The sequence below is a fragment of the Vallicoccus soli genome (genome assembly GCF_003594885.1).
Lineage (GTDB): Bacteria > Actinomycetota > Actinomycetes > Motilibacterales > Motilibacteraceae > Vallicoccus > Vallicoccus soli.
Genome location: NZ_QZEZ01000002.1, coordinates 514586 through 571731, shown reverse-complemented (window position 1 = coordinate 571731; position 57146 = coordinate 514586). Strand labels below are relative to the sequence as shown.

General features: G+C 76.8%; 53 protein-coding genes and 2 tRNA genes (2 of these 55 running past the window's edge). 42 read left to right on the top strand and 13 right to left on the bottom strand.

The window, feature by feature from the left end:
- The 6 genes from malQ to D5H78_RS07875 all read left to right on the top strand — a co-directional run.
- Positions 1-233, top strand: partial view of a 4-alpha-glucanotransferase gene (gene malQ / locus D5H78_RS07900; protein WP_119949838.1) — the 3' end only. Its footprint begins 1912 nt before the window's first position; the window shows 233 of its 2145 coding nt (coding positions 1913-2145); its start codon lies beyond the left edge, outside the window; it ends in the stop codon at positions 231-233.
- A gap of 17 nt (positions 234-250) precedes the next feature.
- The gene (ctaJ, locus tag D5H78_RS07895) at positions 251-652 is read left to right on the top strand and encodes an aa3-type cytochrome oxidase subunit CtaJ (protein WP_133412021.1); all 402 of its coding nucleotides are present in this window, start codon (positions 251-253) and stop codon (positions 650-652) included.
- A complete protein-coding gene (locus D5H78_RS07890; RefSeq protein ID WP_218566352.1) occupies positions 630-1016 on the top strand; it encodes a DUF5130 family protein in 387 nt (128 codons plus the stop codon). The genes ctaJ and D5H78_RS07890 overlap by 23 nt, the downstream gene beginning before the upstream one ends.
- 70 nt (positions 1017-1086) lie before the next feature.
- Complete coding sequence (locus D5H78_RS07885; RefSeq protein WP_165865651.1) at positions 1087-2280, top strand: MFS transporter; 1194 nt, start codon at positions 1087-1089, stop codon at positions 2278-2280.
- A gap of 107 nt (positions 2281-2387) precedes the next feature.
- Positions 2388-3233 carry a DUF427 domain-containing protein gene (locus tag D5H78_RS07880; RefSeq protein WP_425472929.1) on the top strand — a complete coding sequence of 282 codons (846 nt, stop codon included), beginning with the start codon at positions 2388-2390 and terminating at the stop codon, positions 3231-3233.
- A gap of 62 nt (positions 3234-3295) precedes the next feature.
- Positions 3296-3985, top strand: a complete 690-nt coding sequence (locus D5H78_RS07875) for an HAD family hydrolase (protein WP_119949834.1) — start codon at positions 3296-3298, stop codon at positions 3983-3985.
- A 62-nt stretch (positions 3986-4047) separates the two neighbouring features.
- On the opposite strand, the gene pepN is transcribed toward D5H78_RS07875, so the two are convergent.
- Entirely contained in the window at positions 4048-6594 is a 2547-nt protein-coding gene (gene pepN, locus D5H78_RS07870) for an aminopeptidase N (protein WP_119949833.1), read from the bottom strand.
- A 183-nt stretch (positions 6595-6777) separates the two neighbouring features.
- On the opposite strand from pepN, the gene D5H78_RS07865 reads away from it, so the two are divergent.
- From D5H78_RS07865 to D5H78_RS07855, 3 genes are read left to right on the top strand one after another with little or no spacing between them, the layout of a single operon-like run.
- Positions 6778-7386: a mycothiol-dependent nitroreductase Rv2466c family protein gene (locus D5H78_RS07865; protein ID WP_119949832.1), complete on the top strand. Its 609-nt coding sequence runs from the start codon at positions 6778-6780 to the stop codon at positions 7384-7386.
- Positions 7361-8083, top strand: a complete 723-nt coding sequence (trmB, locus tag D5H78_RS07860) for a tRNA (guanosine(46)-N7)-methyltransferase TrmB (RefSeq protein ID WP_119949831.1) — start codon at positions 7361-7363, stop codon at positions 8081-8083. The genes D5H78_RS07865 and trmB overlap by 26 nt, the downstream gene beginning before the upstream one ends.
- A gap of 29 nt (positions 8084-8112) precedes the next feature.
- Complete coding sequence (locus D5H78_RS07855; RefSeq protein ID WP_165865650.1) at positions 8113-10332, top strand: SpoIIE family protein phosphatase; 2220 nt, start codon at positions 8113-8115, stop codon at positions 10330-10332.
- A gap of 25 nt (positions 10333-10357) precedes the next feature.
- Here D5H78_RS07855 and D5H78_RS20250 read toward each other — a convergent pair whose 3' ends face one another.
- Positions 10358-11308 carry an AraC family transcriptional regulator gene (locus D5H78_RS20250; RefSeq protein ID WP_119949829.1) on the bottom strand — a complete coding sequence of 317 codons (951 nt, stop codon included), beginning with the start codon at positions 11306-11308 and terminating at the stop codon, positions 10358-10360.
- Between the two features lie 102 nt (positions 11309-11410).
- Between D5H78_RS20250 and D5H78_RS07845 the strand changes: the two genes are divergently transcribed.
- Positions 11411-12253: an NmrA family NAD(P)-binding protein gene (locus D5H78_RS07845; protein ID WP_119949828.1), complete on the top strand. Its 843-nt coding sequence runs from the start codon at positions 11411-11413 to the stop codon at positions 12251-12253.
- Complete coding sequence (locus D5H78_RS07840; protein ID WP_119949961.1) at positions 12253-12678, top strand: anthrone oxygenase family protein; 426 nt, start codon at positions 12253-12255, stop codon at positions 12676-12678. Before D5H78_RS07845 ends, D5H78_RS07840 begins: the two co-directional genes overlap by 1 nt.
- Here D5H78_RS07840 and D5H78_RS07835 read toward each other — a convergent pair.
- The gene (locus D5H78_RS07835; protein ID WP_119949960.1) at positions 12638-13660 is read right to left on the bottom strand and encodes a helix-turn-helix transcriptional regulator; all 1023 of its coding nucleotides are present in this window, start codon (positions 13658-13660) and stop codon (positions 12638-12640) included. The two genes, D5H78_RS07840 and D5H78_RS07835, sit on opposite strands and share 41 nt — an antisense overlap.
- A gap of 114 nt (positions 13661-13774) precedes the next feature.
- On the opposite strand from D5H78_RS07835, the gene D5H78_RS07830 reads away from it, so the two are divergent.
- Positions 13775-14206, top strand: a complete 432-nt coding sequence (locus D5H78_RS07830; RefSeq protein WP_119949827.1) for a VOC family protein — start codon at positions 13775-13777, stop codon at positions 14204-14206.
- 123 nt (positions 14207-14329) lie between these two features.
- On the opposite strand, the gene D5H78_RS07825 is transcribed toward D5H78_RS07830, so the two are convergent.
- Entirely contained in the window at positions 14330-15664 is a 1335-nt protein-coding gene (locus D5H78_RS07825; RefSeq protein WP_119949826.1) for an ABC1 kinase family protein, read from the bottom strand.
- A 93-nt stretch (positions 15665-15757) separates the two neighbouring features.
- Here D5H78_RS07825 and D5H78_RS07820 point away from each other — a divergent pair, with 93 nt between their 5' ends.
- From D5H78_RS07820 to D5H78_RS07805, 4 genes are all read left to right on the top strand, one after another.
- Complete coding sequence (locus D5H78_RS07820) at positions 15758-16795, top strand: phytase (protein WP_165865649.1); 1038 nt, start codon at positions 15758-15760, stop codon at positions 16793-16795.
- Between the two features lie 76 nt (positions 16796-16871).
- Entirely contained in the window at positions 16872-17909 is a 1038-nt protein-coding gene (locus tag D5H78_RS07815; protein ID WP_133412019.1) for a GGDEF domain-containing protein, read from the top strand.
- 31 nt (positions 17910-17940) lie between these two features.
- Positions 17941-18846, top strand: a complete 906-nt coding sequence (locus D5H78_RS07810; RefSeq protein WP_119949824.1) for an alpha/beta hydrolase — start codon at positions 17941-17943, stop codon at positions 18844-18846.
- Between the two features lie 30 nt (positions 18847-18876).
- On the top strand, positions 18877-19644 hold the full coding sequence (locus D5H78_RS07805) for an SDR family NAD(P)-dependent oxidoreductase (RefSeq protein WP_119949823.1): 768 nt from the start codon (positions 18877-18879) through the stop codon (positions 19642-19644).
- On the opposite strand, the gene D5H78_RS07800 is transcribed toward D5H78_RS07805, so the two are convergent.
- Positions 19631-20389 (bottom strand): polyphosphate kinase 2 family protein, encoded by a 759-nt coding sequence (locus D5H78_RS07800; RefSeq protein WP_218566349.1) that lies wholly within the window; start codon positions 20387-20389, stop codon positions 19631-19633. The two genes, D5H78_RS07805 and D5H78_RS07800, sit on opposite strands and share 14 nt — an antisense overlap.
- Positions 20390-20414: 25 nt before the next feature.
- Entirely contained in the window at positions 20415-21086 is a 672-nt protein-coding gene (locus D5H78_RS07795; protein ID WP_119949821.1) for a DUF429 domain-containing protein, read from the bottom strand.
- 27 nt (positions 21087-21113) lie between these two features.
- On the opposite strand from D5H78_RS07795, the gene D5H78_RS07790 reads away from it, so the two are divergent.
- Together D5H78_RS07790 and D5H78_RS07785 are read left to right on the top strand one after the other, a co-directional pair.
- On the top strand, positions 21114-21596 hold the full coding sequence (locus D5H78_RS07790; protein ID WP_119949820.1) for a ribose-5-phosphate isomerase: 483 nt from the start codon (positions 21114-21116) through the stop codon (positions 21594-21596).
- A 78-nt stretch (positions 21597-21674) separates the two neighbouring features.
- Positions 21675-22472, top strand: a complete 798-nt coding sequence (locus D5H78_RS07785; protein WP_119949819.1) for an Fpg/Nei family DNA glycosylase — start codon at positions 21675-21677, stop codon at positions 22470-22472.
- 9 nt (positions 22473-22481) lie between these two features.
- Here the strand turns inward: D5H78_RS07785 and D5H78_RS07780 are convergent, their stop codons facing one another.
- Positions 22482-22877, bottom strand: a complete 396-nt coding sequence (locus tag D5H78_RS07780; RefSeq protein ID WP_119949818.1) for a RidA family protein — start codon at positions 22875-22877, stop codon at positions 22482-22484.
- A gap of 115 nt (positions 22878-22992) precedes the next feature.
- Here D5H78_RS07780 and D5H78_RS07775 point away from each other — a divergent pair, with 115 nt between their 5' ends.
- A complete protein-coding gene (locus D5H78_RS07775; protein ID WP_119949817.1) occupies positions 22993-23970 on the top strand; it encodes a helix-turn-helix transcriptional regulator in 978 nt (325 codons plus the stop codon).
- Positions 23971-23977: 7 nt separating this feature from the next.
- Here D5H78_RS07775 and D5H78_RS07770 read toward each other — a convergent pair whose 3' ends face one another.
- A complete protein-coding gene (locus tag D5H78_RS07770; RefSeq protein ID WP_165865648.1) occupies positions 23978-25222 on the bottom strand; it encodes a GNAT family N-acetyltransferase in 1245 nt (414 codons plus the stop codon).
- Positions 25223-25305: 83 nt separating this feature from the next.
- Between D5H78_RS07770 and D5H78_RS07765 the strand changes: the two genes are divergently transcribed.
- The 5 genes from D5H78_RS07765 to D5H78_RS07745 all read left to right on the top strand — a co-directional run bounded on the left by D5H78_RS07765 (position 25306) and on the right by D5H78_RS07745 (position 30488).
- Positions 25306-26454: a PP2C family protein-serine/threonine phosphatase gene (locus D5H78_RS07765; protein WP_119949815.1), complete on the top strand. Its 1149-nt coding sequence runs from the start codon at positions 25306-25308 to the stop codon at positions 26452-26454.
- A gap of 42 nt (positions 26455-26496) precedes the next feature.
- Positions 26497-27012 carry a 2Fe-2S iron-sulfur cluster-binding protein gene (locus D5H78_RS07760; RefSeq protein WP_119949814.1) on the top strand — a complete coding sequence of 172 codons (516 nt, stop codon included), beginning with the start codon at positions 26497-26499 and terminating at the stop codon, positions 27010-27012.
- Positions 27009-27995, top strand: coding sequence for an FAD binding domain-containing protein (locus D5H78_RS07755; RefSeq protein ID WP_119949813.1), 987 nt, complete (start codon positions 27009-27011; stop codon positions 27993-27995). Before D5H78_RS07760 ends, D5H78_RS07755 begins: the two co-directional genes overlap by 4 nt.
- Positions 27992-30085, top strand: coding sequence for a xanthine dehydrogenase family protein molybdopterin-binding subunit (locus tag D5H78_RS07750; protein ID WP_119949812.1), 2094 nt, complete (start codon positions 27992-27994; stop codon positions 30083-30085). The genes D5H78_RS07755 and D5H78_RS07750 overlap by 4 nt, the downstream gene beginning before the upstream one ends.
- An 85-nt stretch (positions 30086-30170) precedes the next feature.
- Positions 30171-30488: a hypothetical protein gene (locus D5H78_RS07745; protein ID WP_119949811.1), complete on the top strand. Its 318-nt coding sequence runs from the start codon at positions 30171-30173 to the stop codon at positions 30486-30488.
- A gap of 92 nt (positions 30489-30580) precedes the next feature.
- Here the strand turns inward: D5H78_RS07745 and D5H78_RS07740 are convergent, their stop codons facing one another.
- Positions 30581-31681 (bottom strand): spore photoproduct lyase family protein, encoded by a 1101-nt coding sequence (locus D5H78_RS07740; RefSeq protein WP_218566347.1) that lies wholly within the window; start codon positions 31679-31681, stop codon positions 30581-30583.
- 5 nt (positions 31682-31686) lie between these two features.
- Positions 31687-32781, bottom strand: a complete 1095-nt coding sequence (locus D5H78_RS07735) for a spore photoproduct lyase family protein (RefSeq protein WP_165865647.1) — start codon at positions 32779-32781, stop codon at positions 31687-31689.
- 142 nt (positions 32782-32923) lie between these two features.
- On the opposite strand from D5H78_RS07735, the gene D5H78_RS07730 reads away from it, so the two are divergent.
- Entirely contained in the window at positions 32924-33784 is an 861-nt protein-coding gene (locus D5H78_RS07730) for a ferritin-like domain-containing protein (RefSeq protein WP_119949809.1), read from the top strand.
- 72 nt (positions 33785-33856) lie between these two features.
- Positions 33857-35635, top strand: coding sequence for an AMP-dependent synthetase/ligase (locus D5H78_RS07725; RefSeq protein WP_119949808.1), 1779 nt, complete (start codon positions 33857-33859; stop codon positions 35633-35635).
- 9 nt (positions 35636-35644) lie between these two features.
- Here D5H78_RS07725 and D5H78_RS07720 read toward each other — a convergent pair whose 3' ends face one another.
- A complete protein-coding gene (locus D5H78_RS07720; protein ID WP_165865646.1) occupies positions 35645-37333 on the bottom strand; it encodes an ATP-binding SpoIIE family protein phosphatase in 1689 nt (562 codons plus the stop codon).
- A gap of 136 nt (positions 37334-37469) precedes the next feature.
- Positions 37470-37540: transfer RNA gene (locus D5H78_RS07715), tRNA-Gly, on the bottom strand.
- A 73-nt stretch (positions 37541-37613) separates the two neighbouring features.
- On the opposite strand from D5H78_RS07715, the gene D5H78_RS07710 reads away from it, so the two are divergent.
- The 5 genes from D5H78_RS07710 to clpX all read left to right on the top strand — a co-directional run bounded on the left by D5H78_RS07710 (position 37614) and on the right by clpX (position 42228).
- Positions 37614-37686, top strand: a tRNA-Pro gene (locus D5H78_RS07710).
- Between the two features lie 74 nt (positions 37687-37760).
- Positions 37761-39215 carry a trigger factor gene (gene tig, locus D5H78_RS07705; RefSeq protein WP_119949806.1) on the top strand — a complete coding sequence of 485 codons (1455 nt, stop codon included), beginning with the start codon at positions 37761-37763 and terminating at the stop codon, positions 39213-39215.
- 215 nt (positions 39216-39430) lie between these two features.
- Complete coding sequence (locus D5H78_RS07700) at positions 39431-40069, top strand: ATP-dependent Clp protease proteolytic subunit (RefSeq protein ID WP_119949805.1); 639 nt, start codon at positions 39431-39433, stop codon at positions 40067-40069.
- Between the two features lie 32 nt (positions 40070-40101).
- Positions 40102-40734, top strand: a complete 633-nt coding sequence (locus D5H78_RS07695; protein ID WP_119949804.1) for an ATP-dependent Clp protease proteolytic subunit — start codon at positions 40102-40104, stop codon at positions 40732-40734.
- Between the two features lie 210 nt (positions 40735-40944).
- Positions 40945-42228, top strand: coding sequence for an ATP-dependent Clp protease ATP-binding subunit ClpX (gene clpX, locus D5H78_RS07690; RefSeq protein WP_119949803.1), 1284 nt, complete (start codon positions 40945-40947; stop codon positions 42226-42228).
- A gap of 65 nt (positions 42229-42293) precedes the next feature.
- Here clpX and D5H78_RS07685 read toward each other — a convergent pair whose 3' ends face one another.
- Positions 42294-43316: an NADP-dependent oxidoreductase gene (locus D5H78_RS07685; RefSeq protein ID WP_119949802.1), complete on the bottom strand. Its 1023-nt coding sequence runs from the start codon at positions 43314-43316 to the stop codon at positions 42294-42296.
- 77 nt (positions 43317-43393) lie between these two features.
- Here D5H78_RS07685 and D5H78_RS07680 point away from each other — a divergent pair, with 77 nt between their 5' ends.
- The 11 genes from D5H78_RS07680 to rpmA all read left to right on the top strand — a co-directional run.
- On the top strand, positions 43394-46009 hold the full coding sequence (locus D5H78_RS07680) for a valine--tRNA ligase (protein WP_119949801.1): 2616 nt from the start codon (positions 43394-43396) through the stop codon (positions 46007-46009).
- Positions 46006-47367, top strand: a complete 1362-nt coding sequence (gene folC, locus D5H78_RS07675; RefSeq protein ID WP_119949800.1) for a bifunctional tetrahydrofolate synthase/dihydrofolate synthase — start codon at positions 46006-46008, stop codon at positions 47365-47367. Before D5H78_RS07680 ends, folC begins: the two co-directional genes overlap by 4 nt.
- Positions 47367-47723 (top strand): DUF4233 domain-containing protein, encoded by a 357-nt coding sequence (locus tag D5H78_RS07670; RefSeq protein WP_119949799.1) that lies wholly within the window; start codon positions 47367-47369, stop codon positions 47721-47723. The genes folC and D5H78_RS07670 overlap by 1 nt, the downstream gene beginning before the upstream one ends.
- A 44-nt stretch (positions 47724-47767) precedes the next feature.
- On the top strand, positions 47768-48877 hold the full coding sequence (locus D5H78_RS07665) for a UTP--glucose-1-phosphate uridylyltransferase (protein WP_119949798.1): 1110 nt from the start codon (positions 47768-47770) through the stop codon (positions 48875-48877).
- Between the two features lie 57 nt (positions 48878-48934).
- Positions 48935-49354 (top strand): nucleoside-diphosphate kinase, encoded by a 420-nt coding sequence (gene ndk, locus D5H78_RS07660; protein ID WP_119949797.1) that lies wholly within the window; start codon positions 48935-48937, stop codon positions 49352-49354.
- A gap of 72 nt (positions 49355-49426) precedes the next feature.
- Complete coding sequence (locus tag D5H78_RS07655; protein WP_119949796.1) at positions 49427-51397, top strand: TIGR03960 family B12-binding radical SAM protein; 1971 nt, start codon at positions 49427-49429, stop codon at positions 51395-51397.
- Positions 51398-51399: 2 nt separating this feature from the next.
- Complete coding sequence (locus tag D5H78_RS07650) at positions 51400-51711, top strand: hypothetical protein (protein WP_119949795.1); 312 nt, start codon at positions 51400-51402, stop codon at positions 51709-51711.
- A gap of 89 nt (positions 51712-51800) precedes the next feature.
- Positions 51801-52580, top strand: coding sequence for a TIGR03936 family radical SAM-associated protein (locus tag D5H78_RS07645; protein WP_119949794.1), 780 nt, complete (start codon positions 51801-51803; stop codon positions 52578-52580).
- 125 nt (positions 52581-52705) lie between these two features.
- On the top strand, positions 52706-56458 hold the full coding sequence (locus tag D5H78_RS19735) for an Rne/Rng family ribonuclease (RefSeq protein WP_218566344.1): 3753 nt from the start codon (positions 52706-52708) through the stop codon (positions 56456-56458).
- 152 nt (positions 56459-56610) lie between these two features.
- Positions 56611-56922 (top strand): 50S ribosomal protein L21, encoded by a 312-nt coding sequence (rplU, locus tag D5H78_RS07630; RefSeq protein ID WP_119949793.1) that lies wholly within the window; start codon positions 56611-56613, stop codon positions 56920-56922.
- Between the two features lie 36 nt (positions 56923-56958).
- Positions 56959-57146 carry the 5' portion of a 50S ribosomal protein L27 gene (gene rpmA, locus D5H78_RS07625; protein WP_119949792.1) on the top strand. Its footprint extends 73 nt past the window's final position, so 188 of the gene's 261 nt are visible here — the first part of the coding sequence; the start codon lies at positions 56959-56961; its stop codon lies beyond the right edge, outside the window.

The window sequence follows — 57146 nt, the reverse complement described above, 5'->3', positions numbered from 1 at the left end:
CGCAGTCGCCGTCCCGGCTGCTCGGCGTGGCCCTGCCCGACGCCACCGGCGACGTGCGCGCGCTGAACCAGCCGGGCACCTCCGACGAGTACCCGAACTGGCGCCTGCCGCTGTCGGACGGCGACCGGCGGCCCCTGCTGCTCGAGGAGGTCGTGCGCTCGGAGCGGGCGCGCGCCCTCGCCGCGGCGGTCGGCGGCGCGCCGCTGCCCGCCCACGAGGGTGGTGGGCGGTGACCGGTACGGTGTCCCGCGTGACCGCTCGTCCTGCCGCCCCCCGCGCCCGGGGGACCGCGAGGGCCGCGACGTCGGCGGCCGCCGGCCTCGTCGCGCTCGGGGTCCCGCTCCTCTCGGTGCTGTCCGCCTCGCCGGCGGCCGCGGTCTACCGCGACGACGGCGACGACCCGGGCGCCGGCCTGTCGGCCCTGGAGACGGTCGGGGTCTTCGTGGGCCTGCCCGTGCTGCTCTTCGCGGTCATCACCGCGCTGGTGTACGCGACGAACCGCGGCGGCGAGCGCCGCTACCGCCCGGGTGCCGGCTGGTACTCCGCGCCGGTCTGGTTCCACGGCCCGCCGGCGCACGAGCGGCCCAAGGACGTCGACGACCTGCCCACCGAGGGCACGATGGCGGGGGGTGGCGCGAGTGCCCGCTGGTGAGGCGTTCACCGAGCGCGAGGCCGAGGACATCCGCCGGGCGCTGCGCGTCGCCGAGCAGGTCAGCGGCCTCGCCTTCTCCGTCTACGTCGGGAACGTGCCCGGCGAGGACGCCCGCTCCGGGGCCCGCGAGCTGCACGCCCAGCTGCCCGACCCGGCGCGCAGCGTCCTGCTGACGATCGACCCGGGCGCGCGCACCATCGAGGTGGTCACCGGCAGCGAGGCGGTCCGCCGCGTCGACGACCGCTCGTGCAGCCTCGCGACGATGTCGATGTCGTCGGCCTTCGCCGGCGGGGACCTCGCGGGGGGCATCGCCGAGGGCGTGCGCATGCTCGGCGACCACGCGCACTCCTCCCGCCGGCGCTGAGCGCCGGCCCCGCGGGACCGGCCGACCCCGCCGTCGGGGTGGGCCCGCCCTCCTGAGCGGACCCCTCGGCGTGCCGGCCTTCCGCTGGCTCTTCGCCGGCCAGACCGTCAGCGCCGTCGGCGACCAGGTGCTGCCGGTGGCGGTCGCCGCGGTCGTCGTGGGCCGCGGCGGCTCGGCCGGGGAGCTCGGCCTCGTCCTCGCCGCCCGGACCGCCGCGCTGGTGCTCTTCGCGCTGCTCGGCGGGGTCTGGGCCGACCGCCTGCCGCGGGTCCGCGTGCTGGTCGCCGCCGACGTGGTGCGCCTGCTCGCGACCGCCGGGCTGGCTGTGGCCGTCGGCACGGGGAGCCCGCCCACGTGGGCGCTCGCGGCCCTGGTCCTCGTCGTCGGTGCGGGCGAGGCGTTCTCCCGCCCCGCGTACAGCGCCCTGCTCCCGACCGTCCTGCCGGCCGAGCAGCTCCCCGCCGGGAACGCGCTCTCCGGCGGCGGGCGCCACCTGGCGCAGGTGCTAGGGCCGGGGCTGGCCGGTGCGCTGCTGCTCGTCACCGGGCCGGCCGCCGTGTTCGCCGTGGACGCGGCGTCGTTCGGGATCAGCCTGCTGACCCTGCTGCGCGTGGCGGAGCCGGTGCGCCGGCGCGCGCCCCGCCGCCGCCTGCACGCCGAGGTCGCGGAGGGCCTCGTCGCGGTGCGCGAGCGGCCGTGGGTGGGCGCGGTGCTCGCCATGTCGTGCGCCCAGCTGCTGCTCGCCCTGGCCCCGGCGACCGTGCTGCTGCCGATCGTCCTCGACGAGGGCGGGGCGCGGGCCTCGGCGTACGGGCTCGTGCTCGCCGCCGGCGCGCTCGGCGGGCTCGCGGGGGTGCTGGTGGCGGGCTGGTGGCGCCCGGCGCACCCCGGCCTCGCGGGGCTGCTGTGCCTCGCCGCGTGGGCGCTGCCCCCGCTCGGGCTGCTCGTGCAGGCGCCGGTCCCGCTCCTGGCCGCCGCCTGGGCGCTGGGCGGCGCCGGCCTCGGCCCGTTCAACGTCTGGTGGGAGACCGCGCTGCAGCGCGCGGTGCCGCCGCACCTGCTGGCGCGGGTGGTGTCCCTGGACTGGCTGTGCAGCCTCGCGCTGCTGCCGCTCGGCCTGGCGCTGGTCGGGCCGGTCGTGGCGCTCGTCGGCCGCGGGCCCGTGCTCGCCGCGGCGGTCGGCGCGATGGCGGTCACCTCGCTGCTGCCGCTGCTCGTGCCGGGGGTGCGCGACCTGCGCGACCCGGCCGGCCGGGGCGCCTGACGGCCGGTGCCGCGAGGCCGACCCTGGACGACCCCCGGTGCTCAGGAGCACGGTGGAGGAGCGGGGCGGGGCAGCCGTGCCTGCGGGTCGGGAGGGCGGTGGGCGACGTGGCCGTGCGCATGGACGGGCTGGTCCTGGGTGCGCTCGACGCCCTGCGCTGGCAGCCGGTCCCGAGCCGGGTCCGCGGCTCCCTGGGCGGTGCGGTCGTCGTGGACAGCGCGCGCGCCGCCCTGGTCTGGGAACCCCGCCGCGTGGTCCCGACCTACGCCGCGCCGCCCGCCGACGTCACCGCCGGGCTCATCGAGGCCGCGGCGGACCCGCGGTCCTGGGAGGACGTCGGGCTGCCGCTGCCGGGCGCCACGCCCCGACCCGTGCTCGACCCGTCGGTCGCGTTCGCAGTGCACACGGCCGCGGGCACACCACTCACGCTGCGTACCGGCGGGGGCGAGGCTGCGGCGTTCCGCCTCGACGACCCCGACCTCCCCGGGTGGCTGCTGCTCGACTTCGCCGGGTTCGACGCCTGGTGGGAGGAGGACGAGCCGGTGCTCGCTCACCCGCGCGACCCGTTCCACCGGGTCGACGCGCTGCGCAGCTCCCGGCAGGTGGTGGTCGAGCTCGACGGCGTGGTCCTCGCCCGCAGCGACCGTCCGCTGGTGGTCCTGGAGACGATGCTGCCGCCACGGTCGTACCTGCCGCGCGAGGACGTGACCGCCCGGCTGGTGCCGAGCGCGAAGCGCACCAGGTGCCCCTACAAGGGGCTCGCCTCCTCCTGGTCCCTGCTGCTGGGGGACCGCCTCGAGGAGGACGTCGCCTGGTCCTACGAGGACCCGGTGCCCGAGGCGCCCGCCCTGCGCGGGCGCGTCGCCTTCTACGACGAGCGCGTCGACGTCGTCGTGGACGGCGTCCGGCGCGAGCGTCCCCTGACGCCCTGGTCGCCGCGTCCGCGCTCCTGAGCGACTGCCCCGGCGGCTCCCGGTGGTGTCGGCGCGGGGCCGCGCGGGGTAGGGGCGGACCCGTGAGCGACCACGACCTGCGCCCCGGCGTCCTCCTCGACGTGGACGGCACCCTGCTGGACACCAACTACCTGCACGTCGTGGCCTGGTCGCGGGCGTTCCGCCGGACCGGGCACGAGGGGGTGTCGATGTCGACGATCCACCGGGCCATCGGCATCGGCAGCCAGGAGCTGGTCGGGCACGTGCTCGGCGACGGGCTCGACGAGGAGGCGGTGTCGGCGGTCGTGGACGCGCACAGCGCCTGCTACGAGGCGTTCCAGGACGACGTGCTCGCGTTCCCGCGCGCCGGGGAGCTCGTCGAGGCGGTGGCCGGGCTGGGGCTGGCCGCCGTGCTCGCGACCAGCGGGCGGGAGCAGGACCTGGAGTGGATGCGCCCGGCGATCGGCGCGGGGGACGCGCTCTCCGGGGCGACGACCTCGGGCGCGGTGGACCGGGCGAAGCCGGCGCCCGACCTGCTCGTCGTGGCCGCCCGCGAGAACCACCTAGACCCCCGGCGCACGGTGGTCGTGGGGGACACCCTGTGGGACGTGCAGGCGGCGAACGACGCCGACATGGCGTGCATCGCCCTGCTCTGCGGGGGCCTCAGCCGGGGCGAGCTGCTCGACGCCGGAGCCGCCGCGGTCTACGACGACCCGTCGGCGCTGCTCGAGGACCTGCAGGGCTCGCCGATCGGGCGCCTCGTCGAGCGCTGACCCCGGGCCCGGCCGCCGCACGGGCAGCCGGGCCCGGGGTCAGACGCCCAGGGGCCGGGCGCTCAGCGCTTGGCGTCCCGCGCCTGCGCGGCGAGCGCGCGGGCGACGCCGTCGCGGGACTCCTGCACGAGGCGGCGCAGGGCCGGCGGGACGTCCTCGCCCGCCAGCCAGGCGTCGGTGCGCCGGAGCAGGTCCTCGCTCGCCAGGAGCGTCGGGTAGAGCCCGACGACGACGTTCTGCGCCGTCTCGTTGGTGCGGGTCGCCCAGACCTCCTGCAGCACCGCGAAGTACGGCTCGACGTAGGCCTCGAGCAGCGCCCGCTGGCGCCGGGACGAGAAGCCGCCGATGGTGGCGGTCTGCAGCGCGTTGGCCAGGTCGTCGCGGACGACGACGGCGTCCCACGCGGCGCGCTTGGCCTCGGCGGTCGGCACGGCGGCGCGCGCCGACGCGGCGTGGCGGGCCCCGGTCGCGGTGTTGTCGCGCTCGAGCTCCGCGGCGACCTCCGCCTCCCCGGCGCGGCCGGCCTCGACGAGCGCGTGCAGCAGGGCCCAGCGCAGGTCGGTGTCGACCTCGAGCCCGGGCAGCGCCTGCGTCCCGTCGAGCAGGCCGGCGACGAGGTCTAGCTGGGCGTCGCTGCGCGCCTCGCCGGCGAAGGCCCGCACGAGCTGCAGCTGCGAGTCGCTGCCCGGCGCGGCGTCGCGCAGCAGCGCCTCGTAGCCGTCCGCGAGCCGCTGCTCGGCCTCGGCACGGTGCTCCGGGGCCACGTAGAGCGCGACGGCCGCCTCGGCCTGGCGCAGCAGGGTGCGCACGACGGAGGAGTCGGACTCGGTGCCCACCCCGCCGAGCACCAGCTCGAGGTAGTCGCGGGCGGCCATCTCCGCGTCGCGCGTCATGTCCCACGCCGCCGCCCAGCACAGCGTGCGCGGCAGGCTGTCGCGGAAGGTGGCGATGCTGCCGAGCACCGTCTCGAGCGAGCGCTCGTCGAGGCGGATCTTGGCGTACGCGAGGTCGTCGTCGTTGAGCAGCACGAGGTCGGGGCGCCGCTCGCCGACGAGCTCGGGCACCTCGGTGCGCTCGCCCGCCACGTCCAGCTCCAGCCGCCGCCGGCGCACCAGGTGCTCGCCCTCGCGGTCGTAGAGCCCGATGGCCAGCCGGTGCGAGCGCAGCACGGGGTGCTCGGCCGGGGCCTCCTGCAGCACGGCGAAGGCGGAGATGGTGCCGTCGGCGTCGGTCGAGAGGTCCGGGCGCAGCGTGTTGACCCCCGCCGTCTCCAGCCACTCCCGCGACCAGGCCGCGAGGTCGCGGCCCGACGTGCGCTCGAGCTCGACGAGCAGGTCGCGCAGCGTGGTGTTGCCCCAGGCGTGCGCGGCGAAGTAGCGCCGGATGCCCTCGAAGAACGCGTCGCGCCCGACGTACGCCACGAGCTGCTTGAGGACGGACGCGCCCTTGGCGTAGGTGATCCCGTCGAAGTTGACCTCGACGTCCTCGAGGTCGCGGATGTCCGCGGCGATGGGGTGGGTGGAGGACAGCTGGTCCTGGCGGTAGGCCCAGCCCTTCTCCGCGTTGGCGAAGGTCGTCCACGCCTGGGTCCAGCGCGTCGCCTCGGACTGGCACAGGACGCTGGCGAACGTCGCGAACGACTCGTTGAGCCAGAGGTCGTCCCACCAGCGCATGGTCACGAGGTCGCCGAACCACATGTGGGCGAGCTCGTGCAGGATCGTCTCGGCGCGCCGCTCGACCGTGGCCTCGGGGACCTTGCTGCGGAAGACGTAGTCCTCGAGGAAGGTCACCGCGCCGGCGTTCTCCATGGCGCCGGCGTTGAACTCCGGGACGAAGAGCTGGTCGTACTTGCCGAACGGGTAGGCGCGGTCGAACAGCTCCTCGAAGAAGGCGAAGCCCCGTCGCGTGACGTCCATGACCTCGTCGGCGTCGAGGAACGGCGCCAGCGACCGGCGGCAGAAGACCCCGAGCGGCACCGTGCGCCCGTCGCGGGACGTGAGCTCGCCGCGCTCGACGTGGTAGGGCCCGGCCACCAGCGCCGTGATGTACGACGACATGCGCAGGGTCGGCTCGAAGGCCCAGCGCGCGACGCCCTCGCGGACCTGCTCCGGCTCCGGGGTGGGCGAGCCGCTGACGACCTCCCAGTGCGCGGGCGCGGTGACCGTGAAGCGGAACGTCGCCTTGAGGTCGGGCTGCTCGAACACCGCGAACATGCGCCGGGAGTCGGCGACCTCGAACTGGGTGTAGAGGTAGGCCTCGCCGTCGACCGGGTCGACGAAGCGGTGCAGGCCCTCGCCGGTGCGCATGTACGCGCAGTCGGCGACGACGAGCAGCTCGTTCTCCGCCGCCAGCCCCTCGAGCGCGATCCGGTTGTCGGCGACGACCGCCGCCGGGTCGAGGCCCGTGCCGTTGAGGACGACCTCGTGCACGGTCGGCGCGATGAGGTCGACGAACGTCGAGGCGCCCTCGCGGGCGGTGAACCGCACGCGGGTCGTGGACCGGAACGTGGTCTCGCCGGTGGTCAGGTCGAGGTCCACCTCGTAGGCGGACACCGACAGCAGCTCCGCGCGCTCGCGGGCCTCGTCGCGGGTGAGGTTGGTACCGGGCACGGTCGCGTGCCTCCTTCGCCGTACGGTCGCAGGGCGTCCCGGTGGGGACGCCAGATCCTCCCACGGGGGCCGGAGGGGGAAGACCCGCCGTCCGTCCGGGGTTGCCCGCCAGAGGCTGTCGGAGCCGTCCGACAGGATCGGCCCCGCCGGCGCGGGACGACGCACGACACCACGAGGAGAGCGATGAGCGAGCGCAAGACGGCGGGCTTCTGGTTCGACCCGCTGTGCCCCTGGGCCTGGATGACCTCGCGCTGGATGCTCGAGGTCGAGCAGGTGCGCGACGTCGACGTCGAGTGGCACGTCATGTCGCTGGCGTACCTCAACCAGGGCCGCGACCTGCCCGAGCAGTACCGCGAGCTCATGGAGAAGGGGTGGGGCCCGGTCCGGGTCGTCATCGCCGCGCAGGAGCAGCACGGGCAGGAGGTGACCCTGCCGCTCTACACCGCGATGGGCCAGCGCATCCACCTCCAGCAGGAGCAGGACTTCGGCAAGGTCGTGCGCGAGGCGCTGGCCGAGGTCGGCCTGCCCGCGGAGCTCGCCGACGCCGCGACCTCGACCGCGTGGGACGAGGCGCTCAAGCGCTCGCACCACGCCGGCATGGACCAGGTGGGCATGGACGTCGGCACCCCGGTCATCGCCGTGGAGGGCGTCGCCTTCTTCGGCCCGGTCGTGACGCCCGCCCCCAAGGGCGAGGCGGCGGGCCGGCTGTGGGACGGCGTCGTCCTCGTGGCCTCGACCCCCGGCTTCTACGAGCTCAAGCGCACGCGTGACCGCGACCCCGTCTTCGACTGAGCGGGTCCCGGTCGCCGGCCGGGCGCGCGAGCTGGCCACCACCAAGCGCCGCGGCCGGACCACGCCGCGCCAGCAGCGCTCGCTCGAGCGCCTCTGGCCGCGCTACGGCGTGGAGGTCGCGGCCGAGGGGGAGCCGTGGCGGCTGGACCGGCGCGCGCTGTTCGGGCGCGAGGCGCCCGTCGTGCTCGAGGTCGGGTTCGGGATGGGGGAGGCCACCGTCGCCATGGCCGCGGCCGACCCCGGCCGCGACGTGCTGGCGGTGGACCTGCACGTGCCGGGCGCGGGCGCGCTGCTGCACGAGCTCGACGCGCGCGGGCTCGCCAACGTCCGCGTCCTGCAGGCCGACGCCCGGCGCGTGCTCCGCGAGGGCCTGGCGCCGGGCTCGCTCGACGAGGTCCGGGCCTTCTTCCCCGACCCGTGGCCCAAGGCACGGCACCGCAAGCGCCGGCTCGTCGACCCGGCCTTCGCCGCGCTCGTGGCGGACCGGCTGGCCGTGGGCGGACGGCTGCACGTGGCCACCGACTGGGTCCCCTACGCCGAGCAGGTCGTGGAGGTGCTCGCGGCCGAGCCGCGCCTGGAGGTGCTGCCCGGGCGGGACCGCCCGGCGCACCGGCCGCTGACGCGCTTCGAGCGCCAGGGCCTGGCCAAGGGGCACGTCGTCACCGACGTCGTCGCCGTGCAGGTCCGGGCGGAGTAGCCGGGAGCCGCTCGGGCACCATGGGCGCCATGGGCGCCATGAGTGAGGGGGAGGGGCTGCGCCCCGCGGAGCTGCTGCAGCTCGCGGCGCTCTCGGGCGAGCCCAGCGGGGGCGACCTGGCGACGGTCCTGCAGTCGGTGACCGACGTCGGCACGCGCCTGACCGGGGCCCAGTACGGCGCCTTCTTCTACAGCGGCGAGGACGAGCAGGGCCAGCGGCTCGACGTCTACGCGCTGTCGGGGGAGCCGCCCGCGTCGTTCCCCCGCGAGGTCCCCGTCCGGCACACCGCGCTGTTCGCCCCGACCTTCGCCGGGCAGGCGGAGGTCCGCGTCGACGACCTGCTCACCGACCCGCGGTACGGCTCGCGCGGGCCGGGCGGGCTCCCCCCGCACCACGTGCCGGTGCGCAGCTACCTCGCGGTCCCGGTCGTCACGCCGGACGAGCGGGTCCTCGGCGCCCTGCTCTTCGGGCACCGCGAGCCCGGCCGGTTCGGCGAGCGCGCCGGGCTCGCGGCCCGCGCGGTGGCGGCGCACGCCGCGGCCGCGGCGGAGAACGCCCGGCTGTACGGCGCCATGCGCCGGGCCCGGGAGGAGGCCGAGCGCAGCGCCGAGCGCCTGGCGCTGCTGCAGGGCATCACCTCGCTGCTGTCGACCGCGTCCTCGACGGCGGAGATCGCCGCGCGGGTCCCGGCCGCGCTGACGCGTACCCTCGGCTCGGTCGGCTGCAGCCTCTACCTGCTCGACGCGGCGGCGGGCGCGCTCGTGGGCGTGCCGTCGCCGACCCTGCCGGCCGCCTCCCGGGCGGTGCTCGCGCACCTCCCGCTCGACCGACCGACGCCGCCGACGGAGGCGGTGCGCACGCGCCACGGCGTGGTGGTCCCGCGCGGCGGGCTGGCGGCGTACCCGTCCCTCGCGGCCCTGGACTGGTCGGACACGGGCACGCTCGTGGCGCTGCCCGTCCTCGACCGGCTGCGCGCCCCGCTCGGCGCTCTCGTGCTGCGCTGGCGCGAGGACGAGGTGGTGGCGCCCGGCCTCGGCGACGCGGTGGGCCAGCTGCTCCTCGCGGTCGCCGAGCAGCTCGGGCAGGCGCTGGAGCGCAGCCGGCTCTTCGACGCCGAGCACGAGGCCCGCGCCCAGCTCGGGGCGTCGGTCACCGCGCTGACCGACCTCGCCCGCACCCTGCAGAGCGGCCTGCTGCCGCAGCGGCTGCCGACGCTCGAGCGGGTGGCCACCGCGGTGCGCTACCAGCCGGCGGTGGCCGGCGCGGAGGTCGGCGGGGACTGGTACGACGTCATCGCCCACGGCGACACCGCGACCTTCGTCATCGGCGACGTGCAGGGGCACAGCACCACGGCGGCGGGCCTCATGGGCCAGCTGCGCACGGCCGTGCGGGCGTACGTCACCGAGGGGCACGACCCGGCGACCGCCCTGGCCCGCACGAACGCCCTGCTCGTGCAGATGGACGTCGAGCTGTTCGCGACGTGCTGCCTGCTCCAGCTCGACCAGGCGACCGGCGAGGTCGTCGTCGCGACGGCCGGGCACCCGGCGCCGCTGCTGCTCGCCGGGGACGGCCCCGTGGGCGAGCTCGACGTGGTCCCGGGCCTGCCGCTGGGCATCGACGAGGACGGCACGTACGCCCTGACCACCGCACGCCTCGACGGGCGCAGCCGGGTTCTGCTCTACACCGACGGCGTCGTCGAGTCCTCCACCGCCGACATCGAGACCGGCCTCGCCGCGGTGCGCGGGGCGGCGAGCGAGGGTCGCGGGCTGGACGCCGAGGCGCTCGCCGACCGGGTGCTCGCCGGCATCCCGCACCGCCTCGCGGACGACGCGGCGCTGCTCCTGCTCGACTACGCCGGACCGCTGCGGCGGCGGGCCGAGGTGGCCGTGGAGCTGCCGGCGGACCTGCGGGCGGTGTCCGAGGCGCGCCGTGCGACCGCGGGGACGCTGGGCCAGTGGGGGATCGACGGCGACCTGCTCGACTCCGCGCTGCTCGTCGTCAGCGAGCTCGTCACCAACGCGGTGCTGCACACCGGGGAGCCGTGCCGGCTGGTGCTGGCCCGGGAGCAGGACGGCCGCGTGCTGCGCATCGAGGTGCACGACGACAGCACCCGGCACCCCAGCCCCCGCGAGGCGTCCGACGACGCGCTCGGCGGCCGGGGGCTCGCCATCGTCGAGGCGCTGGCGCAGGACTGGGGCGTCAGCCCGCAGGGCGAGGGCAAGGCGGTCTGGGCCGACCTGCGGACCTGAGGGCCCCGACCCCGCTGCTCCCCCCTCAGCCGGCGGCGGCGCGGTGCTCGGCCGGGCTCACCCCGCGCTCGCGCTTGAACGCGGCGCTCAGGGCGAAGGGGCTGCCGTACCCGACCCGCCGGGCCACGGCGGCGACGGTCGTCCCCGGCTCGCGGAGCAGGTCGGCGGCGAGGTCGAGGCGCCAGGCGGTGAGGTACGCCATCGGCGGCTCCCCGACGAGCGCGGTGAACCGGCGTGCCAGCGCCGTACGGCTGGTGCCGACCGCGGCGGCGAGGGAGGTGACGGTCCAGGCGCGCTCCGGCGCGGACTGCAGCAGGCGCAGGGCGGGGCCGACCACGGGGTCGGCCGCGGCGGCGTACCAGCCGGGCGGGCGCGCCCCCGGGCGGTCGAACCAGCCGCGCAGCACGGCGACGAGCAGCAGGTCGAGCAGCCGGTCGAGCACGGCCTCCTGCCCCGGGTCCTCCCGGGCGGCCTCCCGGGCCAGCCAGGCGACGACCGGCGCGACCCCGCCGGGCCCGTCGCGGCCGGGCCCGGCCCGCGCCACGAGCACCGGCGGCAGGGCGGCGAGCAGGCGCCGGCTCACCGCGCCCTCCTCCTGGTAGGTGCCGGTGACCAGCCGGGTCGACCCCTCGCGAGCCCCGCCCCAGGTGCGCGGTCCCTGCCAGCCGAGGGGGACCTCCACCCCGGCCGGGGTCGTGCAGCGCTGGCCGGGGTGGATCACCGCCTGCACCGGGGTCGCGGGATCGTCCGCGACGCCGTACGCCCCCGGGCCGCGGACCACCGCGATGTCGCCCGCGGCGAGCCGCTCGCGCGGTCCGGCGTCGGGCAGCAGCCAGGCGGCACCGCGCACGACGGCGAGGACGGTGAGCGGGGCCCGGTCCTGCACCCGCAGCGCCCACGGCGGGTCGAGCTCCGAGCGGAGCACGAACGCACCGCGCGCCCGGGGCCCGTCGAGCAGGCCGGCGAGGGGGTCCACGCGCCCACGCTAGACCCGGACGCACGTCCGCCGGGAGCCCTGCGCATGCGGACGCGCTCCTCGGCCATGTCCAGGCGCTCGCCGCGGGGCTGGACTGGGGCCATGGCGCTCACCACCACCCGGACCAGCACCCGTCCCGTCCTCGTCCTCGGCGGCACCGGCACGACCGGCCGCCGCGTGGCCCGCCGGCTCGCCGCGGCCGGCTGCCCCGTCCGCGTCGGCTCGCGCCGGGCGGACCCGCCGTTCTCCTGGGAGGACCCGTCCGGCTGGGAGCGGGTCCTCGACGGCGCCCGCGCCGCGTACGTGTGCTTCGCCCCCGACCTCGCCGTGCCCGGCGCTCCCGAGGTGGTGGCCTCGCTGGCGCGGGCCGCGCGGGCGGCCAGCGTCGAGCGCCTCGTGCTGCTCAGCGGCCGCGGTGAGGAGGAGGCCGAGCGCGCCGAGCGCGAGGTGCGCGCGGTGGACCCCGCGACGACCGTGGTCCGCTCGAGCTTCTTCCTGCAGAACCTCGACGAGGGGCTGCTCGCGCCGGAGGTGGCCGCCGGCCTGCTGCGGCTGCCGCCGGGGGGCGTGCGCGAGCCGTTCGTCGACGTCGAGGACGTCGCGGACGTCGCCGCCGCCGCGCTGCTCGACGACCGGCACGCGGGGGAGGCGTACGAGGTGACCGGCCCGGAGCTGCTGTCCTTCGCCGACCTGGCCGCCGGGCTGTCCGCCGCGCTAGGGCGGGAGGTCCGGTACGAGCGCGTCGACCCCGGCGCGTGGGCCGCGGCGCTGGCGGCGCAGGGCCTGCCGCCGGAGGTGGTGGACCTGCTGCGCTACCTGTTCACCGAGGTGCTCGACGGTCGCGGCGAGCGGCTCGGCGACGGGGTGCAGCGCGCGCTCGGCCGCCCGCCGCGGCCGTTCGCCGAGTACGCGCGCCGGGCGGCCGCCGGCGGGGCGTGGGGCTGATGGCCGCCCTGGCCCTGGCGACGGGCACGGGCTGCGCGCTGGTCGGGGGCGTCCTGTTCGCCTTCTCCGGCTTCGTGCTGCCGGCGCTGGCCCGCCTGCCGGGCGGGCGCGGGGCGGAGGCGATGCGGTCGGTCAACCTGCTCGCGGTGCGGCCCCCGCTGATGCTCGCTCTCCTCGGCACGGCCGCCGGGTGCGCGGTCCTCGGCGTCCTCGCCTGGCGCCGCGGGGAGCCGCTCGTCGTCGCGGGCTGCGCGGCCTACCTCGTGGGCGTCGTCGGGGTGACCGTCGTCGCGAACGTGCCGCTCAACGACCGGCTGGCCGACGGCCGGGTGGCGTGGGACGCGTACGTCGCCGCGTGGGGCCGCTGGAACCACGTCCGCACCCTCAGCGGGGTCGTCGCCGCGGTGCTGGTGCTGGCCCGCTGACGGCGGCCGGGGCGGCGGCCGCGGCGGCGCAGCGCGCGGACAGCGCCCGGAAGGCGTCGGCCAGGGCCGGCGGGCCGACGGCGAGCACGTCGGCGTCGAAGCGCGCGACGGCGGCGGCGAGGCCGACCCAGGACCAGGAGCCCAGGGTCAACCGGCAGCGGTCGGGGCCGAGGGCCTCGACGACGCCGTCGTGGGCGAACGGCGCGACGCGCTCGGCCGGCAGGGCGAGGTCGACGGTGCCGGTGCACGGCCAGGCGTCCTCGCCCGGGGCGGCCCCCTTCGCTGCGGCGCCGACGAACGCGGCGACGTCGCCGCCCGGCAGCGGGCGCGGGGCGAAGCGCGGGCCGAGCGGGGTGCGCGGCACGACCCGGTCGCAGCGGAAGGTCCGCCAGTCGTCGCGGTCGAGGTCGAACGCCACGAGGTACCAGCGCCCGGCGCGGCTCACGAGGTGGTGCGGCTCGACCCGGCGCGGGGCGACGTCGGGGGCCGGCCCGCCGGGGAGGCCGGCGGGCCGGTGCTCGAGGCGCAGGACCTGCCGGTCGCGGACCGCCGTGCTCAGCGCGACGAGGACCTCGGGGTCGACGGCGGCGCCCGTGCGGCCGGGCAGGGTCGTCACCCGGACCGCGTCCACCCGGTGCCGCAGCCGCGCGGGCATGACCTGGCGGACCGTGGCCAGGGCCCTGGCCGCGGCCTCGCCGACGTCCGCCCCGCTCGCGGCCGCCAGCTGCAGCGCGACGGCGAGGGCGACCGCCTGGTCGTCGTCGAAGAGCAGCGGGGGCAGCTCGGCCCCGGCGTCGAGGCGGTAGCCGCCGTCGGGCCCCATGGTCGCGCGGACCGGGTACCCGAGCCCGCGGAGCCGGTCGACGTCGCGGCGCACGGTGCGCCGGCTGACCCCGAGCCGGTCCGCCAGCGCTGCGCCCGGCCAGTCGCGCCGGGCCTGCAGCAGCGACAGCAGGGCCAGCAGCCGGGACGACGTCCCCATCTCCTCGTGCACGTGTCCGAGGATGCCCGGAGTCGAGGACACTTCCTGTCCCCTACCCCTGCGAAGGTCTCCTCGTCGCCACCGCTCGGGTGGCAGGACCACGAGGAGCAGTCCGTGAGCGTCACGACCACCACCCACCTCAACTTCCGCGGGCAGGCGCGCGCGGCGCTGGACCACTACGCCGCCGTCTTCGGCGGGGACGTCATGGCGTTCACCTTCGCCCAGGGCGGCGACGAGCGGGACGCCGCCGACGGCGCCGTGCCCGACCAGGTCAAGTGGGGCGGCGTCCAGGCGGCGAGCGGCTTCGCGGTCATGGCCTTCGACGTGCCGCCGGGGCGCGCGTACGACCCGGGCACCGACGCGGTGTACGTCTCGGTGCGCGGCACCGACCCCGAGGAGGTCACCCGGTACTGGGAGGGGCTCGCCGACGGCGGGACCGTGCGGACCGCGCTCGGCCCCGCCGGCTACGCCCTCCTCTACGGCATGGTCACCGACCGCTTCGGCGTGACGTGGGTGCTCGACGTGCTCCCGCCGTACGGCGGCTGACGCTGTGGCCGGCGCGACCGCGTCCCGTGGCCGCGCCGGCCCAGGCGCACGGGTGCCGGCCCAGGCTCGTCGGCCTCGTCCGGCACCCGTACGGGTGCCGCACGTGGTCGACCCGGGCCCTCCTCAGGCGGCGGCGGAGAACCCCGGCAGCCACCGCTCGAGCTCGGCCCGCTCGGGCACGGTGGCGCGGAGCATGCACAGGACCCCCACGACACCGAGCCAGACCCGGTGGGTGAACAGGTGCTCGGCGGGCAGGGCGAGCTGCATCGCCAGGCGGGGGTCGGGGTCGCGGGCGTCGTCGCCGCGGGCGAACTGCCCGCGCAGCCACTCCGGGCCGAAGGTGAAGCGCTCGCTGCGGGCGGGCTCGGTGAAGGGGGAGAGGACGTCGGCGAGGCGGCGCAGGTCGTCCGCGGGCAGGCGGGCGCCGGGGCGCAGCAGGCCGTGGCCGCGCAGCGCCGCCTCCACGTCGGCCGGCTCACCGCCCCGGGCCAGCGTGCCGATGAGCCGGCCGAAGCTCTCGGGCAGGCCGTGCGGCAGCTCCAGCGCCGAGCCGAGGTCGAGCACACCGAGCCGCCCGTCGGGGCAGCGCCGGAAGTTGCCCGGGTGCGGGTCGGTGTGCAGCCAGCCCGCGCGCGCCGGGCCGGAGAGCAGGAACCGCTGGTAGCGCTCCCCCACCGCGTCGCGCACGTCCCGCGGCGCGTCCGCCAGCCCCACCAGCGGCACCCCCTCCAGCCACGTCGTCACGAGCACGCCCGGCCCGACCGCGACGACGTCCGGGAGCGCGACCTCGGGGTCGTCGCGGTACGCCGCCGCGAAGGCGCGCTGCACGCGGGCCTCCCGCGCGTAGTCCAGCTCCTCGCGCAGCCGGGTCCGCAGCTCGGCCACCAGCGGCGCGGCCGCGGCGCCCCGCGCCACGAGGCTCGCCGCCCGGGTGGCCAGCGACACCGCCGCGAGGTCGGCGGCGATCGCGTCGGCGACGCCGGGGTACTGCAGCTTCACCGCCACCGGCACCCCGTCGTACGGAGACCCCGGCTCGCGCCACGTCGCCCGGTGGACCTGCCCGATGGACGCCGCGGCGACGGGCACCGGGTCCAGGTCGGGCAAGCGGTTGCCCCAGTCCGCGCCCAGCCCGCGCAGGGCCGGGGCGACGTCCGGGAACGGCACCCCGCGCGCCTCCTCCGGCAGCTGCCGCAGCGCCGCGGACCAGGTGCCCTCGGGGTCCGGCGGGAAGAGCGCGTCGACCGTCGCCAGCAGCTGCCCGGCCTTGAGCGCGCCGCCCTTCATGCCGCCGAGGACGCGCCGCGTCCGCTCCGCTCCGCGCCGGCGCAGCAGGCGCCGCACCGCGTCGTGGTCCTGGCGCAGCAGGCGGGTGCGGACCAGCCCCTCCGCGGCCGACGCGAGGGAGGCCGCGGGCAGCGCGGCCAGGCGGGACCAGCGGCGGGCGCGGGGCAGGAGCACGTGCCGAGCCTGCCACGGACGGTCCGGCAGCGGTCACCCGTCGTTCACCCGCGCGGTGCGCCGCGGCCGCGTGCGGCGCCCAGGGTCGGCCCCGTGCTCCGAACCGCGCTCGCGGCGACCGCCGCCCTCGCCCTGCTCGTCCCGACCACGGCGGCCGCCGCGCCGGCGGCGCCGTCCCGCGGTGCCGGCGTCATCGAGGTGCCCGCGTCCGGCGAGACCGAGCCCGTGCGCGGCACCGGCGACGCGGCCGACGACCCGGCGGTCTGGGTCCACCCGACGGACCCGGCGCGCAGCCTGGTGCTCGGCAACGACAAGAAGGGGGCCCTCGAGACGTACGACCTCTCGGGGCGCCGCCTGCAGCGCATCACCAGCTCCACCGCCTTCTGGGGCAACGTCGACGTGCGCGGCGACGTCGTGGCGGCGTGGAACGGCGGCGGGGTGCGGGTCTACCGCGTCGACCCGCGCACCCGCCTGCTGCAGCCCGCGACCGAGGGCTCCGGGGTCGTCCCGACGGTCGGGGGCGAGGGGCTGTGCCTCTGGCAGGGCCCCGACGCGCTGCACGTCGTGGCCATCGCCCGCAGCGGCGTGCTGCGCCAGTACCGCCTCACCGACGACGACCGCGACGGCCGCGTCGACGGCGAGCTCGTCCGGCGGGTCGACGTGGGGTCCGAGGCCGAGGGCTGCGCGGCCGACGACGGGACCGGGGCGCTCTACGTGAGCGAGGAGGACGTCGCCCTCTGGCGGTACGGCGCCGACCCCGCCTCCGGCGCGCGCCGCACGGCCGTCGACCGGGTCGCCCCGCGCGGGCGGATCGCCGCCGACGCCGAGGGCGTCACCGTCGCGGGCGACCTCGTCGTCGTCTCGGCCCAGGCGACCGGCGTGCGCGACGCCTCGCTCTTCCACGCGTACGACCGCCGCACCGGCGCGCACGTGCGCACCTTCCGGGTCGTGGGCGGCCCGGGGGCCGACGACTGCGACGCGACCGACGGGGTCGCCGCGCACGAGGGGTACCTCGGCCCGCGCTTCCCCCGCGGCCTGCTCGTCTGCCAGGACGGGCACAACGCCGCGCCCGGCGGCAGCGGCCGCCAGGCGTTCACGCTCGTGCGCTGGGAGCGGGTCACGGGGTCGTGAGGCCCGCCGGTCCGGGCCGCAGGACCTGACCCGTACGGCGGCTGGGAGCACGCACCGCCCTGCCGATGCACAGGGCATGGACGAGAGGTGGGACGTGCCGCCGCTGGGCAGCCCGGCGGTGCGCCGGGCGGACGCCCGGCTCTGCGGCACGGCCACGGTGGCCGGCGCCGGGTTCGCGCTCGCGCTCGCGCCGGCCTCCGTCGCGCCGCTCCCCACGGCGGTGGGCGCGGCCACGAGCGTGCTGGTCGGCGCGGCGTACCTGGCCCTGCCCGGCCTGGCCCGGCCCTGGATGCTGTCGGTGGCCACGGTCGCGGGCGCGGTCGGCGTCGTGAACACGGCGACCGGCATCGAGACCGTGCTCCTGGCGCCGGTCCTCTTCGTGGCGATCGTGCTGCACGTGGCGCTGCTGCGCTCGCGCCGCGAGGCGTGGCTGCAGGTCGGCTGGCTGCTCGCGCTCTACGGGGTCGCGCTCGCCCTGCACGGCCACGCGCCCGGGGACGTCGCGGGGCAGGCGGTGCCGGTCGGCGTCACCGTCCTCGCGCTGACGCACGTCATGACCTGGCTGCGGGCCCGGATCGACGTGCTCCTCGCCGAGCTGCGCCGCCAGGCGCACGTCGACGCGCTCACCGGCGTCCTCAACCGGCAGGGGCTCGCCGCGGCGGGCGAGGAGTGGCGGCGGCTGCACGGCGCCGCCGGGGCCGACGCCGCGCTCCTCCTGCTCGACGTGGACCGCTTCAAGGCCGTCAACGACGTGCTCGGGCACCAGGCCGGCGACGCCGTGCTCGCCCGCCTCGGGCGCGTGCTGCGCGACGAGGTCCGCGACGGCACGGTGGCCCGGCTCGGCGGCGAGGAGTTCCTCGTCGTCCTGCCCGGCGGCGACCTCGCGGCCGGCCGGGCGCTGGGGGAGCGGCTGCGCCGCGCGGCGCAGGCCGCCGGCGGGGCCGACCTGCCGTCGTTCACCGTCAGCGTCGGGGTGGCGGCGGGCCGGGTCGTGGAGTCCGTGGACGACCTCTACCGCGCGGCGGACGAGGCGCTGCTGCGCGCCAAGCGCGCCGGCCGGGACCGCGTGGAGACCGCCGCCGAGCGCGGGGCGGCCGTACCCGCCCCGTCCTGACGCCGGGCGGGCGCCCTGGCAGGATCGCCGCGTGCTGCACCCGCAGAGCGCCGCGCTGGCCGCGGCGGCCGACGGCCCGGGGCCGGGGGACGAGGGGTTCGACCTCGCGGCCGCGCGCCGCGCGATGTCCGGCGACGCGCCCCCGCCCGTCCCCGGCGACGCGGTGGCGCTCGTCGCCGACGTCGACGCCGACGGGGTGCGGTGCCGTCTCTACCGCCCGCGCGAGGGTGCGCCGGTGCTCGTCCACGTGCACGGCGGCGGCTGGGTCGTGGGGGACCTGGAGTCCCACGACGCGGTGTGCCGCTCGTTGGCGGCGCGCTCGGGCTGCGCCGTGCTGGCCGTGGACTACCGCCTGGCGCCGGAGCACCCGTGGCCGGCGGCGCTCGAGGACGTCGAGGCGGCCGTGGCGTGGCTGCGGCGCGAGGGCCGGGCGCACGGCGTCGACCCGGGCCGGCTCGCGCTCACGGGGGACAGCGCCGGCGGCGGCCTCGTCGCCGCCCTCGCCCTGCGCGCCCGCGACGCCGGGGGGCCCACGTACGCGCTGCAGGTCCTCGTCTACCCCGTCCTCGACGCCCGGCGGGGCGGTGCGTCCTACGCCCAGGAGGGGAACGGGGCGCTGCGGCCGGCGGAGATGGCCTGGTACTGGGACGCGTACGCCCCGCCGGGCGTCGACCGCGCCCGCCCCGACGTGTCTCCCTCGGCCGCGGCGGACCTCGCCGGCCTGCCGCCGGCGCTGGTCCTGTCCGCCGAGCACGACGTGCTGCGCGACGAGGCGGAGGACTACGCGGCCCGGCTGGCGCTCGCCGGCGTCCCGGTCGCCGCGACCCGCTGGCTCGGCACCGCCCACGGCTTCTTCCGCCGCCCGGCGACGATGGACGCCGCGTCCGCGGCGGTGGACCAGGTCGCCGCCGCCGTCCGGCGGGCGCTGGGCGCCTGAGCCGGGCGCGCTCCCCGTACGGTGCCCCGCATGAGCAGCGTCCTCGTCACCGGCTCCAGCGACGGCATCGGCGCGGAGACCGCCCGCGCCCTCGTCGCCCTCGGGCACCGCGTCGTCCTGCACGCCCGCAACGGGGAACGGGCCGACGACGCCCGGGCCGCCGTGCCCGGGGCGGACGGCGTGCTCGTCGCCGACCTCGCCTCGCTCGCCGAGGTGCGCGCCATGGGGGGGTCGGCGGGCGCGTTCGACGTCGTCGTGCACAACGCCGGGGTCGGGGGCGGCGCGGCCGAGCGCAGCGAGACGGTCGACGGGATCGAGCGGATCCTCGCGGTCAACGTGCTCGCGCCGTACGTGCTCACCGCCCTCATGCCGGTGCCGCGGCGGCTCGTCTACCTCACCTCGGGGCTGGAGTCGCAGGGCCGCGCCGACCTCGACGACCTGCAGTCGACGCGCGGGCCGTGGGACGGCATGCAGGCCTACAGCGACTCGAAGCTGTGGGACGTCGTCCTCGCGCTCGCCGTCGCGCGCCTGCAGCCGGGGACGGTGAGCAACGCCGTGGACCCGGGCTGGATCAGGACGCGCATGGGCGGGCCCGGCGCCACCGACGACCTCGCCGACGGGGCGGAGACCCAGGTGTGGCTCGCGACGTCGGACGAGCCGGCGGCGACCGCGAGCGGGCGCTACCTCAAGCGGCGCCGGGAGCTGCGGGCCCACCCCGCCGCGTACGACACCGCGGTGCAGGACGGGCTCCTGGCCGCCTGCGCGGAGCTGACCGGGGTGCGGCTCACCCCGCGCTGAGGTCCCACCCGCGCCGGTCGAGCTCGGCCTCGACGGCCTCGCACACCCGCTCGACGACGGCCACCCGGGCCCAGCGCTTGTCGTCGCCCGGGACGACCGTCCAGCGCCCGGCGCGGTGGTCGGTGCGCTCGAGCATCTCCTCGACCGCGTCCTCGTACTCCGCCCGCCGCTCGCGGTTGCGCCAGTCCTCGTCGGTGAGCTTCCACGTCTTGAGCGGGTCGGCGGCGCGCGAGCGGAAGCGGCCCAGCTGCTCCTCCTCGGAGACGTGCATCCAGAACTTGACGATGAGCATCCCCTCGGCGGCGAGGGTGCGCTCGAACTGCACGACCTCCTCGTACGCCCGCTGCCACTGCTCCTCGGTCGCGAACCCCTCGACGCGCTCGACGAGGACGCGGCCGTACCAGGACCGGTCGAGCACCGCCATGCCGCCCCAGCCGGGCAGCACGGGCCAGAACCGCCACAGGAAGTGGTGGCGCTTCTCGTCGTGCGTGGGCGCGGCGAACTGGGCGACGCGCACGTGCCGCGGGTCGAGCGGGGCGACGAGCCGCTTGATGGCACCGCCCTTGCCCGACGCGTCCCAGCCCTCGAAGACGACGCACAGCGGCGGGCCCAGCTCCTTGCGCCCGATCTGCCCGCCGAGGTGCAGGCGCAGGCGCAGCAGCCGCTCCTGCGCCTCCTCGAGGCGGCGCTCGCCCTCGTTCTTGCCGAGGCTCAGGGACAGGTCGACGGCGCTGAGGCGGCTCACGCGGACCATCCCAGCACGCGCCGGCTCAGACGACGATGCGCATGGGGCGCCCGCGCGCGTCGCGGGGCGGGTCCGGCGGCAGGACCTCGGACGCGCCGGCGAGCCACCGCGCCGCCGTCCACGCGACGGCGAGCGCGTCCAGGTGGTCCGTCCCGGGCGGCAGGTCGACCTCCCCCGCCCAGCGGCGCAGCGCGTCCCGCCGGGCGGCCCGGCCCTCGGGACGCCGCTTCGGCGGGAGCGGGTGCCCGGCCAGCGCGGTGAACGACAGCTCGGGGTGCACCTCGAGCACCCGCGGGTCCCCGGCCAGGTCGTCGACCTCCGCGACCTTGCCGAGGATGTGCCAGGTCTGCACGGACATGCCGCGCCCGTCGACCAGCGTGCGGTGCAGGGCGCTCGCCTCCGGGTGGCTGGCGCAGCCGAGCACCGCGCGCGGCGGCGTGAGGAACACCCGGGCGTGCGCCCACCCCAGCCGCCGCTTCGCCAGGAGGTCGCACGCGCGGCGCCCCCGCTCCGGCAGCCCCACCGGCATGTCGACGCCGACCGCGCCGGCGGCACCGCCCGCGTCCGCCAGCGCCCCGGCGAACGTCGCGACCGTCGAGAAGACCACCTCCCGCGCCCGCCCGCCGTCCACCACGACCCGCGCCACCGCCCAGCCGCCGGGCGCGCCGTCGACGCCGAGGACCGTGGTGGGGGGCACGGGAGGGGAGCCTGCCAGGATGGCGGCATGCGCGTGCACATCGGCAGCGACCACGCGGCGTACGAGCTCAAGGAGCACCTCGTCCGCCACCTCGAGGAGCAGGGGCACGAGGTCGTCGACCACGGGCCGCCGGCGCTCGACCCGCAGGACGACTACCCGCCGTACGTGCTGCGCACGGCGCAGGCCGTCGTCGCCGACCGGGGGAGCCTCGGCGTCGTCCTCGGCGGCTCGGGCAACGGCGAGGCGATCGCCGCGAACAAGGTCCAGGGCGTGCGCGCGGCCCTGGCCTGGAACGAGGACACCGCCTCGCTCGGGCGCCAGCACAACGACGCCAACGTCGTGAGCATCGGGGCGCGCCAGCACACCCACGACGAGGCCGCCCGCTTCGTCGAGGTCTTCCTCGAGACCCCGTTCAGCGGCGACGCGCGGCACCAGCGGCGGATCGACCAGATGAGCGAGTACGAGAAGACGGGCGAGCTGCCGCCGCTGCCGGGCGGCGCCGAGGGCTGAGCGCCCCCGGGGTGCGCCCCGGGCGCACCCCGGCCAGGATGGCGCGGCACCCCCGCCCGCCCGACCGAGGAGCCCGCCCTGCCCGAGGGACACACGATCCACCGGCTCGCCCGCGACCTGGGCGCGGCGTTCCAGGGCGAGCAGGTGGCGGCGAGCACGCTCATGGACCGGTTCGCCGACGGGGCCCGGCTGCTCGACGGGCAGGTCGTCGAGCGGCTGGACGCGCACGGCAAGCACCTGTTCGTGCGGTTCGGCCCGGAGGCCTGGCTGCACGTGCACCTGGGGCTCTACGGCAAGTTCACGGTCGGGCGGCTGCCCGCGCCGGAGGCCAAGGGGGCGCTGCGCCTGCGGCTGGTGGGCCGCGAGCACTGGGCCGACCTGCGCGGGCCGACGGCGTGCGAGGTCGTCACGCCGGCCGAGAAGGCGCGGTTCCACGCGCGCCTCGGTCCCGACCCCCTGCGCAAGGACGCCGACCCCGACCGGGCGTGGGACCGCATCAGCCGCTCCCGCGTCGCGGTCGGCGCCCTGCTCATGCAGCAGGAGGTCGTGGCCGGCATCGGGAACGTCTACCGGGCCGAGATCCTCTACCGGCACGGCATCGAGCCGCACCGCGAGGGCCGGGGCGTGCACCGCGAGGAGTGGGACGCCTCGTGGGACGACCTGCGCACCCTCATGCGCGCCGGCGTGCGGGCCGGGCGCATCGTCACGACCCGCCCCGAGCACCGCTCCCGGCGCAGCGGCCGGGCGACGCGGGAGGACTCGTTCTACGTCTACCGCCGCACCGGGCTGCCGTGCCGCCTCTGCGGTACGCCCGTGCTCACCGAGGTGATGGCCGCGCGCAACCTCTACTGGTGCCCGGTCTGCCAGCCGCGCTGACCGGACCGCTCAGGCGACGGCGGTCGCCGTGAGCTCCACGAGCAGCCCGGGGACCGCCAGGCGCACCACCCCGAGCACGGTCGTGGGCGGGGCGGCGCCGGCGGCGCCGAGCCGGCCCACGAGCACCCCGTAGTGCTGCAGCAGCAGGTCGACGTCGGTCGCGTGCACGTCCAGCCGGACCACGTCGGCGAGCGACATGCCCGCCCCGGCGAGGACCGCCTCCAGGTTGTCCAGGCTCAGCGCGAGCTGGGCCGCCATGTCGCCCTCGTGCCGCGGCCGGCCGTCGCCGTCCATCGCCGCCTGCCCTGCGCAGTGCAGCGTCCTGGTGTGCCCCGCCACCAGCTCCCCCTGGTGGTAGCCCAGCCCCACCGACCAGGTCCACGGGTCGACCGCCGTCCGCTCCATCCGCCCCAGCTCCGCTCGTCGAGGGCGGGTCCGCTCCGCCGCGGACCCGCGTGACGCCGAGGCTGCCAGCGCTGCACGACACCTCCTGTCAGGTATCCCTGGCAGTCTTCGCCGCGTGCGGGCCGACCGGCTGGTGTCCCTGGTGCTGCTGCTGCGCCAGCGCGGGCGGCTGCCCGCCAGCGTGCTGGCCCGCGAGCTCGAGGTGTCGACGCGCACCGTGCTGCGCGACGTCGAGGCGCTGTCCGCCGCCGGCGTCCCCGTGTACGCCGTCCGCGGCCGCGGCGGGGGCTTCGCGCTGCTGCCCGGCTTCCGCACCGAGCTGACCGGGCTCGTGCACGACGAGGCCCTCGCGCTCCTCGTCGCGGGGCGGCGCCGCGGCGCGCAGGCGTTCGGTCTCGGCCCCGCCCTCGCCTCAGCGGTCCTCAAGGTGGCCGACGCCCTGCCCGAGGAGCACCGCGACGCGGCCGCCGGGGCGGCGGAGCGGCTGCTCGTCGAGCCGGAGGCCGACCTGCTCGCGCGCCGCGAGCCCCAGGAGGAGCTGCCGGGCCCGGTGGTGGCGGAGGTCCGGCGGGCGGTGCTCTCCGGCCACCGGCTGCGCCTGCGCTACGCGCCGCCCGGGCGGGCGCCGTCCTGGCGCACGGTCGACCCGGTCGGGCTGGTGAGCGCCCGCGGGCAGGGCTACCTGCTGGCGACGCGCGAGGGCGCGGACCGCACCTACCGGCTCAGCCGGGTCCTGGCCGCCGAGGTGCTCCCGGAGCCCGCCGAGCGGCCCGACCGGGTGGACCTCGAGCGGGCCTGGCAGGAGCGCAGCGCGCGCTTCCGTGCCGGCGGCGACCAGGTCGTGGCGCTGGTGCGGGTCGACCCCGCCCGCCGCGACGACCTCGTGGGCACGGCGCTCGCGGTGCTGTCCGAGGGCCCCGACCCGGGGGGCGGGCTGCGGCTGGAGGTCGCGTTCCAGGACGGGCGGCACGCCGAGTGGGCGCTGTGGCAGCTCGGCCCGGGCGCCGAGGCGCTCGCCCCCGCGGGGCTGCGCACCGCGCTGGGCGAGCGCGCGGCGGCGCTGGCGGCGCGCTACGCGGCCCCGCCGCCGTGAGGGCGGCTCACCAGACCGCGGGCGACCAGGGCTGCACGTCCCACGAGAAGGCGCGCGAGGCCCGGACGAGGGCGCCGGCCGTGCGCTCCTCGACGCGGCCGGCGGCCGCGAGCCGGGCCAGGGCGCCGGCAGCCCCGAGGTACGCCGCCCCCAGCTCCCGCGTCCCCAGCGCCAGGTCGGCCGGCGCGGAGGTCCGCTCCACCGCGGCACCCCCCGGCCCGGCGGCCAGGCGCCAGCGCCCGGCGTTCCACGGGCACAGCGGGTCGGCGACCTCCAGCACGAGGTCGACCTCGCCGGCGTACGCCCGGGCCGGCAGCGCGCGCTCCAGGTCGACGAGGCGGACGTACAGCGCGTCGCCCAGGGTCGGCTGCGCCCCCCGGACGTCGACGAGCAGGTCGAGCAGCGGGTCGTCGGTGGGGCGGGGGCGCACGTGCACCGAGGCGGTGAGGTCGAGGTCGCAGAGGAAGCGCCACAGCGCCGCGTACGCCGCCGGGTCGGTCGCGAAGGCCTCGCGCACGTGCACGACGCCGTCGGCGCCGGCGGCCGACCAGCGCGGCTCGACCTGGTAGCGCCCGTACGCCCGCGCACCCGCGCCGTCCTCGACGACGACGGTCCGCAGCGGCGTGCGCCCGGCCCGCTCGGGAGGGGGCACGAAGAGCGCCGCGCGGCGCCACCGCTCGTCGCGGGCGTGCACCCCGGGCCGGCGCAGGCGCTCGGCGTCGTACACCCGCTCGAGGCGCTCGAGCGGCTCGTCGTCGCCGGCGAGGCGCACCCGCAGCGCGGGGTCGTCCGGCGCCGGGACGAGGGCCCGGGGACCGCGGGGGACGGTGAGCCCGACCTGGCGGGAGGCGGCGCCGTAGCCGAACCGCCCGTAGATCGCCGCCTCGCTCGCCCACAGCGCCGCCACCGGCTCGCGGCCCTCCCCGTGCAGCCCGTGCAGGTGGTGGCGCATGAGCGCGGACAGCACCCCGCGCCGGCGGGCCGCCGGGTGCACCGACACCCAGGTCAGGCCGGCCACCGGCGCGGGGCCGCCGGGCAGCGTCATGACGTGGCTGTACGTCGCCGCGACGCCGGCGAGGTCGCGCGGCGCCGCCGGGTCGACCGCCACGAGCGTGCGGTCCTGCTCGAGCAGCGAGAGCTCGACCGCCTCGTCCTCCGGGCTCCGGCTCAGGTGGAACCCGAGCTCGTCCACCGCGAGGAACGCCCGCACCTCGTCGGGCCCGAGCCCGCGCACCTGCCACGTGGTCGTCACGACGGACCTGACTACCAGGGCGGGGGGACGCGTGGCCACCGGGTTCCCGCCGCGCCACCGCCACCGTCGGTAGGGTCGCGGTCATGGCCAGCAGCGCGACGGGCGCCCGCCGCGGCGCGCGGCGCGCGGGGCGGCGGCTGGCCCGGGCGTGGCGGCGGGTGCTGCACGGCCAGGGGCCGGCCCTCCTCGCCACCACCGCGCTGTCGGTCCTGCTCGCGCTCGCCGCGGTGCAGCAGCCCGACTGGGTGCCCCTGTCCGTCCTCGTGCTGCCGATCATCCTCGGCGGGTTCCTGCTGAGCACCCGCGGGCTCGTGCTGCTGTACGTCGCCGTCGCCGCGCTGACGCTGCTGGTGGCGGTCGAGCGCGCCGCGGAGGACCTGCCGAGCGTCCCCCGCGGCGTCCCCGTGGTCCTCGGCGGCACGGCCCTGCTCGTCCTCGTCCTCAACCGCTCGCGCCGTGCGCTGGGCGTGCTGGGCTCGCGCGGCGACGCGATGCTCGTCGACCTGCGGGCGCGGCTGCGCGCGCACGGCGAGGTGCCCGACCTGCCGCCGGGCTGGGCGGCGGACACCGCCCAGCGCAGCGCGCACGGGGAGTCGTTCTCCGGGGACTTCGTCGTGGCCTGCCGCTCGGGCGGGGGCGGCTCGCAGGTGGCGCTGCACCGCGCCGACCCCGACGGGCTCCTCGAGCTGGTGCTCGTCGACGTCTCGGGCAAGGGCGTCGACGCGGGCACCCGCTCGCTGCTCCTCTCCGGCGCGTTCGGCGGCCTGCTCGGCGCCGTGCCGCCGGAGGGCTTCCTGGGCGCGGCGAACGCGTACCTGCTGCGCCAGGACTGGCCGGAGGGCTTCGCGACCGCGGTGCACGTGGCCCTGGACCTCGGCAGCGGGGCGTACCGGGTCTCCTCCGCGGGGCACCCGCCCGCGGCGCGCTTCGACGCGGGCTCCGGGCGCTGGTGCACCCTCGAGGCGAGCGGCGGGCCGCTGCTCGGGATCATCCCCGAGCCCGGCTTCCCGTCCGAGGCGGGCCACCTCGACCACGGCGACGCGCTGCTGCTCTACACCGACGGGCTCGTCGAGGAGCCCGGCCGCGACCTGGCGGAGGGCATCGACCGGCTGCTCGGGCGCGCCGACCGGCTCGTAGCGGCCGGCTGGGCCGGTGGCGCCGAGCGCCTGCTGCAGTCGGTCCCGACCGGGCAGGACGACGACCGGGCGCTCGTGCTGCTGCGCCGCGCCTGAGCCGGCGCGGTTCGCCCGCGACCGGCGGGGCAGGGGCGCGCCATGACGCAGACCCGCACCCGCGCGCTGCTGCGCGTCGACGGCGAGGACCACGAGCTCGACCTCGACCACCGCACCTCGCTGCTCGACGCGCTGCGCGAGCACCTGGGCCTCACCGGCAGCAAGAAGGGCTGCGACCGCGGCCAGTGCGGGGCCTGCACCGTCCTGCTCGACGGGCGCCGGGTCAACAGCTGCCTCCTGCTGGCGGTCGCCGTGCAGGGGCGCGAGGTGACGACGGTCGAGGGGCTCGCCGACGGCGAGCGCCTGCACCCCGTGCAGGAGGCCTTCGTCGCCTGCGACGCGCTGCAGTGCGGCTACTGCACCCCCGGCCAGGTGGTCTCGGCCGTCGCGGTGCAGCAGGAGGCGCGCGACGGCTGGCCGAGCGCCGTCACCGAGGACCTCACCGCGACCGAGGTCCTGCTCGACGACGTGGAGGTGCGCGAGCGGATGGCCGGCAACCTGTGCCGCTGCGGCGCCTACACCGGCATCGTGCCGGCCGTCCTCGGGTCGCTGCGGTGAGGCCCGTCGGGTACGAGCGCCCCGCCGACGTGCGCTCCGCCGTCGGCGTGCTGTCCCGCCCCGGGGCGCGGGCCCTCGCCGGGGGCACGAACCTCGTCGACCTCATGAAGGTGGGGGTCGAGGCCCCCGAGGTGCTCGTCGACGTCAACGGCCTGGGGCTCGACGCGGTGGAGGCGCTGCCCGACGGCGGCCTCCGCATCGGCGCGGGGGTGCGCAACAGCGACCTCGCCGCGGACGTGCTCGTGCGCACGCGCTACCCCGTGCTGGCGCGGGCCCTGCTGTCCGGCGCCTCCGGCCAGCTGCGCAACATGGCCAGCGTCGGCGGCAACCTGCTGCAGCGGACCCGCTGCCCCTACTTCATGGACGCGACCAAGCCGTGCAACAAGCGCGAGCCCGGTACCGGGTGCCCGGCGCGGACCGGGATCTCCCGCGGCCTCGCGGTGCTCGGCGCGTCCGAGCACTGCATCGCCACCCACCCCGGCGACATGGCGGTGGCGCTGACCGCCCTCGGCGCCGTCGTGCGCTTCGAGGGCCCCGACGGGCCGGGCGAGCTGCCGATGCCCGGCTTCCACCGGCTGCCCGGGGACGCCCCGCAGCGGGACACCGAGCTCCCCCCGGGGGCGGTCATCACCGCGGTCGACGTGCCCGGCCTGCCGTACGGGCCGGTGAGCACCTACCGCAAGGCGCGCGAGCGGGCCTCCTTCGCCTTCGCCCTGGTCTCCGTCGCCGCCGCGCTCGACGTGGCGGACGGGCAGGTGCGCGACGTCCGCCTCGCACTGGGCTCCGTGGCGCACGCTCCGTGGCGCGCGCGACGGGCCGAGGAGGCGCTGCGCGGCCGGTCCGCGACCGCCGCGTCGTTCCGCGAGGCCGCGGACGCCGAGCTGGAGGGAGCGGAGCCGACGACGGACAACGCGTACAAGGTGCCGCTGGCCCGCCGGCTGCTCGTCGGGACCCTGCTCGAGCTGGCCGGGAGCGGGCGGTGAGCGTCGTCGGGGAGCCGCGCGAGCGGGTGGACGCGCGGGACAAGGTGTCCGGCCGGGCCCGGTACGCGGCCGAGCAGCGGCTCGGCGCGCCCGGCGAGCGCCTGCACGGCTGGATCGTGCAGTCCACCGTCGCCCGGGGGCGGGTGCGCGCGGTGGACGCCGCTGCCGCGCGCGCCGTCGACGGGGTCGTCGCCGTCCTCACCCACGAGGACGCGCCGCGGCTGGCGCAGCAGCCGGCCGACGGCGAGCTCGCGGTGCTCCAGTCGCCGGAGGTGGCCTACCGGGGGCAGGTCGTGGGGCTCGTGGTCGCGGTGACGCTCGAGGCGGCCCGTGAGGGGGCGCGGGCGCTGCGCATCGCGTACGAGGAGGCCGGGCACGACGTGCGGCTGCGCGGGGACCACCCCGGTCTCTACGCCCCCGAGCAGGTCAACCCCGCGTTCCCCACCGACACCGCGCAGGGAGACCTCGACGGCGCGCTCGCCGCGGCCGCGCACGTCGTCGACGCGACGTACTCGACCCCGGCGCTGTTCAACAACCCCCTGGAGCCGCACGCGAGCACCGCCGCGTGGGAGGGGGACGCGCTGACCGTGCACGACTCCACCCAGGGCACCAGCGGCGTCGCCGCCTCGCTGGCGGAGGCCTTCGGGGTGGCGCCGGAGCACGTACGGGTCCTCGCCGCGCACGTCGGCGGCGGGTTCGGGTCCAAGGGGTCCGCGCGGCCCAACGTCGTCCTCGCCGCCATGGCGGCGCGGGTCACCGGGCGGCCCGTCACCGTCACGACCACGCGGGAGATGCAGTTCGCGCTCGTCGGCTACCGCACGCCGACGCTGCAGCGGGTGCGCCTCGGGGCCGACGGCGAGGGGCGCCTGCAGGCGGTGGGGCACGACGTGGTGGAGCAGACGTCGACGGTCTTCGAGTTCGCCGAGCAGACCGCCGAGCCGACGCGGCACCAGTACGCGGGCCCGCACCGGCGGACCTCGCACCGCCTTTCCGCGCTCGACGTGCCGACGCCGCGCTGGATGCGCGCGCCGGGGGAGTGCCCCGGCATGTACGCCCTCGAGGCCGCGATGGACGAGCTCGCGGGGGCGACCGGCCTGGACCCGGTCGAGCTGCGCCTGCGCAACGACACCCCGGTGGACCCGGAGAGCGGCCGGCCGTTCAGCAGCCGGCACCTGCGCGAGTGCCTGCTCGTCGGCGCGCAGCGCTTCGGCTGGTGGGGGCGGGACCCGCGCCCGGGCGCTCGCCGCGAGGGGCGCTGGCTCGTGGGGACGGGGGTGGCGGCCTCGACGTACCCCGCGATGGCGCAGAAGTGCCGCGCGGTCGCGCGGGCGCGCCCGGACGGGACGTACGAGGTCGGGGTGAACGCCACGGACATCGGCACCGGCGCGCGGACGGTCCTCGGGCAGATCGCGGCGGACGCGCTGCGCACGGTCCCGGAGCGGGTCGTGCTGCGCATCGCCGACAGCGACCTGCCGCCGGCGCCGGTGGCCGGCGGGTCGGCGGGCACGGCGTCCTGGGGCTGGGCGGTGGTGCGCGCGTGCGAGCAGCTGCTGCGGGAGGTCGCCGACGGCGTCCCCGCGGGCGGGGCCGAGGCGCGGTCCGACACGCAGGACGAGATCGAGGCGCAGCTGGGCTTCGTGCGCCAGGGCTTCGGCGCCGTCTTCGCCGAGGCCCGCGTCGACCTGGACAGCGGCGAGGTCCGCGTGCCGCGGCTGCACGGCACGTACGCGCTCGGGCGGGTCATGAACGCGCGGACGGCGCACTCCCAGCTCGTCGGCGGCATGACGATGGGGCTGTCCATGGCCCTGCACGAGGGCGGGCACCTCGACGAGGCGTTCGGCGACTGGGCGAACCACGACCTCGCCGAGTACCACGTCGCCAGTCACGCGGACGTCCTCGACGTGGACGCGGTGTGGCTCGAGGAGGTCGACGAGCACCTCAACCCGCTCGGCGGCAAGGGCATCGGCGAGATCGGCATCGTCGGCACCGCGGCCGCCGTCGCGAACGCCGTGCACCACGCCACGGGGGTCCGGGTGCGCGACCTGCCGATCACGCCCGACACCCTGCTGGAGCACCTCCCCGAGCGGTGAGGGCAGCCGGCGCGCCCGGCCCCGCGTGCCCCGGTGGGAGCGGGGTACGGGTGCCGGGACCGACCCAGGAAGCGAGGAGAAGCCCGTGACGACCCCCTCGGAGCCGACCCGGCCCACGTTCGACGACGTCGAGGACATGGAGCCGCAGGACGACGCGCGCCCGGACCGCATCTACACCGGCCACGCCGGGGTGCCCGAGCGCCTGGACGACGACGCCCTCAACGAGGCGACGGAGCAGGAGCGCGTCGACGCCGGCATCGCGGACTACGCGCCCTCGCAGGTGCCCAACGCCCAGGACGACCTGCCGGACGGCACCCCCGACATGCCGGCGGTCGACCAGACGGAGATCTACCAGGAGGAGCTGGCGGAGGCGCAGCGCGTCGCCCGCGAGCAGGGCTCCTGACGCCCGGCGCCCCGCCCGGCTGACGCCGTGGTGCCCGTCGCGGCCGCGCCGCCCTGGTGCGCGGCCGCGACGGGGGCTGGGGGCTCGGGGGCCTAGAAGGCGTACCGGACCCGGCAGGAGGGGAGACGCTCGGTGAGCAGGTCGGTGAGCTGCGCGACGTACCGGCCCTTGGCGCCGGTGCGGTAGCGGACGTTCCACCCGCCGGTCTGCGAGCGCTTGCCCTGCTGGAGCTCGGGGCGCCAGAGCACCTGCTCGGCCTTGGGGTGCCAGCGGAGGTTGACGTCGTGCAGCGCCTCGTTGTGCGTGAGCATGATGACCTCGGCCGCCAGCTGCGCCTTCGTCCGTGCGGACGTCCCGTCGGCGACCTGCTCCAGCAGCTCCGCCCAGTCCTCGAGCCAGCCGTCGTGGACGATGACGGGGGAGAGGTTGAGGTGGACCTCGTACCCGGCCTCGACGAAGTCGTCGATGGCGGCGATGCGCTCGGCCACGCGGTCGGTGCGCACGTCCACGAGCCGCGAGACCCGGTCCGGCATGAGCGAGAAGCGGATGCGCGTCCGCCCCTGCGGGTCCCAGCCCAGCAGGTCGCGGTTCACGTGCTTGGTCGCGAACGACGCCTTGGCCGTCGGCAGGCCGCGGAAGAGGTCGACGAGGTCGCGCACGTTGTCGCTCACGGTCGCGTCCACCGAGCAGTCGCTGTTCTCGCCGATGTCGTAGACCCAGGCCTGCGGGTCGCACTGGTTCGGCTCGGGCTTGCTGCCCTGGCGGGCGACGTGGCGCGCCAGGTAGCCGGTGATGCGGTCGATGTTCGCGAACACCGTGATCGGGTTGCTGTAGCCCTTGCGCCGGGGCACGTAGCAGTAGGCGCACGCCATCGCGCAGCCGTTGGCCGTCGACGGGGCGATGAAGTCCGACGACCTGCCGTTCGGCCGGGCCGTCAGCGACTTCTTGACGCCGAGCACGAGCGCCTCGGTCTTGATGCGCACCCACCGGTCGACGTTCGCCTCGTCGCCGTGCAGCTCGGGGATGTCCCAGTGCGAGGCGACCTCGACGAGCTCGGCGTCGGGCCAGCGCGCGAGCACCTGCTGGCCGCGCGGCAGCGCCGCCGCCTCGGGCTCGACGTAGATCCGGCGCACGTCGAGCAGGCGGGACCGCGGCGCGGGTGCCGGGGCGTCGAGGCTGAGCTGGGTGTCCACGGGCGTCACGTCCAGTAGAGGAGGCGGGCAGCGGGCAGCCGGTCGGCAAGCGCTTGCTCGAACCAGGAGCGCATCTCGTGCATGACCGGGGTCGGGTAGACGTGCTTGACGGCGCCGTACTTGCCGCGCTTCTGCCGGCGCAGGTCCTCGTCCATCTCGAGCTTCGTCCGCGGGTACCACCCGAGCAGGACCTCCTTGCTCTTCGGCGTGAACCGGTGGGTGATGAGCTCGGTGGTCAGGTCGAGGTCCGGGACGTCGGCGGTCGCGGCGGCCACGGCGTCGAAGAGGGCGGCGTACTCCTCGCGCCACCCCTCGACCGGCATGATCGGCGCGACCGTGAGGCCGACGGGGTAGCCGGCGAGCGCGAGCGAGCGCAGAGCGGCCACCCGGTCGGCGATGCGCGCCGTGCCGCCCTCGAAGCGCTCGACGGAGGCGGCGTTGACGGAGAACCGGACGCGGGTGCGGCCGTGGTGCGGCAGGTCGAGCAGCGGCGCCACGCCGTCGTACTTGGTGGTGAAGCGCAGCTGCACGGGCCCGCCGAAGTCGTGCGTGCCCGCGTGCGTGATCGCGGCGGACAGCGAGCCGGTGAGGTGCTCCAGGCCCAGGGGGTCCGTGTAGCAGGACGTCTCGAAGGTGGTGCCCTCGTGCCCGCGCTCGACGGTGCCGCTGGTGACGCCGCCCCGCCCGACGTGCGCGTCCATGCCGTCGAGGATCTCCTCGACGTTGGCGTACGCGCGGGTGACCGGCGGGCCGCCGAGGGAGCCGGCGAGGTAGCAGTACTGGCAGTGCGCCGGGCAGCCCTCGGCGAGGTCGAGGCGCCAGTCGGCGCTCGGCGGGATCGGCTGCGGCCGGCGCTTGGACGGCGGGGCGACGACGACGGCGAGGGTGGACTTGGCCAGCGCGTACGTCGCGCGCTCGTCGCCCGCCTGCAGGCTCGGCAGCCGGTCGCCGCGGAGCAGCTGGACGTCCTCGACGCCGGCGGCGGCGCACCGCTCGACGATGCGCTGCCCGTGGGGGAGCTCGGCCGCCGAGCGCGTCACGAGGACCCGCTTCGGCAACCAGGGGGATCGCGTCACGTGTTGTGCAACACCGCGCGGCACCCGGAGCGTCCCCGGCGGTGCGGCGCGCCGTGTGAGGCTGTTCACCGGCCCGTGACGAGCGCCCCCGCGTGGGGCCCCGGCGCCCCGGGCAGGCGTACGGGTGCCGACGCCCCGACCGCACCCCCGACCCCCGGAGGACGACGTGCCCGAGCAGACCCCCGCCATCCTCGCCGAGCTGCGCACGCTGCTGCGCCTCACCGAGGCCGAGGTCCAGGTCGCCGAGACCCGCCGCGCCCAGGCGCGCACGGAGGCCGTGGAGCGCGAGCTGCGCCAGAACGCGGAGAACGCGCGCGAGCGGGCCCGGCTCGTCGCCGCGGCGCTGCGCGGGCGGGGCGGCGTGCCCGACGTCGTGACGACGGTCGCCGGCCGCCTCGGCGCCACCGCCAAGGCCGGGCTCGAGCAGGCCCAGCCGCTGCCCGAGGCGCTGCTGGGCGACCTCGCGCTCGAGCACCAGCTGCAGGACCGGGCCCGCTACCTCAAGGCCCTCGCGACGGCGGCGGACGACCAGCCGCTGCTGCGCCTGGCCGAGCGCCTCGACGCGGCGCACGGCGCCACCGTCGACTGGCTGACCACCGTGCTCGCCGAGGTCGCGCTGGGCGGGCCCGCCGCGCTGCGGCCCACCCCGCTGCAGGCCGTCGTCGGCAAGGGCCTGTCCCTCGCCACCCTGCCCGCCCGCACGCTCACCCGCGGCCTCGACGACGTGGCCGCCCGCGCCGCCGGGCTGCGCCGGCGCGCCGAGGACCGGGTCGACGAGGTCGCCCGGACCGCGGGCGAGGTCCGCGGGGCCGTGGCCGACGTGCTCGTCCCGGAGGACGAGCTGCCCGTCGAGGGGTACGACGCCCTGAGCCAGCAGGCGGTCGTCAAGGCCGTCAAGCAGCTGCGCACCCCCGACGAGGTGCGGCGCGTGGTCGCGTACGAGGAGGCGCACCGCGGGCGGCGCAGCATCGTGTCGGCGGCGCAGAGCCGCCTCGCGGCGCTCGCCGAGGAGGTCGTGCGGGCCTGACCCCCCGCGGGGGCGGGGCCGCTGCCCGCGCCGGCCCCGTCGGCGCTCCCCGCGCCGGTAGGGTGCCCGGCCATGAGCACCGCGGCTCCCGTGAACCTGGGGCAGATCGTGAGCCACCGCGCGGCGGTGGCACCGGACGCCGTCCTGCTGCGCCGTCGCGAGGGCAGCGCGTGGCACGACGTCACCTCCGCGCAGTTCCGCGACGAGGTCGAGGCGCTCGCGCGGGGGGTCGTGGCCGCGGGCGTCCGGCCCGGCGACCGCGTGGGGCTCATGGCCAAGACCCGGTACGAGTGGACGCTCTGCGACGCCGCGCTGTGGACCGCCGGCGCCGTCGTCGTCCCCGTGTACGAGACGTCGTCGCCGGACCAGGTGCGCTGGGTCCTCGAGGACTCCGGCGCCGTCGCCTGCTTCGTGGAGGGCCGCTCGCACGAGGCCTCGGCCGCGGCGGTGCTCACCGACGGCCTGGCGGGGCGCAGCGCGGTCTGGCGGGTCGACGCGCTGGAGGACCTCGTGGCCCTGGGGGCGGGGGTGGACCCCGCCGAGGTGGCCGCCCGCCGCGACGCCCCGGGCCCCGACGACCCGGCGACCCTCATCTACACCTCGGGCACGACGGGACGGCCCAAGGGCTGCGTCCTCACCCACGGCAACTTCCTCGCCGAGGTGCGCTCGGCGATCGAGGCGCTGCCCGAGCTGTTCGAGCCCGAGGACGCCTCGACGCTGCTGTTCCTGCCGCTCGCGCACGTGTTCGGCCGCATGATCCAGGTCGCGGTCCTGCTCAACGGCACGGTCACCGGCCACAGCGACACCGGGCGGCTGCTCAAGGACCTCGACACCTTCCGCCCGACGTTCGTGCTCGCCGTGCCGCGCATCTTCGAGAAGGTGCACGACTCGGCCCAGCGCAAGGCCGTGGCCGCGGGGCGCGGGCGGGTGTTCGAGCGCGCGGCGGCGACCGCGATCGCGTGGAGCGAGGCGTCCGAGCGGGGCCGGCCCGGGCTGCGCCTCGTGCTCGAGCGCGCCCTCTTCGACCGGCTCGTGTACGGCAGGCTGCGCGCGGCGCTCGGCGGGCAGGTGCAGTGGGCGGTGTCCGGCGGCGCCCCCCTCGGCGCGCGGCTCGCGCACTTCTTCCGCGGCGTCGGGGTGACGGTGCTCGAGGGGTACGGCCTCACCGAGACCACCGCGGCCTGCTGCGTGAACACCCGGTCCGCGCTGCGCGTGGGCACCGTGGGCCGCGCCCTGCCGCGCTTCGAGATCCGCATCGCCGACGACGGCGAGGTGCAGGTGCGCGGCGGGCACGTCACGCCCGGCTACTGGGGCCAGGAGGAGGCGACCGCCGCGGCGTTCACCGCCGACGGCTGGTTCCGCACCGGGGACCTCGGCTCGCTCGACGCCGACGGCTACCTGTCGATCACCGGCCGCGCCAAGGAGATCATCGTGACCTCCGCCGGCAAGAACGTCTCGCCCTCCGGGCTCGAGGACGTCGTGCGCTCGAGCCCGCTGGTGAGCCAGTGCGTCGTGGTCGGCGACGCGCGCCCGCACGTCGCCGCGCTGGTCACGCTCGACGCCGAGTCGGTCGCGGCCTGGCTGGCCCAGCAGGGCCGTCCCGAGGTGCCCGTCGCGGACCTCGTCGACGACCCGCAGGTCCACGCCGAGGTGCAGGCGGCGGTCGACGCCGCCAACCGCACCGTGTCCGCGGCCGAGGCGATCCGGCGGTTCCGGGTGCTCCCCGTCGACCTCACCGAGGCCGACGGCACCCTGACCCCGTCGCTCAAGGTCAAGCGCGCCGTCGTCCACCAGCGCTTCGCCGCGGACATCGAGGCGATGTACGCCCCCGCCCGCGCCCGCACCGCCTGAGGGGCCCCCTCAGGGGACCGCGAGCTCGAACCACACCACCTTGCCCTCGCCGGACGGCGCGGTGCCCCAGGCGTCGGCGAGCGCCTCGACGATGAGGATGCCGCGCCCGGACGTCTCGGACGGTCCGGGGTCGCGGCTCAGCGGCCCGGCCGCCCGCTCGTCGCCGACCTCGACGCGCACCCGGCCCGCGCCGCCGGTGCCCGGCTCGTGGCGCACGGCCAGCGCCACGCGCCCCTCGCCGTGCACGAGCGCGTTGGTGACGACCTCGCTGGTGAGCAGCTGGGCGCTGTCGGAGACCTCGTCGAGGCCCCAGTCCGCCAGCGCCCCCCGCACGAAAGCCCGCGCGCCGGCGACGGCCCGCAGGTCGCGCTCCAGACCGGTGCTGCGCACCTGCGGCGCGGGCGCGCCCGGCCGGCCGTCGTAGCGGGCGCAGAGCAGGGCGAGGTCGTCGCGTCGCCGCTCGGCGGCGCGCGCCGGCGCGACGAGCGCGTCGGCGAGCGCCTCCACGTCGCCCGCGCCCGGCCCGGCGGCGAGCGCGGCCAGCAGCTCGTCGGCGCCGTCGCGCCCATCGCGCGAGCCGGGCAGGCCGTCGGTGTGCAGGACGAGCAGGTCGCCGCGGGCCAGGTCGACGGTGGTGACCGGGTGCGGGGTCCCCGGCGCGACGCCGAGCGGCAGGCCGCCCTCCACCTGCAGCGCCCGGGGCGCGCCGCCGTCCGCGGGGAGCAGCAGCGGCGCCGGGTGCCCGGCGCGCACCACCTGGACCCGCGCCCCGTCCACGTCGACGCAGGCGTAGCAGCAGGTGGCGAGCACGTCGGGCGCGACCTCGGCGAGCGCCGCGTCGGCCCGGGCCAGCACGGCCTCGGGCGCGTGGCCCTCGAGCGCGTACGCCCGCAGCGTGCTGCGCAGCTGGCCCATGACGGCGGCGGCCGCGACGTCGTGGCCCTGGACGTCGCCGACGACGAGGGCGACCCGCCCGTCCGGCAGCGCCAGGGCGTCGTACCAGTCGCCGCCCACCTGCAGGCCGGCGGTCGCCGCGAGGTAGCGCCCGGCCGGGACCACCCCCGGCAGCGCGGGGAGCGCGCGCGGCAGCAGCCCGCGCTGCAGGGCGAGGGCCAGCTCGCGCTCCTGCGCGCGCAGCCGGGCCCGCTCGACCGTCTGCCCGACGAGGGCGGCGAGGGCCACGAGCAGGCTGCGCTCCTGGGCGGGGAAGCCGCGGGGCGCGGCGTACGCGACCGTCAGGCAGCCCGTCGCGCGGCCGCCGACGACGAGGGGCAGGAACGCCCAGGCGTGCTTGCCCGTCGCCTCGACCACGTGCCCGAGGTGCGGGTACGCCGCGCCGTACTCCGCCCGGGAGGCGAGGAACCGGGGCTCCCGGGTGCGCATCGTGTCGCTGATGGGGGCGTTGCGCGCGACCTCGATGCCGTCGAGCAGCTCCACCGCGCGCCGGGGGTAGCCCGCGTGCCCGACGAGCCGGAGCCGGCCGGACTCGGCGAGGGAGACGAGGACCCCGTCCGCGGAGAAGGCCGGGAGCACGGTGCGCACGACCGCGTCGGTGACGTCGGGGAGCGCCTCGGCCTGCGCCAGCGCCGTCGAGCAGGCGAGGACCTGCGCGGCCCTGCCGCCGTCGTCCCCCTCGTGGACGCCCGAGCCGCCGCCGCCCCGCCCCGCGCCACCGCCCCGCCCCGCGCCACCGCCCACGCCGCGCCCCCGCCCGCATGCCGCCCACCGCCGTCGGGCCATCCTGCCGCAGGGCGCGGGCCGCGAGGGAGGGGGCGCGGAGCGACGCGCAGGGGCCGCGGAGGGGCCGCGGAGGGGCGCAGCGGGGGGCGAGGGGAGCGGGTGACCGGGATCGAACCGGCATGACCAGCTTGGAAGGCTGGGGCTCTGCCATTGAGCTACACCCGCGGGCGGGCGCGCGCCGGCGCCGCAGCACCGTCGACCGCACACCCGGACGGGCCCTAGACTGCCACAGGCGCCGCGGGGCGTAGCGTAGTGGCTAGCGCGCCTGCTTTGGGAGCAGGAGATCGGGAGTTCGAGTCTCCCCGCCCCGACCCAGCAGGCCCCGCCGCAGCAGACGCAGCCAGACGCAGCAGACACGGACCCCTGACCAAGGAGACTCGCAGCAGTGAAGAGCGCCCTCGAGACCCTCAACCCCACGAGGGTCAAGCTGACCGTCGAGGTGCCCTTCGACGAGCTGAAGCCGAGCCTCGACGCGGCGTACAAGAAGATCGCCTCGCAGGTGCAGATCCCCGGCTTCCGGCGCGGCAAGGTGCCCCCGCGCCTCATCGACCAGCGCTTCGGGCGCGGCGCGGTGCTCGAGGAGGCCGTCAACGAGGCGCTGCCGCGGTTCTACGGCGACGCGGTGCGCGAGAACGACGTGGCCATCGTCGGCCAGCCCGAGGTCGAGGTCACCGAGCTCAACGACGGCGAGCAGCTCACCTTCACCGCCGAGGTCGACGTCGTGCCGACCTTCGAGGTGCCGGAGTACGAGGGCCTCGAGGTCTCCGTCGACGACGTCGAGGTCACCGACGCCGACGTGGACGAGGCGCTGCAGTCGCTGCGCGAGCGCTTCGGCACGCTCACCGGCGTCGACCGCCCGGCGCAGGAGGGCGACTTCCTGTCGATCGACCTCGTCGCCAAGGTCGGCGACGAGGAGGTCGACTCGGTCAGCGGCATGAGCTACCAGGTCGGCAGCACCAACATGCTCGACGGCCTCGACGAGGCCGTGCGCGGGCTGTCCGCGGGCGAGCAGCGCACCTTCACCACCGAGCTCGCCGGCGGCGAGCACGCGGGCGAGACCGCCGACGTCACCGTCACGGTCGCCAGCGTCAAGGAGCGCGAGCTGCCCGAGCTCGACGACGAGTTCGCCCAGACCGCGAGCGAGTTCGACACCGTCGAGGAGCTGCGCGCCGACGCCCGCACCCGGGTGGAGCGGCAGAAGGCCCTCGAGCAGGGCGTGCAGGCCCGCGACCGCGCCCTCGAGGCGCTGCTCGCGAAGGTCGACGTCCCGCTCCCGGAGACCCTCGTCAAGGCCGAGGTCGACGGGCGCATGCACAACCTCGCGCACCAGCTCGAGGCGGCCGGCATGACCAAGGAGCAGTACCTCCAGGGCGAGGAGCGCACCGAGGAGGACTTCGACGCCGAGGTCGAGCAGCGCGCCCGCGAGTCGATCAAGGCCCAGTTCGTGCTCGACAAGATCGCCGCCGAGCAGCAGCTGCAGCCGAGCGAGGCCGAGGTGACCGAGCACCTCGTGCGCAGCGCGCAGCGCTACGGCATGCAGCCGCAGGACTTCGTCAACCAGATCGTGCAGGGCGGGCAGGTCCAGTCGCTCATCTCCGAGGTCGTGCGGGGCAAGGCGCTCGCCGCGGTCCTCGAGGCCGCGCGGGTCACCGACGCCTCCGGGCGCACCGTGGACCTCGAGGCCCTGCGCGAGCCGGGCGAGGACGAGGACGCCGGGCCGGCGGAGGTCGGCGAGGGCGTCGTGGACGCGGCCGAGGGCGTCGAGGGCGAGGGCGCCGAGGACCAGCCCCTCGAGGACGGCGCGACCGCCGAGGACGTCGAGGCGGCGCCGCGGTCCTGACCGCCGCCAGCCAGCACCACCCGGGAGCCGGGGCGCCGACGCGCCCCGGCTCCCGCGCGTACGGCTCCCGCCACCTCCGCCGCCTGCTCCGCCCCTGGCGAACAGGGCCGGGGCCGGGACGTCGGGGGAGCGCCCGCCCGTTACTGTCGGCACCGGCGGACGAGAGCCCGACCGACCCGATCCAGCAGCCCGACGCACAAGCAGGTGACGCCGCAGTGACCACCCTCATCCGGCCGAGCGGGACCCTCGCCGAGGCGCGCACGCAGGCGCCCGGCGGCCTGGGCCTCGACGACCAGGTCTACAACCGCCTCCTGCGCGAGCGGATCATCTTCCTGGGCTCCGAGGTGCGCGACGAGAACGCCAACGCCATCTGCGCCCAGCTGATGCTCCTCGCCGCGGAGGACCCGCAGAAGGACATCTTCCTCTACATCAACTCGCCCGGCGGCTCCGTCTCGGCCGGCCTGGCGATCTACGACACGATGCAGTACGTCGAGAACGACGTCGCGACGGTGGGCCTCGGCCTGGCCGCGTCCATGGGGCAGTTCCTGCTCTGCGCGGGCACCAAGGGCAAGCGCTACGCGACCCCGCACGCGCGGATCATGATGCACCAGCCCTCCGGCGGCATCGGCGGCACGGCCTCGGACATCAAGATCCTCGCCGAGGAGATGCTCTACACCAAGCGCAAGCTGGCCGAGCTCATCGCGTTCCACACCGGGCAGTCCGAGGAGCAGATCGAGCGCGACTCCGACCGCGACCGGTGGTTCACCGCCGAGCAGGCGCGCGAGTACGGGTTCGTCGACCACGTCGTGAGCCGCGCCGGCCAGGTGAGCGGCTCCGGCGGCACCGGCGCCTGACCCTCGACCCGACCCACGACGGAGCCCACCCCATGAGCGAGCCGACCATGAGCACGAGCCCCAGCAGCCGCTACGTCCTCCCCGTCATCGAGGAGCGCACGAGCTACGGCTTCAAGCGCGTCGACCCCTACACCAAGCTGTTCGAGGAGCGCATCATCTTCCTCGGCCAGGCGATCGACGACACCATCGCGAACGACGTCCTCGCCCAGCTGCTCACGCTGGAGTCGATGGACCCCGACCGCGACATCCAGATCTACATCAACTCCCCGGGCGGCTCGTTCACGGCGCTCACGGCGATCTACGACACGATGCAGTACGTCGCGCCGGAGATCCAGACGGTCTGCCTCGGCATGGCCGCCTCGGCCGCCTCGGTGCTGCTCGCCGCCGGCACCCCCGGCAAGCGGCTCACCGTGCCCAACGCCAAGATCCTCATCCACCAGCCGGCGATGTCCGGCGCCGCCTACGGGCAGGCCAGCGACCTGGAGATCCAGGCGCAGGAGGTGCTGCGGATGCGGGCGTGGCTCGAGGACACCTACGCCAAGCACACCAACGTCGACGTCGAGCAGGTCCGCCGCGACATCGAGCGCGACAAGTACCTCTCGGCCACCGAGGCGGTCGAGTACGGCCTCGTGGACCGGGTCCTCACCAACCGCCGCGCCGGCTGAGGCCGGCCGGCGGGGGCGGGACGGACCGGGGCAGGGCGGCACGAGCCGCACGCGGGGCACGGCGCGCAGGGCCCGTTGGGCCGTACGGGTCGTGCCCCGCGCGCCGCGCCCCCCGGGGCGCGCCAGGACGGCGACGGGCCCCCGGTTCTCGGGTACGGTCAGGGGACGTGACGGATCCGGCGAGGGCCGGGGTCGATCGAAGGGACGCGGGTGGCACGCATCGGCGACGGCGGCGACCTGCTGAAGTGCTCGTTCTGCGGGAAGAGCCAGAAGCAGGTCAAGAAGCTCATCGCGGGCCCTGGGGTCTACATCTGCGACGAGTGCATCGACCTCTGCAACGAGATCATCGAGGAGGAGCTCTCCGACAGCGGTGAGGTGTCGTGGGACGAGCTCCCCAAGCCCCGCGAGATCTACGAGTTCCTCGACCAGTACGTGATCGGCCAGGAGCGGGCCAAGAAGGCCCTGTCGGTGGCCGTCTACAACCACTACAAGCGGGTGCAGGCGGGCGACACCGGCAAGCCGGGGCGCGACGACCACGTCGAGCTCGGCAAGTCCAACATCCTGCTCCTCGGGCCCACCGGCTGCGGCAAGACGCTGCTGGCGCAGACGCTGGCGCGCATGCTCAACGTCCCGTTCGCCATCGCCGACGCGACCGCGCTCACCGAGGCGGGCTACGTCGGCGAGGACGTCGAGAACATCCTGCTCAAGCTGATCCAGGCGGCCGACTACGACGTCAAGAAGGCCGAGACCGGGATCATCTACATCGACGAGGTCGACAAGATCGCCCGCAAGAGCGAGAACCCGTCGATCACCCGCGACGTCTCCGGCGAGGGCGTGCAGCAGGCGCTGCTGAAGATCCTCGAGGGCACGACCGCGTCGGTGCCGCCGCAGGGCGGGCGCAAGCACCCGCACCAGGAGTTCATCCAGATCGACACGACGAACGTCCTGTTCATCGTCGGCGGCGCGTTCGCCGGCCTGGACAAGATCGTCGAGCAGCGCGCCGGCAAGAAGGGCCTGGGCTTCGGCTCGCAGCTGCGCTTCGCCAGCGAGGTCGAGTCGGCCGACGTGTTCGGCGACGTGTTGCCCGAGGACCTGCTGAAGTTCGGCATGATCCCGGAGTTCATCGGGCGCCTGCCGGTGATCACGAGCGTGCACAACCTCGACCGCGAGGCGCTCGTGCGCATCCTCACGGACCCGAAGAACGCGCTGGTCAAGCAGTACAAGAAGCTCTTCGACCTCGACGGGGTCGAGCTCGAGTTCACCCCCGACGCGCTCGAGGCGGTGGCCGACCAGGCCATCCGGCGCGGCACCGGCGCCCGCGGCCTGCGGGCGATCATGGAGGAGGTCCTCCTGTCGGTGATGTACGACGTCCCCTCCCGCGAGGACGTCGCCCGCTGCGTCGTCACCCGCGAGGTCGTGCTCGAGCACGTCAACCCGACCCTCGTGCCGCGCGAGGCCCCGCCCAAGCGCGAGCGCCGCGAGAAGAGCGCCTGAGCGCGGGCGACCCCGAGCCGCCACCCGAGCCCCGCAGGTCAGCGCCCTGCGGGGCTCCGGCGCGCTCAGAGCCGCACGAGGACCTTGCCGCCGCCGCCCGCGCCGGTGAAGAGCCCGATGAAGGCCTCGGGCGCGCGCTCGATCCCCTCGTGCACCGTCTCGCGCACCCGCAGCGCGCCGTCGGCCAGCCAGCCGCCGACCTCCTCCAGGAAGCGCGGGCGCAGGTGCTCGTGGTCGCCGACGATGAACCCGCGCAGGGTCAGCCGCTTGCCGACCGCGAGGCCGAGCCCGTGCACCGGGTCGCCGCCGGACTCGTCGTTGTAGGTGCTGATCGCCCCGCACAGCGCCACCCGCCCGTGCGGGCGCAGGACGCGCAGCGCCGCCTCGAGCTGCGCGCCGCCGACGTTGTCGAAGCACACGTCCACCCCGTCGGGCGCCACCCGGCGCAGCTGCTCCAGCGCGGGCCCGTCGTGGTGGTCGAACGCGGCGTCGAGGCCGAGCTCGTCGACGAGCCAGCGCACCTTCTCCGGCGAGCCCGCCGAGCCGACGACCCGGGAGGCGCCCTTGAGCCGGGCGAGCTGCCCGGCGACGGAGCCGACGGCGCCGGACGCGCCCGCGACGAAGACCGCGTCGCCGGGGCGCAGCGCGGCCACCTCGACGAGGCCGGCGTACGCGGTGAGCCCGGTCATCCCGAGCACGCCGAGGAAGGCGCTGGGCGAGACGCCCGCGGGCACGTCGAGCCGGGTGGCCCGGTCGGCGTCGCCGACCCACCACTCGCGCCACCCGCCCCCGTGCAGGACGAGGTCCCCCTCGGCGAGCCCGTCGGCGCGCGAGGCGACGACCTCGCCCACCGCGCCGCCGGTGAGGACGTCGCCGACGGCGTACGGGGGGACGTACGAGGGGACGTCGCGCATGCGCCCGCGCATGTAGGGGTCGACGGACATCCAGCGGTTGCGCACGAGGACCTGCCCCGGGCCCGGCGCGGGGACCTCGACCTCGACGAGGGCGAAGTCGCCGGCGACCGGCTCGCCGACGGGGCGCGACGCGAGGTGGACCTCGCGCCCGGTGTTGGGGCTGCTGCTGCTCATGGCCCGGTCCCTACCCGCGGCGCGCACGCCGCAGGCGGACCGGGCGCGGCGGGGCCCGGCTCGTAGACTCAGCACCCGTGAGCACCCCGCCGTCCGCCGAGAGCCTGCCGTCGACGTTCACCCCGTCGGAGGTGGAGGGCCCGGCCTACCGCCGCTGGGTCGAGCAGGGGTGCTTCACCCCGCCGGCCGAGCCGCGCGGGGAGCCGTACGCGATCGTCATCCCGCCGCCGAACGTCACCGGCAGCCTGCACCTCGGGCACGCGCTCAACCACACCCTCATGGACGTGCTGACCCGCCGGCGGCGCATGCAGGGCCACGACGTGCTGTGGCTGCCCGGCATGGACCACGCGGGCATCGCGACGCAGAACGTGGTCGAGCGCGAGCTCGCCAAGGAGGGCCTGACCCGCCACGACCTGGGTCGCGAGGCGTTCGTCGAGCGCGTGTGGCGGTGGAAGGAGAAGTACGGCGGGCGGATCCTCGACCAGATGCGCCGCCTCGGCGAGGGCGTGGACTGGTCCCGCGAGCGCTTCACCATGGACGAGGGCCTCTCGCGCGCCGTCCAGACGATCTTCAAGCGGCTCTACGACGACGAGCTCATCTACCGCGCCGAGCGGATCATCAACTGGTGCCCGCGCTGCCTCACCGCGCTCTCGGACATCGAGGTCGAGCACTCCGACGACGACGGCGAGCTCGTCTCGATCCGCTACGGCGAGGGCGACGCGTCGATCGTCGTCGCGACCACCCGCGCCGAGACGATGCTGGGCGACACCGCGGTGGCGGTGCACCCCGACGACGAGCGCTACGCGCACCTCGTCGGCACCGAGGTCGAGCTGCCGCTGACCGGGCGGCGCATCCCCGTCGTCGCCGACCCGCACGTGGACCCGTCGTTCGGCACGGGCGCGGTCAAGGTGACCCCGGCGCACGACCCCAACGACTTCGAGATCGGGCGCCGGCACGACCTGCCGATGCCGGTGGTCATGGACGAGCGCGGCACCATCACCGTGCCGGGACCGTTCCAGGGCCTGGACCGGCTCGAGGCGCGGCCGGCGGTCGTGGCCGCCCTGCGCGAGGACGGGCGGGTCGTCGCGGAGAAGCGGCCGTACGTGCACGCGGTGGGGCACTGCTCCCGCTGCGACACGGTGGTCGAGCCGCGGCTGTCGCTGCAGTGGTTCGTGCGGGTCGAGCCGCTGGCGAAGGCGGCGGGCGACGCGGTGCGCGACGGGCGGGTGCAGATCGTGCCGCGCTCGATGGAGTCGCGCTACTTCGGCTGGGTCGACGACATGCACGACTGGTGCATCAGCCGGCAGCTGTGGTGGGGCCACCGCATCCCCGTCTGGTACGGCCCCGGCGGCGAGGTCCGCTGCGTGGGCCCGGACGAGGAGCCGCCGGCGGGGGAGGGCTGGGAGCAGGACCCCGACGTCCTGGACACCTGGTTCTCCAGCGCCCTGTGGCCGTTCTCGACCCTGGGCTGGCCGGACGACACCTCCGACCTGCGCCGCTTCTACCCGACCTCGGTGCTGCTCACGGGCTACGACATCATCTTCTTCTGGGTCGCCCGCATGATGATGTTCGGCCTCTACGCCATGGACGGGCGCGAGCCGTTCCGCACCGTGACCCTCACCGGGCTGGTGCGCGACAAGAACGGCAAGAAGATGAGCAAGTCGCGCGGCAACGTCGTCGACCCGCTCGACTGGATGGACCGGTACGGCTCCGACGCCGTCCGCTTCTCCCTGACCCGCGGGGCCAACCCCGGCGTCGACCAGGCGGTCAACGAGGAGTGGGTGCAGGGCGCGCGCAACTTCTGCACCAAGCTCTGGAACGCGACCCGCTTCGCGATGCTCAACGGTGCGCGCCTGGGCGAGCTGCCGCCCGCCGAGGAGCTGTCAACGCTCGACCGCTGGGTGCTCTCCCGCCTCGCCGAGACGGTCGAGGAGGTCGACCGGCTCTACGAGGGGTACGAGTTCGCCAAGGCCTCCGAGGCGATCTACCACTTCGCGTGGGACGAGGTCTGCGACTGGTACCTCGAGCTGGCCAAGACCGAGCTGGCGGGGGAGGGCGCCGAGCGCACCCGCGTCGTGCTGGGGCACGTCCTCGACCAGCTGCTGCGCCTGCTGCACCCCATCGCGCCGTTCGTCACCGACGAGCTGTGGCGCGCCCTCACCGGCGGCGACACGCTCGTCACCGCGGCGTGGCCCCGGGCCGACCGCGACCGGCTCGACCCGGCGGCGGCGGAGCAGGTCGATGCCGTGCAGCGCCTCGTCACCGAGGTCCGGCGCTTCCGCAGCGACCAGGGCGTCAAGCCGACCCAGCGGGTCGCGGCCCGGCTCACCGGGCTCGACGGGTCGCCGGCCGCGGCGTTCGAGGAGCACGTGCGGGCGCTCGCGAGGCTGCAGCCCGTCGCCGACGACGTCGCGGCAAGCGCTTCCCTGCCCGTTCCGCTCGGCGGCGCGACGGTGACCGTCGAGCTCGACCTGCGCGGCACGGTCGACGTCGCCGCCGAGCGCAAGCGGCTCGACAAGGACCTGCAGGCGGCGCAGAAGGAGCTCGCCCAGTGCGACGCCAAGCTCGGCAACGAGGGCTTCCTCGCCAAGGCGCCGGAGAAGGTCGTCGCCGGCATCCGCGCGCGCCGCGAGACCGCCACCGCGGACATCGAGCGCCTCACCGCCCAGCTCGACGCGCTGCCGCCGGCATGAGCGAGGCACGGGAGCGGGCCCGCGAGGCGCTCGCCGAGCGGGTCCGCGAGGTCGAGCGGGCGATCCTCGCCCGCACGCCCGAGCACGCGCTGGACCCCTCCCTGGAGCGGATCGCGGACCTCGTCGACCTGCTCGGCGCCCCGCAGCGGGCCTTCCCGGTCGTGCACGTCACCGGCACCAACGGCAAGACGTCGACCGCCCGCATGGTCGACGCCCTGCTGCGGTCCTTCGGCCTGCGCACGGGCCGGTTCACCAGTCCGCACCTGCACCGGATGCAGGAGCGCATCACGGTCGAGGGCGAGCCGGTCGACGACGAGCGCTTCGTCCGGGCGTACGAGGACGTCGAGCCGTACCTCGACCTCGTGGACGCCCGGCACGGCGAGCGGCTGTCGTTCTTCGAGGTGCTCGTCGCGATGGCGTACGCCGCCTTCGCCGACGCGCCGGTCGACGTCGCGGTCGTCGAGGTCGGCATGGGCGGGCGCTGGGACGCGACGAACGTCGCCGACGGGCAGGTGGCCGTCGTGACGCCCGTGGCGGTCGACCACACCGCGTTCCTCGGCAGCACCCCCGAGGAGATCGCGGGGGAGAAGGCCGGGATCGTCAAGGAGGGTGCCGTCGCGGTCGTCGCGCAGCAGGAGGTCGCGGTCGCCGAGGTGCTGCTGCGCCGCGCCGTCGAGGTCGGGGCCACCGTGGCCCGGGAGGGGCTCGAGTTCGGCGTCGTGGACCGCCAGGTCGCCGTCGGCGGGCAGCAGCTCGTGCTGCGCGGGCTCGGGGGGACGTACGAGGACCTCTTCCTCCCGCTGCACGGCGCGCACCAGGCGCACAACGCGGCCGTCGCCCTCGCCGCGGTCGAGGCGTTCCTCGGCGGCGGCTCCGGCACGCTCGACGTCGACGCGGTGCGCGCCGGGTTCGCGCAGGCCGACTCCCCGGGCCGCCTGGAGGTCGCGCGCCGCTCGCCGACGGTGCTGCTCGACGCCGCGCACAACCCCGCCGGTGCCGCGGCCACCGCGGCGGCGCTGCAGGAGGCGTTCGACTTCCGCCGGCTCGTCGGCGTCGTCTCGGTCATGGCCGACAAGGACGTCCTCGGCGTGCTCGCGGCCCTCGAGCCCGTGCTGGCCGAGGTGGTCGTCACCGAGGCTGCGACGGAGCGCGCCCTCGGCGTCGACGAGCTCGCCGCCGCGGCGGTCGAGGTCTTCGGCGAGGACCGCGTGGAGGTCGTGCCGCGGCTCGACGACGCGCTCGACGCCGCGGTCGCGCTGGCCGAGGAGGAGGACGGCGGGGTCGGGGCGGGCGTGCTCGTCACCGGCTCGGTCCGCACGGTCGCCGAGGCGCGCACGCTGCTGGGGCGGGCCCGCTGATGCGCTACCGCCGGATCGTCTGCGCGAGCGTCCTCGTCTCGGAGGCGCTCGTCGTCCTCTTCGCCGGGCTCGTCGCGCTGCCGCTCACCGACGTCCCCGACGCCACCGTCTGGTGGGTGACGGGGCTCGGGTCGCTGGCCTGCCTGCTGCTGGCCGGGATGCTGCGCCGGCCCTGGGCGTACGTCGCGGGGTCGGTGCTGCAGGTGCTCATCATCGCCTCGGGCCTCTGGGTGCGGTCGATGTTCTTCGTCGGCGCGGTGTTCGCCGCGCTCTGGGTGTCGGCCTTCGTGCTCGCCCGGCGGGTCGAGGCGGTGCAGGAGGGCTTCCGGCGGGACCGCCCGGCCGGCGACGCCTGACCCGGACGTGGTCGCCGGGGGGCGCCTGGGGTAGGAACGTCCCCATGACTGCCTCCATCCCGGGCGCGTCCCCGAAGGCGCTCGAGACCCTCGACGCGTACGGCTTCGACGAGCGCACGTTCCTCGACCTGCAGGCGAGGGTCCGCGACGGCAGCCTCTCGCCGGGGAGCAACGTCCTGCAGGACGTCGAGCCCCCCGCCCCCGGCGACCTCGTCGACCTGCCGGAGCCGGGCAGCGACGAGCACGCCGCGGCGCGCGAGGCCGGCCTGGAGGTGCTGCGGGCCGGGGCCTTCGCCTCGGTCGTGCTCAACGGGGGCATGGCGAGCCGCTTCGGCGGCGTGGTCAAGGGCGCCGTCGAGGCGGTCGACGGGCGCAGCTTCCTCGAGCTCAAGCTCGGGCACACCGCCGAGCTGGCCCGCGAGGTCGGCGCCGACGTGCCGACCGTGGTCATGACGAGCTTCAGCACCGACGGCCCCACCCGCGAGCTGCTCGCGGACAAGGGCATGGCGCCGCTGATCTTCAGCCAGTACGTCAGCCTGCGCCTCGAGCCCGACGGCGAGCTGTTCCGCACCGCCGACGGCGACGTGTCGCTGTACGGCCCAGGGCACGGCGACGCGCTCATCGCGCTGCGGGCCTCGGGCACCCTGGCCGGGCTGCGCGAGCGGGGCGTCCGCTACCTCATGGTGTCGAACGTGGACAACCTGCCCGCGCGCGTGGACCCGGTCGTCCTCGGGATGCACGTGCGGCAGGGGCGCCCGATGACCGCGGAGGTCGTGCCCAACGAGGGCGACGTCGGCGGCGCGCCCGCGCGCGTCGCGGGGCGGCCCATGGTCGTGGAGTCGATGCGCTTCCCGCCGGGCTTCGACCACTCCAGCCTGCCGGCCACCAACGTCAACACCATGACCTTCGACCTCGACGCGCTCGACCGCGACTGGGACCTCACCTGGGTCCACGTGCAGAAGAAGGTCGAGGGGCGCACCGCCGTGCAGCTGGAGCGCATGTGCCACGAGGCGTCGGCGGTGCTCGACACGACGTACCTCGTCGTGCCGGCCACCGGGCCGCACGGGCGGTTCATCCCGGTGAAGACGCCGGCGGACCTCGAGGCCGTGCAGCCGCAGCTGCGCGAGCTGCTCGCCCGGCCCGTCCTCGGCTGAGCGGGTGCCCCTAGGCTGGACCGCGGCACCCGTACCCGCGCCCCGCAAGGAGACCCCGTGACCGAGCGCACCCTCGTCCTCGTCAAGCCCGACGGCGTGCGCCGGGGGCTCGTCGGCGAGGTGCTGTCGCGGCTGGAGCGGCGCGGCTTCACCCTCGCCGCGCTCGAGCTGCGCCAGCTGGACCGCGCGACGCTGGAGCGGCACTACGAGGAGCACCGGGGCAAGCCGTTCTTCGAGCCGCTCGTCGAGTTCATGCTCAGCGGCCCGGTCGTCGCGATGGTCGTCGAGGGCCAGCGGGTCATCGAGACGTTCCGCGCGATGGCCGGCGCGACGGACCCGGTGGCGGCCGCGCCGGGCACCCTGCGCGGCGACCTCGGGCGCGACTGGGGCCTGAAGGTCCAGCAGAACCTCGTGCACGGCTCGGACTCCCCGGAGTCGGCGCAGCGCGAGATCGGGATCTTCTTCCCCGCGCTCTGAGGACGGGGGCCGCCCGCCGCGCGGCTACCCTGGGGAGCGCCCGTACGCCCGCCACCCCCGGAGCAGCGCCGCATGCCTGTCGAGTCCGTCTTCTCCCGGCTGGAGCCCCTGCTCCCGCAGGTGCAGAAGCCCATCCAGTACGTCGGCGGGGAGCTCGGCTCCACGGCGAAGGACTGGGACGCGTGCGACGTGCGGTGGGCGCTCATGTACCCCGACGCGTACGAGGTGGGCGTGCCCAACCAGGGCACGATGATCCTCTACGAGGTCCTCAACGAGCAGGACGGCGTCCTGGCCGAGCGGACGTACGCGGTCTGGCCCGACCTGGCCGCCCTCATGCGCGAGCACGGGGTCCCGCAGTTCACGGTCGACAGCCACCGGCCGGTCGGCGCGTTCGACGTGCTCGGGCTCTCGTTCTCCACCGAGCTCGGCTACACCAACATGCTCGAGGCGCTCGACCTCGCCGGCGTCCCGCTCGAGGCGCGCGAGCGCACCCTCGACGACCCGTTCGTCGTCGCCGGCGGGCACGCCGCCTTCAACCCCGAGCCGGTCGCCGACTTCATCGACGCGGCCGTGGTCGGCGACGGCGAGCAGGCCGTCCTGGAGATCACGGCGATCCTGCGGGCCTGGAAGGCGGAGGGCCGCCCGGGCGGGCGCGAGGAGCTGCTCCTGCGCCTGGCCCGCACCGGCGGGGTGTACGTCCCCGCGTTCTACGACGTCGACTACCTGCCGGACGGGCGCATCCGGCGCGTCGTGCCGAACCGCCCCGGCGTGCCGTGGCGGGTCAGCAAGCACACGGTCATGGACCTCGACGCGTGGCCGTACCCGAAGCAGCCCCTGGTCCCGCTCGCCGAGAGCGTCCACGAGCGCATGTCGGTGGAGATCTTCCGCGGGTGCACCCGCGGCTGCCGCTTCTGCCAGGCCGGGATGATCACCCGGCCGGTGCGCGAGCGGTCGATCGAGGGCATCGGCGCGATGGTCGAGAAGGGGCTGGCCGCCACCGGCTTCGAGGAGGTGGGCCTGCTCTCGCTGTCCAGCGCGGACCACTCCGAGATCGGCGACATCACCAAGGGCCTCGCGGACCGCTACGAGGGCACTCAGACCTCGCTGTCCCTGCCGTCGACCCGCGTCGACGCCTTCAACGTGGACCTGGCCAACGAGCTGACCCGCAACGGGCGCCGCTCCGGGCTCACCTTCGCCCCCGAGGGCGGCTCGGAGCGCATCCGCAAGGTGATCAACAAGATGGTCACCGAGGACGACCTCCTCCGCACCGTCACCACGGCGTACGCCAACGGCTGGCGCCAGGTGAAGCTCTACTTCATGTGCGGGCTCCCCACGGAGACCGACGAGGACGTGCTGCAGATCGCCGAGCTCGCCCGCAAGGTCATCAAGGCCGGGCGCGAGGTCACCGGGCGCAACGACATCCGCTGCACCGTGTCGATCGGCGGGTTCGTCCCCAAGCCGCACACGCCCTTCCAGTGGGCGCCGCAGCTGGGGCACGAGGAGACCGACGCCCGCCTGGCGAAGCTGCGCGACGCCGTGCGCTCGGACCGCTCGACCGCGCGCGCCGTCGGCTTCCGCTACCACGACGGCAAGCCCGGCATCGTCGAGGGCCTGCTCTCGCGCGGCGACCGCCGCGTCGGCAAGGTCGTGCGGGCGGTCTGGGAGGACGGCGGCCGCTTCGACGGCTGGAGCGAGCACTTCTCCTTCGAGCGCTGGATGCGCTGCGCGGAGCGGGCGCTGGCCGACGAGCCGGTGGACGTCGACTGGTACACCGTGCGCGAGCGCGAGCAGAACGAGGTCCTGCCCTGGGACCACCTGGACTCCGGGCTCGACAAGGACTGGCTCTGGGACGACTGGCAGGAGGCCCTCGCCGGCGACGACGGGGCCGAGGTCGAGGACTGCCGCTGGACCCCGTGCTTCGACTGCGGCGTCTGCCCGCAGATGGGCACCGACATCCAGGTCGGCCCCACCGGGCGCACCCTGCTGCCCGTCACCTCCATCACCTCGGGCGGCAAGCAGCTGCTCGCCGGCGGCGCGGGCTGAGCGTGCCGCGCAGGCCGCGGGGCTCCGCCTCGACCAGGGTCGCCGCCTCGGGGGAGTGGTTCGACGAGGAGGGGCCGGTGCGCCAGCGCCTGCCCGCCGGCGAGGTGCACGGCTGGGAGCCGGGCACGAACCAGACCCTGTGCGGGCTGCCGCTCTCGCGGGCCGGGCTGCGCGCCTTCAGCCACGTGCGCTGGGGGGACGTGCAGCCCGCCACCGGCGGCGCCGCCGACCAGGTGGCCTCGGTCTGCCCGCGCTGCGCCGCCGCCTTCGGCCGCCCGGCCGCGCGCTGGACCCGTACCGACCCCAGGCCCTGACCCGGGCGCGACCCGACCCACCCACCCCCGACCCCTGCAGGAGGACCGCGTTGGCGAGGACGCCCGAGGGGCCGCCGCCGCCCCCGGCGGTGCAGAAGCTGCGGCTGCGCTACACCAAGCGGGGCCGGCTGCGCTTCGTGAGCCACCGCGACTTCCAGCGCGCCTTCGAGCGGGCGCTGCGCCGCTCCGGCGTGCCCATGGCCTACTCGGCCGGGTTCTCGCCGCACCCCAAGGTCTCGTACGCCGGCGCGGCCCCCACCGGGGTCGCCTCGGAGGCGGAGTACCTGGAGCTGTCCGTGGTCCAGCGGGTCGACCCCGAGCGGCTGCGCGCCGCCCTCGACGCGTCGCTGCCCGACGGGCTCGACGTGGTCGAGGTGCTCGAGGCGACCCCCGGCACCTTCGCCGACCGGCTCGAGGCCTCGGTGTGGTCGGTGCGCCTCGGCGGCACCTCCCCGCAGGAGGCGCAGGCGGCCGTACGGGCGTTCCTCGCCGCCGAGCGGGTCGAGGTGCAGCGGCTCACGAAGAACGGCATGCGCACCTTCGACGCCCGCGAGGCGGTGCTCGCCCTGGAGGTCGTCGACGGCGCGGACGGCGCCGCGGCGGCCGCCGGCGGCGCGCCGCCGGCGACCCCGGCGGCGGACGAGGGGCCCTGTGCGATACTTCGCGTGGTCGTCCGGCACTCCACACCGGCCGTACGACCCGACGACGTCCTGTCAGGACTGCGTCAGGTGGCCGACCTCGCGCCGCCGGGACCGGTCGCGGTGACCCGGCTGGCGCAGGGGCCGCTCGACGCGTCCACGGGAGCGGTGGGTGATCCGCTCGCCCCCGACCGGGACGCCGCCGCCGCAGTGCCGGGCACCGTCCCCTGACGCGCCCGGCGCGCGGGCCAGCGACTTCCGCCGGTGTCGCACGACCCCGGCGGCACACGACGACCCGCTCCCGAGCGGCACGGCCCCAGGGCTGAGCCCGGGAGCATGACGGGAGACCCGCCCGGATGCTCGACAGCGAGCCCACCGGCGCCAGGGACGACGGCGCCGACGACACGACCAGCACCAGCACGGCCGGCACCAGCCCGGCCGGCACCAGCCCGGCCGGCAGCAGCCCGGCCGGGGCGCCGGACGCCGCGGAGCCGGCCCCCGCGCCGCGGCGGCGCCGCCGCGCGGCCAGCCGGCCCGCGGGACCGCCGCAGGTGGAGGCGCCTGCCGACGCGGCCCCCGGCGACGCGGCCCCCGGCGACGCGCCCGGCCGGGCGCAGGACGCGCCGGTCGACCCCGCGCAGGACGCGCCGGTCGACCCGACCGTGGAGGCCGGCACCGACGTCGCCGGGGCGGCCGTCGCCGTCACCGACGAGGACGAGCAGGCGGACGAGGCCGGCGTGGCCCCTGCCGACAGCTCGGGGAGCACCGGCGAGCGGGCCCAGGAGCCCGAGCCGGCCCAGGAGCCCGAGCCGGCCCAGGAGCCCGAGCCGGCCCAGGAGCCCGAGCCGGCGCCCGCGCCGCGCGCCCGCCGCCGCCGGGCGGCGAGCCGCCCGGCCGGCACCCCGACCGCCCCCGTCGACGACGCCACCGGGACCCCGGAGCAGGGCGCGCCGGAGCAGGGGTCCCCGGACCCCGCGGACGAGGGCGCCGGGGCCGGTGCGGGGACCGGTACGGCAGCGACGGGGGAGCCCGCCGACGAGGCGTCCGCCAAGCCCGCCCGCCGCACCCGCAAGCGCGCGGCCGCCAAGACCGCCGCCCCGGCCGCTCCCGTCGAGGCCGCCCCCGCGGAGGCCGCCCCCGCGGAGGCCGCGCCCGTGGAGGCCGCCCCCGTGGAGGCCGCCCCCGTGGAGGCCGCCCCCGTGGAGGCCGCCCCCGTGGAGGCCGCCCGGGCGGACGAGACCGTCCTCGCGGCCTCCGCCACCACGGAGCAGGGCGCCGGTGCCGAGCAGCCCGCCGAGCAGCCCGCGGCCGTGGTGCCCGCGGCCGAGCAGCCCGCGGCCGAGGAGCCCGCGCCGCGCCGCCGGTCCCGGCGCCGGGTGGCCCAGCCCTTCGCGGAGCCCGTCGAGGAGCCCGCGGAGGTGCCGGCGCCGGTCGCCGCCGCGGCCCCGCCGGTGGTGCTCTTCCAGCCCCCGACGCCCGTCACGGTGCCGGACGGCGCGACGGGCGACGCCGAGGGTGCCGACGCCGGTACCGCCGGCGACGCCGCCGAGCGCCCGACCCGGGCCCATCGCTCCCGGCGCCGCCGGGACGAGGAGGCCCCGGAGCCGGGGGCGCAGGGCGCGCCCGACGCGCCGGCCGCCGCGACCGACCCCGCCGCCGCCGCGGTGGCCGAGGACCTGGCCGCGCTCGCGGGGCGGACCGACCGCGCCGACGACCGCGCCGACGACCGCGCCGCCGGGCAGGCCGACGGCCGCGCCGACGCGGGCGACGAGGACGACGACGAGCAGGACCGCGGCGAGGGCCCGGACGACCGGTCCGACGAGGAGGGCGGCGGGCGACGCCGCCGCCGCCGGGGCGGCCGGGGCCGGCGCGGGCGTGCCCGCGACCGGGACGACAGCGACGACGACGAGCGCGACGACGACCGCGAGGACGACGGCGAGGACCGTGCGTCGGACCGGGGTGCGGGCGTGGTCGAGGACCGCGACGCCGACCGCGACGCCGACCGCGACGCCGACCGCGACGAGGACGACGACCGCGACGACGAGCAGGAGGGCGGCGGCTCGAGCAGCCGCCGCCGGCGCCGCCGCCGGCGCCGCGGGGGCGGCGGGTCCGACGAGCCGGCCACCGGCCCCGACGACCCCGAGCGCACCGTGGTGCACGTGCGCGAGCCGCGCCGGCGCGACGCGCGGGTCGAGGAGGAGTCCCGCGGCGACGACGGGCGCCGGGGCGAGGTCACGTCCGTCAAGGGCAGCACCCGCCTCGAGGCCAAGAAGCAGCGCCGCCGCGAGGGCCGCGACCAGGGCCGCCGCCGCCCGCCGGTGATCACCGAGGCCGAGTTCCTCGCCCGCCGCGAGAGCGTCGAGCGGGTCATGGTCGTGCGCCAGGCCGGCGACCGCACGCAGATCGGCGTGCTCGAGGACGGCGTGCTCGTGGAGCACTACGTCAACCGGGCGGCGTCGACCTCGTTCGTCGGCAACGTGTACCTCGGCCGGGTGCAGAACGTGCTGCCCAGCATGGAGGCGGCGTTCATCGACATCGGCAAGGGCCGCAACGCGGTGCTCTACGCCGGCGAGGTCAACTGGGACGCCGCCGGCCTCGAGGGCCAGCCGCGGCGCATCGAGGTGGCGCTGAAGTCCGGCGACCCGGTGCTCGTGCAGGTCACCAAGGACCCGATCGGGCACAAGGGCGCCCGGCTCACCGCGCAGGTCAGCCTGCCGGGCCGGTTCCTCGTGTACGTCCCCGACGGCTCGATGACCGGCATCAGCCGCAAGCTGCCCGACACCGAGCGCAGCCGGCTCAAGCAGATCCTCAAGCGGGTCGTCCCCGAGGACGCCGGCGTCATCGTCCGCACGGCGGCCGAGGGGGCCAGCGAGGACGAGCTCGAGCAGGACGTCGCGCGCCTGGCCGCGCAGTGGGAGGAGATCCAGCGCAAGGCCCGCTCGGCCTCGGCGCCGGCCCTCCTGCACGGCGAGCCGGACCTCACCATCCGCGTGGTCCGCGACGTCTTCAACGAGGACTTCGCCCAGCTCGTCGTCTCCGGCGACCAGGCGTGGTCCGAGATCGAGCCGTACGTCGGCTCGGTCGCCCCCGAGCTGGCCCCGCGCCTGCAGCGCTGGACCGGGGTGCAGGACGTCTTCGCGGCGCACCGCGTCGACGAGCAGCTCATGAAGGCGCTCGACCGCAAGGTCTGGCTCCCGAGCGGCGGCTACCTCGTCATCGACGACACCGAGGCCATGACCGTCGTCGACGTCAACACGGGCAAGTTCATCGGCAAGGGCGGCAACCTCGAGGAGACGGTCACGAGGAACAACCTCGAGGCCGCCGAGGAGATCGTCCGCCAGCTGCGCCTGCGCGACATCGGCGGGATCATCGTCGTCGACTTCATCGACATGGTCCTGGAGAGCAACCGCGACCTCGTGATGCGCCGGCTGCTCGAGTGCCTGGGCCGCGACCGGACCAAGCACCAGGTCGCCGAGGTGACCTCGCTGGGGCTCGTGCAGATGACCCGCAAGCGCGTCGGGCAGGGCCTGCTCGAGGCGTTCTCCGAGACGTGCGTGCACTGCTCGGGCCGGGGGCACGTCGTGCACCTGGACCCGGTCACCCCGGCGCCGTCGCCGCAGAACGGCCCGGCCGCGGTGAAGCGCCGCACGGCCAAGGGCCCGACGCCGCCGCCGCCCGCTCCCGCGGACACGACCGCTCCCGCGGGCACGCCCGCTCCCGCGGACCCGGTCGCCGCGGCGGACCCCGTCGCCGCGGCGGACCCGGTGGCCGGCGAGCCCGTGCCCGGGGAGCCGTCGACCGCGCCGGACCGGGGCGAGGACGTGCCCGCCGCGGGCGCGGCCGTGACCGGCGACGGCGCGGTGGACGACGTCGTGCCCGTCCAGCAGGTGGGCGACCCGGTGGGCGCCCAGCCCGCCGCGGAGGACCCCGCCGTGGTGGGGGCCCTGCCGGGCGAGGCCGCGGACGACGGGCGACCCGCGCGGCGCCGGCGCACCGGCACCCGCCGGGCGGCGACCCGTCCCGCGGGCTCGCCGGGGCGCACCGCCGGGGCGGCGCCCGACGGCGCCACCGCACCCGCCGACGCGGCGGGCGCGCCGCAGCCGACGTGAGCCGCGGCCGGGCGGGCACCCTGGTTTGACCCGGCCCGCCCGGCCTCCGTACCCTGGTGCGTCGGCGCGCCCTCGTGGCGCGCCCCCCGTGCGCCCCCCGGTCGGGACGCGGCGCACGACCCCTGATCGATCGAACGAGAGTGAGCTCCCCGGTGTACGCGATCGTCCGTGCTGGCGGCCGTCAGGAGAAGGTCGCCGTCGGCGACGTCCTGACCGTCGACCGTGTCCAGGGCCAGGCCGGCTCCACCGTCCAGCTGCCGGCCCTGCTGGTCGTCGACGGCGACACCGTGACGAGCGGCGCCGAGGAGCTGTCCCGCGTGACGGTGACGGCCGAGGTCGTTGAGCCCGCCAAGGGCCCGAAGATCACGATCCTGAAGTACAAGAACAAGACCGGCTACCGCAAGCGGCAGGGCCACCGCCAGAAGCTGACCCGGCTCAAGGTCACCGGCATCGAGACGGCCTGAGCGCCGCACCCCCACGACGACCAGGCGGAGGCAGCCATGGCACACAAGAAGGGCGCGTCGTCGACGCGCAACGGCCGCGACTCGAACGCGCAGCGCCTCGGCGTGAAGCGCTTCGGCGGCCAGCAGGTCAACGCCGGCGAGATCATCGTCCGCCAGCGCGGCACGCACTGGCACCCCGGTGCCGGCGTCGGCCGCGGCGGTGACGACACGCTGTTCGCCCTCAC

Coding starts and splice junctions, on each gene's coding strand:
- D5H78_RS07780 (WP_119949818.1), bottom strand. CDS start 22,877: ATGGAGCGGACGGCGGTCGACCCGTGGACCTGGTCGGTGGGGCTGGGC.
- D5H78_RS07865 (WP_119949832.1), top strand. CDS start 6,778: ATGAGCGAGCGCAAGACGGCGGGCTTCTGGTTCGACCCGCTGTGCCCC.
- D5H78_RS07815 (WP_133412019.1), top strand. CDS start 16,872: ATGGACGAGAGGTGGGACGTGCCGCCGCTGGGCAGCCCGGCGGTGCGC.
- D5H78_RS07655 (WP_119949796.1), top strand. CDS start 49,427: ATGCCTGTCGAGTCCGTCTTCTCCCGGCTGGAGCCCCTGCTCCCGCAG.
- D5H78_RS07840 (WP_119949961.1), top strand. CDS start 12,253: ATGGCCGCCCTGGCCCTGGCGACGGGCACGGGCTGCGCGCTGGTCGGG.
- D5H78_RS07695 (WP_119949804.1), top strand. CDS start 40,102: ATGAGCGAGCCGACCATGAGCACGAGCCCCAGCAGCCGCTACGTCCTC.
- D5H78_RS19735 (WP_218566344.1), top strand. CDS start 52,706: ATGCTCGACAGCGAGCCCACCGGCGCCAGGGACGACGGCGCCGACGAC.
- D5H78_RS07725 (WP_119949808.1), top strand. CDS start 33,857: ATGAGCACCGCGGCTCCCGTGAACCTGGGGCAGATCGTGAGCCACCGC.
- D5H78_RS07670 (WP_119949799.1), top strand. CDS start 47,367: ATGCGCTACCGCCGGATCGTCTGCGCGAGCGTCCTCGTCTCGGAGGCG.
- D5H78_RS07760 (WP_119949814.1), top strand. CDS start 26,497: ATGACGCAGACCCGCACCCGCGCGCTGCTGCGCGTCGACGGCGAGGAC.
- D5H78_RS07665 (WP_119949798.1), top strand. CDS start 47,768: ATGACTGCCTCCATCCCGGGCGCGTCCCCGAAGGCGCTCGAGACCCTC.
- D5H78_RS07835 (WP_119949960.1), bottom strand. CDS start 13,660: ATGGGGACGTCGTCCCGGCTGCTGGCCCTGCTGTCGCTGCTGCAGGCC.
- D5H78_RS07855 (WP_165865650.1), top strand. CDS start 8,113: ATGGGCGCCATGAGTGAGGGGGAGGGGCTGCGCCCCGCGGAGCTGCTG.
- D5H78_RS07685 (WP_119949802.1), bottom strand. CDS start 43,316: ATGAGCAGCAGCAGCCCCAACACCGGGCGCGAGGTCCACCTCGCGTCG.
- D5H78_RS07790 (WP_119949820.1), top strand. CDS start 21,114: ATGCGCGTGCACATCGGCAGCGACCACGCGGCGTACGAGCTCAAGGAG.
- D5H78_RS07845 (WP_119949828.1), top strand. CDS start 11,411: ATGGCGCTCACCACCACCCGGACCAGCACCCGTCCCGTCCTCGTCCTC.
- D5H78_RS07805 (WP_119949823.1), top strand. CDS start 18,877: ATGAGCAGCGTCCTCGTCACCGGCTCCAGCGACGGCATCGGCGCGGAG.
- D5H78_RS07765 (WP_119949815.1), top strand. CDS start 25,306: ATGGCCAGCAGCGCGACGGGCGCCCGCCGCGGCGCGCGGCGCGCGGGG.
- folC (WP_119949800.1), top strand. CDS start 46,006: ATGAGCGAGGCACGGGAGCGGGCCCGCGAGGCGCTCGCCGAGCGGGTC.